Genomic DNA, 44,214 nt, shown 5'->3' on the forward strand with positions numbered 1-44,214 from the left:
GGGCCGCACCGTCTCAGCCGAGCTGCAAAGCTAAGCCGCCTCGAGTTCCTCGAGGAAGCTGGTCAGGTGTGTTTCGAGCGAGCGCGCCCTGTTGCCCAGCGCGTCCGCCATGTCGCGCATCCGGGCGGCGTCGTCACCGGTCGCGCTGGCGACATCCAGGATCGCGCGCACGCTCTGATCGATATGGTCGGTCGCAATGCTCGCCTCGGCGACATTGGTCGAAATATGCAACGTCGCGGCGCCCTGGTCATGGACCGCCCCGGCGACGGTGTCCGACAAGGTATCGACCGCGCCGACCGCCTCGACCATGCCGCCTTGCGCCAGCGAGACCTGGTCGACCGCGTGGCGGATATGGGTGATATATTTGCCGATATTGCCCGCCGCGATGCGGGTCTGGGTGGCGAGCGATTTGACTTCCCCCGCGACGACCGCGAAGCCGCGCCCCGCCTCGCCGGCGCGGGCCGCCTCGATCGTCGCGTTGAGCGCGAGCATCGTCGTGCGCTGTGCGATGTCGACGATCAAAGCGGTGACCGATCCGATCTGGTCTGCCGCTCCGGCCAATTGGCCCACCTGGCGCTTGCCGTCAGAGACCAGGTCGACTGCCGCGCGCGTGGCGCGCTTGGCCTCGGCCATCTGCCGTTCGACGCCGTGGAGCGAGTCCGCCAGCGCGCCCCCGCGATCGGCAATCTCGGCCATGTGGATCGCCGCCTGCGACGCCGCGGCCGCGGCATTCGCCGTTGCGCCACCGATCTGATCGGCGCGCTCGGCCATGCGGCCCGACGTGCTTACCACCAGGATCGAGGCGCCGGCCAGGTCGGTGGCGAGGTCGTGCGCGGCCGCCCTGAAGCGTTCTCCCGCCGCCTGGATGCGGTCGGCGCGCGCCGCCCGTCCGGCGATTGCGGCGGCGCTGCGCTCGGCCGCCATGCGCAACAGGCTGGGCTGGTCGATGACGCCATCGAACCGGCCGGCATCGGTCAGGATCACGCCTTCGCCGCCGCCGTCGCGGTGCCAGGCGCGCAGGATGGCGGTGATCCCCGCCGCGCGGTCGACTGTCGGGCATGGGCGGACATGTTGGACCAGATTGCCGCCATAACTGGGGTTGGAGAGCAAAGCGAAGCCGAACGGGCTGAACAGCAGCCGGCGGATATCGCGATCGAGCAACGCCCCGATGGGCGCTCCCGCGGCATCGACTACCGCCAATATCCTGAGCTCGGGTGCGTGGCGGAACACCTCGACTGCAGCGAGCAAGGTCGCATCGGCGCCGATCGACCGCCTATCCGCGACGCGACCGGCACTCGATTGTTCGCCGTCGTCGTTCCAGAGCACTCCGCGACCCATTTCACCCCCTTCGTTACGCGGGCGACCTAGGGCGATCGAGGTTAAGCGGGGGTTAGGCTGAAGTGACAGTCCCATGACATGGAACGATTTTTACATCTCAGCGGCCGAGGTCCCGGTTGCGCAGCATCGCCACGACCATGAAGCCGATCACTGCGATCCAGGCGATACCGGCGATCGACGCGATGATCGTGCTGCCGCCATGGAACAGCCGCCACAACACGACCCCCGACACGATCGCCAGGCCGCCGATCCGGCCCCATAACCGCACCCTGCCGTGAAGCAGGATCTCGATCGCCGCGAGGATCGCGAGCAAGATCGCGACGATCGCCAGGGTCAGCAACGATTCCTTGAGCGCGACGAGGAGCGCTTGGCGATGCCAATTGTTGAACACCGACCCCGCGATCACCAGCACGACCGCGATCGCGATCAGGCCGGGCGGGATGCGGCGCGAGCTGTCGCGTGGGTTGCCGTCGTCGGCACCCATCTCAATAGGCGCAGACCGAGAAGTCCTCGCCGACCCAGCAGGCGCTGTCCCGGCGCGAGCGGATCGCACGGCCCCAGCGCGAATTGATCCCGTCGCGCGTCAGTCCGCGCACGTCCGCGACGCCGCGCTGGGTAACGTAGACAGTGACGCTCACCACGCCCTCGCCGAACGACCGGCCATGGGCGGGGCTCAAGGTGAAGGTGCCGCCGCGCGCAACGACATATTGGCAGGGTCCGCGATAGCTGGTCCCTTCGGAATCGATCACGCAGCGCGCGATCCTGGCCTGGGCGGGCACGGCGGCGGTTCCGGCGGCGATCAGGATCGAGGCGAAAGCGAGCTTGCGGGTGATCATTGGACGACTCCCTGTATCGAATGGCTGGAGGAAATACCCAACCCGCCGCACCGTCAATGGACCGCGGGTTTGCGCGCGCCTTCAATCATTCCTATGTGACGGCTCCAAGACGGGCACGCACGCCCGCCAGCGAAGGAGACCGACCTTGGACAAGACCGTGATCGCCCGATCCGTTTCTCTTGCCCAGGTGCCCTATGTCTTCGTTCGTAACCTTGGATTCGCTGTCGCTCTCGACGCCTGACGGCCGTCCGCTCTTTTCCGATCTGACCCTTTCCTTCGGCCGCCAGCGCGCGGGGCTGGTCGGCCGCAACGGTTGCGGCAAATCGACCTTGCTCCGCGCGATGACGGGAGAAGTCGAGCCCGCTGCCGGCAGTATCGCGCGTTCCGGCAGCGTCGTGCTGCTGCGCCAGGACTGGTCCGACGACACGATCTCCATCGCGGCGGCGCTCGAAGTCGTCGGCCCGCTCGCCCTGCTCCGCCGCATCGAAGCGGGTGAGGGAGATGTCGATGATTTCGCCGCCGCCGACTGGACGCTCGAGGAGCGGATTGACGACGCGCTCGGCGAGCTAGGCTTGGCCGGGTTCGATCTCGATCGCCCGCTTGCCAGCCTGAGCGGCGGACAGCGGACGCGGATCGCCATCGCGCGTGCGGTGATCGCGGCACCCGATCTGCTGCTGCTCGACGAGCCGACCAACAATCTCGATGCCGATGGCCGCGCGGCTATCGCGAACCTGATCGCCGGGCGGAAAGGCGGCGTGGTGGTCGCGAGCCACGACCGCGCGCTGCTGGAGACGATGGATCGCATCGTCGAACTGGCCCCGATCGGCTGCCGGTCGGTCGAGGGCGGCTGGTCCGATTTCGTCGCGATCCGCGATGCCGATCGCGAACGTGCGGCGCAGGCGCTCGACCGCGCCGAGGCCGGATTGCGCCAGGCCGAGCGCGGCGCGCAGGAGCAGCGCCAGAGAAAGGCGCGCCGCGACAAGGCCGGCCGCGCCTTCGGCGCCTCGGGCAGCGTGCCGCGGATCGTCGCGGGCATGATGAAGGAACGCGCCGAGGGCAGTGGCGCGCGCGAGGGAGAGACGGCGCGGCGGCTGATCGGCGAGGCGGAGGTTGCGCGATCGACCGCACGCGAGCGAGTGGAGATCGTGACGCCGCTCCGTATCGACCTGCCGCCGAGCGGATTGTCGTCGTCGCGCGAATTGTTGCGGTTCGAGGGCGCGGTGATCGCGCGCGGCGATCGGCGGATCGGGCCGGTCAGCCTCACCATCCGCGGCCCCGAACGGATCGCGCTGACGGGACCCAACGGCACGGGCAAGACCAGTATGTTGCTGCTCGCGGCTGGGACGATCGAGCCCGTCGCAGGATTGGTGACGCGGTCCGATCGCATCGCCTTGCTCGACCAGCATGTCGACCTGCTCGATCGCGATACGACGATCCTGGCCAATCTCCGCGCGCTCAATCCCGAACTGGGCGAGAACCAGGCTTATGCTGCCCTCGCCCGCTTTGCCTTTCGCAACCAGGCGGCGCTACGCATCGTCGGGACCTTGTCGGGCGGCGAGCGCCTGCGGGCGGGGCTCGCTTGCGTCCTGTCCGCCGCCCGGCCGCCGCAATTATTGCTGTTGGACGAGCCGACCAACCATCTCGATCTCGACTCGATCGAAATGCTCGAAGCGGCCCTGCGCGACTATGACGGCGCGCTACTCGTAGTCAGTCACGATCCGGCGTTTCTCGAAGCGATCGCGATCGAACGAGAAGTTGCGCTGACTTAGAGCATAATAATGGAATCGGCTGGATCCATCTTAATCACCCTCACCCTTCCGGCGCTTCGCGCCTCCCTCCCTCTCCCGATGGGAGAGGGAAGGGGCCCACCGCCGCAGGCGGTGGGAAGGGTGAGGGTGAACGGGTCAGGTCAAATTCGCCCCGTTCTACGCAGTCGGAGCCGAGGCTCGGACCATTTCCTTGAGCGGTACCGCCGCGTCGGCGAGGAGCGCAGGATCGATCACCGCGCCGGTTTCAACCAGCTTGCGGCCCTGGACGTAATCCTTGGTCGCGTTGACGCAGTCGAGCGCGATCACCTTGCCCTGCTTCAGGTGCACGACCGAGAAACTGCGCGTCGCCGGGTCGCCGCGCACCACCGCTTGATCGTAACCGATCGAGAGTCCGATCGTCTGGAGCTTGAGGTCATATTGGTTCGACCAGAACCAAGGCGTCGCTTCATAACCGACTTCCTCGCCCAGGATCGTCTTGGCTGCGACCGTCGCCTGGTCGGTCGCGTTCTGGACCGACTCCAGCCGCACCGCCGCGCCATCGGCGAAGCGATTGGCATGGAGCGCGCAATCGCCGACCGCGAAAATGTCGGGCAGCGAGGTGCGGCATTGCGCGTCGACGCGGACGCCGTTGCCGCCCTCGGCACCGGCGGCGATCAGCGGCTCGACCGCCGGCACGATGCCGATCCCGACCACGACGAGATCGGCGGGTACGACATTTCCATCGGCGAGGCGCACGCCGGTCACGTTGCCGTCGCCCTCGATCGCGGTGACCGCGACGCCCAGACGGACGTCGACGCCGTGCGCGCGATGCTCGGCCTCGTAGAAATGCGAGAGATCCGGGCCGGCGACGCGTGCCATCACGCGGTCGAGCGCCTCGAGCAGGGTCACGTGCTTGCCGAACTTGGCGAGCACTGCCGCCGCCTCCAGCCCGATGAACCCGCCGCCGATCACGACCGCATTGGTCACATCGGGCAGTTCGGCGATCATGCGATCGGCGTCGGCGCGGGTGCGCACGGTATGGACGCCGGCCAGATCATGACCCTGACACGACAAGCGCCGCGCCTGGCCGCCCGTCGCCCAGATCAGCTTGCCATAGTTGATCGCGACGCCGTCAGCGGTGGTGACGCGATGCGCTGCCGGATCGACCGCAACGACGCGGCGGCCGGGCAGCATCGTCACTTCGCGCTCTTCCCAGAACGCCGGCTGGCGGATCAGGATACGGTCGAAGCTCTTGTCCCCTGCAAGATATTCCTTGCTCAGCGGCGGGCGCTCATAAGGCAATTCGGGCTCGTCGCCGATGACCGCGATCGACCCGTCGAACTTGCCTTGCCTGAGGGCGATCGCCGCCTGCGCGCCGCCATGGCCCGCTCCGACGATAAGGACGTCAAACTGTTCCATCGGGATCCGTTAGGCACAAAGACCGGGTCGCGCCAGCGTGGCGATGTATCGCTTGCCCTAGCTCCGCAATAGGCGGCGCGGCCGTCACCCGACTGCCGCGCCCGACCCTTGCTAGAACTTCGACCCGACCCTGACCCCGACGGTCTGCGGGCGGATCGGAACGATATACGGCCGCTGTCCGCAGCTGCCGCACTCCTGGAAGCGAGAGAGCTGGCCGCGGGTGTCGAAAGCGTTTTCGATGAAGACTTCGAGGTTGAAGTTCTTGAATTCCGCCCCGAGCGCGAAGTTCGCCGTGGTGAACGCCTTCAACCGACCAAGCAATGCCGCCGGGTTGATGACGTTACCGGTTCCCGCTTCGTAGATCGCAGTACGTATGTCGGAGGCCGCCGAGCTCTGGTACGATACGACGGCTTGGCCGTAGACCTTCGCATCGCCGACCGGAGCAGTATAGCGCGCCGTCCCGTTGAGCTTGACCTTGGGCGTAATCGGCAGCCGAATGCCGTTCAGCGCGGACGGCATATTACCAGCAGGACTGGTACAGGTGAACGTCGGATCGTCACCGAGGCACAGGTTCTTCGTTATCTTGGCATCGGTATAGGACCCTGATGCGGTCAGGCTGAGCCCGCCGAGGGTCAATGCGCTATCGAATTCGGCGCCCCAGATGCGTGCATTGGGACCATTGTGGATCTCGGTGAAGCTGTTTTGGCCGAGGAACGAGAACTGGAATTTGTCCCAGTCCTGGCGATAGACAGCCGCGTTGAACCGCAGCTTGCCGCCGAACCAGGTGGTCTTCGCCCCAAGCTCGTAATTGGTCAGGAAGTCGGCGGCATAAGGTGCCACGTCGGCGCGGCGGTTGATGCCGCCCGGACGGAAGCCGCGCGATACCGTGCCGTAGAACAGCAGTCCGGGCTTCGGCTTCCAACCCAGGTTGAATCGATAGGTTACGCCCTGGCCGGATGCTTCGACGGGGATGACACCCCCGTTGGAATAAACACCAAGGTTGGTACACGGTGCGCCTGCCACCGCTGGGGGCAACAGGGTCGTCGCTCCGCCGGTGGCGAGCGCATTGCGCAACCGTTGTCCGCCGGTCGTGAAACACTGGATGAAACCGGTCTTCGAGCTTCCCGCGCCGTTATAGGGCGAATCGGTATAGCCGCCGCCCGGATTGCGACCGAATCCGAAGAAGCCGATGAGTGTATTGTCGTAGATGAACGCGCGACCACCGGCGGTGAGCGTGAGCGTAGGCGTGATATCGTAGCTCGCTTCGCCGAACATCGCGTAATCCTTGTCGACGCGATGCTGCTGGGTCAGCCACAAGGTGCCCGGCCAACCGTTGACCGACAGGTCGGTAGCCAGACCCGGAATCTGATAATCCTGATGAATGAAGTTGCTCTGACGCTGATAGAAGGCGCCGGCGACGATGCGGAACCGGTCGGTCGAGGGCGACGCGACGCGGAATTCCTGGCTCATCTTCTTGAAATGATCGGTACCGACGACGCGCTGGCGCGGGTCGATCGTGTTGCCGGCATTGTCCTGATAATAGAAATAGCCCGCCAGGCCGCCGACCGACGAATAGAGATTGTCATAGGCTTCGGCATAATCGGTATAGTCGCTCGACTGCAGGTCCTTGCGGTCGAGATAGGCTGCGGCATAGGTCACGTCCCAATTGCCGACCTTGCCCTCGATCGTCAGGCCCGCCTGCCAGAACTTGTCGCGGCGATACTCCGGGTAGAAATGCTGGACTTGCAGGTCGCCGACCTTCGGATCGAACCCGTACGATCCATGGCTGCGCGTATCCTGGTAGAGGAAGCTCGGCGTGATCGTCCAATTGCTGTCGAGATCGACCTTGAGTGCAGCGCGGCCGCCCCAGATCTCGGTGTCGTTATAGTCCTTCTTGACGAAGGCATTGTTGTTGACCGTGATGCCGCCATCGGGCCGGATCGTGTCGTTGGGCTGGGATGCGACCGCGGGAGACGCGCCGGCGAGGAAGCTGCGCGTGCCGGGCACGTTATCGATGAAGCCAGCATCCTTCTCGTAATAGCCGGAGGCGCGGAACGCGATATTCGACGACAGCGGGAGGTTGATCATCCCCTCGGCCTTGCCGCCCCAGCCGCCCTTGCTGACCTTGTTGCCCTCGAGATCGACCCGGCCATAGGTCCCCGACGTATCGGGCTTGTTGGTGATGATGCGGATCGTGCCCGCCTCTGACGAGGCGCCGTACAGCGTGCCCTGCGGACCCGACAGGCTCTCGATGCGCGCAATGTCATAGATATGGACGTCGAGATTGCCGCCGATCGTCGTCACCGGCTGTTCGTCGAGATAGACGCCGACCGAGGGGAGCGAGCCCGAATGATTGCCGTCGCCGCCCGATGCGACGCCGCGCATATAGACGACGTTGGTGCCCGGCGTGCCGCCCAATGCCTGGAACGACACCGACGGCAGCGACGCGACATAATCCTGGAAATTCGAGATGTTGAGCTCGTCGAGCTTCTTGGTGCTCAGCGCCTGAACGCTGATCGGCACGTTCTGCAGGGTCTCGGACCGCTTCAGCGCGGTGATGACGATGTCGCCATTGTCCGGCTGGTTATTGGCCTGACTATCGGGTGCCGGCGGGGCGTCCTGCGCCAGGGCCGGAGTGGCGGCGAGTGCCGCGGAAGCGAGCAGCGCGCTGACGGCGAGACGGCGGCCAAAGAGCATCGAAATCCCCAATTTCGTTTTTGTTACGCTAGCGTGTTAGCAGACGCAGCATCCGTCAAGCGAAGAGCGGCCCTCACGACATTTACGTGCCGACGCGTTGCGTTTTTACAACGTGGCCGGGACGGCCGGATAGCTGTCTAGCACGTGGCCCAGCGCGGTCTTGAGCGATTCGAGCCAGGGCTCGAACGGCTTCCAAGCCTCCGTCCCCTCACGAAAAATCGGCTGACGCACCTGCTCCGAGCTGGCCGTGCGCACTGCGCGTTCGGTTTCGTGGAACGCCAGACAGGCGGGTTCGAACTCCAGCCCGCAATAGTCGAGCAGCCTGCGCACTTCGCGCTCGGTATGATCGACCATCTCCTCGTAGAGCACGCGATGGACTCGCCCCGGCAGCACGCGATCGACATGCGCCATCAGCCGCACATAGTCGCGATAATAACGGCCCATGTCCTCCAGCGCGTAGCTGAACGCCTGGCCGCGCGCGAAATGCTGTTTGAAGTTGGAGAAGCAGCATCCGAGCGGATGCCGCCGCGCGTCGATGATCTTCGCCTTGGGCAGGATCAGGTGGATAAACGGCAGATGCGCCCAGTTATTGGGCAATTTGTCGATGAAGAACGGCCGGTCGGTGCGGCGCTGGATGCGCGTCCGCTTGAGATATTCCTCGCCCAGTGCGCGCAACTTTTCGGGCGAGAGGTCGGCGACGCTTTCGGGATAATTGGGATCGCGCCGCGCCAGCGCCGGGATGTCGGGCAGTTCCGACGTACCCTCGACCAGGCTGTGGCTCGACAATATCTGCTCGATCAGGGTCGAACCCGCGCGCGGCATGCCGAGGATGAAGATGGGATCCGGTGCGTCGCACCCCTGGCCGGCGCGCGCGGCCAGGAAATCAGGCGTGAACAGTGCGATCGAGCGGTCGACGAAGCGTTCGGTCTCGTCGGCCTCATAGACCAGCTTCGTCCGCCGTAGCGCGTTACCTGCCTCATAGCGACGGAAGGCGGCCTCGGCCTGACGGCGATCCTCGAACGCCTTGCCCAAAGCGAAATCGAGGTGGAAGCGGTCCTCGTCCGAGATTGCCGGATCGGCAAGCGCGCTTTCCATCGCCGCGATATCGCCCTCGTCGAATTTGACCGTCTTGAGGTTGGCAAGGCTCCACCACGCCTCGCCCAGGGCCGGCATCAGCGCGAGCGCGCGGCGATAGGCGGCGATCCCGTCCTGCTGGCGCCCGACGGTCTTGAGGATGTGCCCATAGGTCATCCACACGCGCGGCTGGTTGGGCGCATCCTTCAGCACGCGATCGTACAGCGCGATCGCGCTGTCGAAATCGCCCACTCTGCCGAACGCCGCGGCTTGGAGATTGGCGTGCCCCGGATTGTCGGGATCCTCGGCAACCACCTGCTCGAGTTCCTCGATCGCCTCGGCCGGACGGTTGAGGCGGTACAGGACCAGCGCGAGATTGGCGCGCGCGGCGGTAAAGGCCGGGGACAATTCGATCGCGCGCCGCAGCAGTGCCTCGGAATCGCGATAGCGCCCGATCCGGCCCGCGAGTTCGGCGAGCATGCGCATCGCCGCGACGTCGAACGGATCGTCCTTGAGATGCTGTTTGAGCAAAGGTTCGGCGACGTGCAGGGCATTGTCGTTGAGCGCCATCGCCGCCTCGACAAGGCGCGGATGATAGCGCCCAGCCATTGCCATCCCGCTTGTTCCGCCTGCTGCCCCGTTTGTCATGCGGGGGTACCCTAAGGCGCACATTCGAGGCCCGCAACGTGCCGAATAAAGCCCCTCCCCTTCAGGGGAGGGGCTAAACCGGTTCTCCTAGCGCAGCCCGTTCCAACGTGCTTTGCTGCACGCCGAGGGGAGCCGCGCAATGGACACCAGCGACAAAAGACCTTTCGGATTCTGGACCGCCACCGCGCTCGTCGTCGGCGGGATGATCGGGTCGGGCATCTTCATGATGCCGGCCGCGCTGGCGCCGTTCGGCTGGACCGGCTCGATCGCCTGGATCGTCAGCATCGCCGGGGCTCTGGCGATCGCCTATACGATCGGCCGGATGGCGCAGGCCATGCCGGAGGCGACCGGCGCCGTCGCGATTACCGGTGCGGCGCTGGGCGAATTCCCGGGCGTGCTGGTCGGCTGGAGCTATTGGGTATCGGTGTGGTGCGCCAACGCCGCGATCGCCACGGCCGCGACGTCCTATCTGGCTGCGATCGTCCCACCGCTCGACGCGACGCCATGGGCCGGCGCGTTGACCTCTGTCGCCTTGCTATGGTTGCTGACCCTGCTCAACCTCGCCGGCGCGCGGGCGGCGGGGCGGTTTCAGGTGGTGACGACGATCCTCAAGATCACGCCCTTGATCGCGGTCATCGTCATCGCGCTGTCGCTCGGGGTAAGCGGACAGGTCCATCTGCCGGCTTTTCCCGCCGAGCAGGCGGTGATCGCCAGCATCGCCACCGCCGTCACGCTGACCCTGTTTCCGCTGGTCGGCTTCGAATCCGCCGGGGTCGCCGCCGAGCGCGTGCGCGATCCCGAACGCAACATCATGCGCGCGAGCATGGCGGGGACGATCGGTACGGGTTTGCTCTACATCCTGGTCTGCTCGGCGATCGTGCTGATCCTGTCGCCGGACGCGGTGACCAAATCCTCCGCGCCGTTCGCCTTGTTCGTCGGCCAGTTCTGGGGGGCCGGCGCGTCACAGACGATCGCCCTGTTCGCTGCCATCGCCGCGATCGGCGCGCTCAACGGCTGGGTCTTGATCCAGGGCGAGGTGCCGCTGGGCATGGCGCGCGCGGGGTTGCTGCCCAGCTGGTTCGCCAAGGTGTCGGCGCGTGACGTGCCGGTGCGGGTGCTGCTGCTGTCCTCGGCGCTTGGGACGGTGCTGCTGCTCTTTACCGCCAGCCCCACCCTCGGCGGCGTTTTCCAGTTCATGGCGATCCTGGCGTCGTGCGCGACCCTCTGGCTCTATCTCGCCATTTGCGTAGCAGCCCTGGTCCGCCGCATCGCGATGCCGACCGCGGCGATCGGCCTGGCATTCTCGCTGTTCGCCTTCTGGGGCGCCGGATGGGAAGCGGCCGGCCTCAGCGTCGTGCTGATGCTGACCGCAGTCCCGCTCTATTTCTTGCGCCCCAGGGCGTCCCTAGCCGAACAGCCGGCCTAGCACCGAGCGGTCGCGCAGGATTTCGTGCGCGGCATTGTGGCCCGGCGCGCCGGTCACGCCGCCGCCGGGATGCGTGCCCGCGCCGCACATATAAAGGCCCTTGATCGGGCTGCGATAATCGCCGTGCCCGAGCACTGGCCGCGCCGCCCAGAGCTGATCGAGCGACATGTTGCCATGCATGATGTCACCGCCGATCAGCCCGAACTTGCGTTCGAGATCGAGCGGTGAATGGATCTGGCGCGCGATGATCGATGCCTTGAAATTCGGCGCATGCTCGTTGACCGTGTCGATGATCAGGTCCGCCGCTGCCTCGCGCTCTTCGTCCCATGACCGTCCGTCCGGCAGCGTCGGTGCGAATTGCTGGCAGAACAGGCTGGCGATCTGCATCCCCGGCGGTGCCAGGCTGTCGTCGACCGAGGTCGGCAGCTTCATCTCGACGATCGGCTTTTTCGACCAACCGAACGCCTTCGCGTCGGTGAACGCCTGATCCATGTAATCGAGCGTCGGGGAGATGATAATCCCGCAGGTATGATGCTCGGCCTTCTCCTTGCCGGGCAGCACGGTGAAATCGGGCAATTCGCTGAGCGCGACGTTCATCCGGAACGTGCCCGACCCCGCTTTGAAACGGTCCATGCGATGCGCGAATTCGGGCGGCAGGTCGGCGCGGTCGACCAATTGGCGGAAGAGCAAGGCGGGCCCGGCATTTGACGCGACGATCGGCGCAGCGATCTCCTCGCCGCTTTCCAGCACGACGCCGGCGACCTTGCCGCCCCCGGCCTTCGCCGGGGCAGGCTCGACCAGCACGCGCGCGACGGGCGCTTCCAGGCTGATTTCGACCCCGGCTTCCTCGCACGCCTCGGCCATGTACTTGGTGATCGCGCCCATGCCGCCGACCGAATGGCCCCACATGCCCTTCTTGCCATTCACTTCGCCGAAGACATGGTGGAGCAGGACATAGGCAGAGCCCGGCGTGTCCGGGCTGGCGTAATTGCCGACCACCGCGTCGAAGCCGAACGCGGCCTTGATATACTCGTTCTCGTACCAGCCATCGAGGAAATCGCGCGCCGACTTGACGAACAGGTCCATCACGTCGCGCTGCGCCTCGATAGGCATGCCGGCGAGCTTCTTGCCCTGAACCGCCGCCGCGATCAGCGCGCGCAGGCCGCCACCCGCATTGGGCGGGGTCTTGAGCGACAGGTCGCGCAGCACGTCGGCGACGCGTTCGAGCGCTTCCTCATATTTGGGGAAGGTATCGGCGTCCTTCTGGCTGTAGCGCGCGAATTCGGCGCGCGTCCGATTCTCGCCGCCGCCGAGCTTGAGATAGCCGTTTTCGTGCGGGAAGAAGTTGCTGATCGTGCGCTCGATGATCCGCCAGCCGCGCTCGTGCAGGCGCATGTCCTTGATCACCTTGGGCCGCAACAGACTGACCGTATAGCTCGCGGTCGAGTTGCGGAATCCGGGGTGGAATTCCTCGGTCACCGCCGCGCCGCCGACGATGTTGCGGCGTTCGAGCACGCGCACCTTGAGCCCGGCGCGCGCGAGGTAGAAGGCGCAGACGAGGCCGTTATGGCCCCCGCCGATGATCACAGCGTCGTATTTCTTGGTCATTCCCTCAACCCCAATCCGTCATCCCCGCGAAAGCGGGGACCTAACTCCCGTTCGTGCCCCAAATACGACTTTCGTTGCGCGCGGCGACGGCCGGAGATGGGTCCCCGCTTTCGCGGGGATGACGTCAAACTTGTCGCGGCCGCCGCGACCACCCTGGTGCCGGCGCGCGGTGCAGCCGTGCTTCCGGGATGATGTGGCGGATCTTCCTGGCGAAGCTGCGCAAGCACACTTCGCTCGCGCCGATCGGGCCCGCCGCATAGCTTTGCGAAGCCATGCCCTGCTGGACGCGCTCGATCAGCCAGGTGTCCTCGGCATTGACCACGCGATTTATCCGCCAATTGGCATAGCGCACCAGCTTCATCTCGCGACGATCATCGGGCAGCGCGAATGCCATTTCGCGCAGCACGCTGGTGGTCGGCGTCAGCGGCAGCCATTGCATGAAGTCGATCTGATCGGCGTAGAGGTCGAACGCCATGTTGGGCCAGAGCTTGTAATAGAGCCATAGCCGCTGGTTCGCCTCTGGCAGATGATGCGCGCGCGGCAAATGCTTCTGGTAGAAGCGCTCCCAGAAATTGTCCGACACGCGATCGACGACCCCGCCCGACATCTTGTCGACCCAGGGCTGTGCCTCGATCGCGTAGCTTTTGCCGAACAGGCGCGTCAGTCCGTCATGCGCGACCGGGATGTGGAGGTTGTCCGAATAATTGTCGCCGACATTCTTCCAATTGACCTGGCGCTCGCGCAGCCGGACCGGGCTGATGCAGCGCATGTCCTCGAAACGATAGGGCGCGATTTCGTGGTCGTAGGGCGCCATCATCGCAGCGACCGACGGTCCGCCATCGTCCTGCAACCGCACGAACACGAAACCGCGCCAGATCTCGACATCGAGCGCGGCGAGGCCGTTATCCTCGAGCCGCAGCGCGGGATAATCGCCCTTCATCGGTACCCCCGACAACCGGCCGTCAGTCTCATAGACCCAGGCATGATAGGGGCAGACCAGCTTCTTCGCGCACCCTGTCGGCCCCTCGACCAGCCGCATCGCGCGATGGCGACAGACGTTTGTGAAAGCGCGAACCTCACCGTCCTGACCGCGCATCGCGATCACGCTTTCGCCGAGATAGTCGAGCGTGTGGAAGTCGCCGGGCCGGGCGATATCGCTCTGGTGACAGACGATCTGCCACGACGGACGCAGCACGCGCGCCATCTCGACCTCAAAATATTCGGGGTCCGTATAGAGCCAGCCGGGCAGGCTCCAATCGGCGTCGGGATCGTGCTCCTCTATGTCGGCGTAGCGATGCGCCATGACTACTCCCCGATTGCTTGTTGTACGATCGTATAATAAGGAACCGGTTATTGCAACTACCGTCATGCCGGGCTTGTCCCGGCATCCACTGTGCATCATGCAGCGACGGAGAGATGGAGGAGTGGACCCCGGCACAAGGCCGGGGTGACGACTTACAGACGGATGATATGAGCAAACCCGCTTTTTCCCGCGCCGAACCCGATGCGCGCCGCCAGAGCCTGATCGAGGCGACCGCGCGCGTGCTTGCTCGCGACGGGGCGACCGGCGCATCGGTCCGCCCGATCGCTGTCGAAGCGGGCGTTTCGCCGGGACTGATCAATCACTATTTCGCCGGCATCGAGGCGCTGATCGCGGCAACCTATTCGGCCGTCGGCGAGCAGGTCAGCAACGCGCTGGCCGCCGCGGTCGCGGCCGCGGGAACCGATCCGCGCGCGCGCCTGACCGCTTATGTCACCGCCAGTTTCGCCCCGCCGATCGCCGACCGCGCGTTGCTCGCGACCTGGATCGCGTTCTGGAGCCTGACCGGAAAGCCGCAGATCGCCGAGCGCCACGACGCGATCTACGCGCGCTATCGCGAGGATCTGGAGGCGTTGCTGGCCGAATGCGGGATAGCGCAAGCCGACCGCCGCCTGACCGCGATCGCAATCACTGCATTGGTTGACGGCCTATGGCTCGAACTCTGCCTGTCGCCCGACAGTTTCACCGCCGACGAGGCGCGCGGCCTCGCCGAGCGGCAGCTAGCGACCTATTTCGACAGGTCCGCCAGCAGCGACAGATAATAAGTGACCCCCGGGGCGATGTTGCTGATCGGCGTGCGCTCGTTCAGCCCGTGGCTGAAATCCTCCGATTCCTTGATGAAGGTCGGGCTGGCGCCATAGCTCGGCACGTTGTGATATCGGAACCACATGCTGTCCGACGCGCCCGAGGACATTGCCGGGAAGACCGGGACGCCGGGATAGACCTTGCCCATCGCGCGATTGACCGCGGCGATGAAATCGGGCCGCATCGGCGACGCGTCATTGGCGACCGAGCCTTCGGTCACGTCCTTGAACGCGATGGCGGGATCGCCAGCGACCTTTTGCAATTCCGCCATGATGTCGGCGGGCTTGTGGCCGGGGAAGATGCGGCAATTGATGTTGGCCGTCGCCTTTTGCGGCAACGCGTTCAGGGCGTGGCCGCCATTGACCATCGTCGGCACGCAAGTCGTACCGATCCGCCCGGCCGTGCTTGGGTTGTTGCGCAGTACCGCCAGCGCCTTTTCGTCATTGGGGTTGGCGACGAACGCCTTGAGCGCGGCGCCAACCTCGGGCTCCTCATAGGGCGCCGCCTTGCTCAGCGCCTCGCGCGTCAGGTCGCTCAGTTCGGGTTTGAAATGATAGGCGCCGATCTTCTCGAGCGCCGCGGATAATTGAACGATCGCGTTGACCGGGCGCGGCGCCGAGGAATGGCCGCCGGGATTGGTCACGGTCAGTTCGAAATCGGCATAGGTCTTTTCGGCACCCTGCCAGGTCCAGTATTTGGGCTTGGCGGTCGCCTCATCGAGAACGCCGCCGCCGCCATCGATGTTGAGGACGAGGTCGGCGTCCTTCAATTTCTCGGCGATGATCGCCGAGGTCTTCATCCGCGTTTCCTCGTCGCCCGAAAATTCGATGATGATTGTCCGTTTCGGCTTGTACCCCTCGCGACGCAGCTCATTGAGCGCAGCGATCGCCATCGTGCCGTCGAGCTTCATGTCGGTGGCGCCGCGACCGAACAGATAGCCGTTCTCGACCACCGGGGTGAACGGATCGCGCTGCCAGTCGGACGGCTTGGCTTCGACCACGTCCATATGACCGGAAATAACCAGGGGCTTGAGCTTGGGATCGCTGCCCGGCCAGGTCGCGATCAGATAGGCGGTGTCGTCGACCGGGGTGATCTCGACATCCTTGTCCGCAAAACCTCCGGCAACCAAAGCGGCCTTGTAGAGCGCGGCCACTTGCGGCGTCTGGTTGTTCGGGCCCGCGACCGAGCGCAACGCGATGGCCTTTTTGGCGAGCGCGAGCGCCTCGCTGTCAGCCTGGGGATGCCCGGCGGTCTTTGGCGCCGCCGCGCCCGCCGTTGCCACCAACGCCGCCGCCATTGCGGCCAGTCCGAACTTGTTCATCAACGACCCCTTTGTTGTACGATTGGACTGTCGACCATCCGCCGCCGCGGAGCAAGCGTAACAATCGTGCGCGGGAAATCACCGATTCGGATTTTTTTCACCATAATCGCGGTGACTTGGGGCCCGCCGTCAGTACTTCATTAACGAACGTTCTTCAGAATGGCCTGCGGCGGATTGCGGTTGGCGGGGGTTTCCCGCGAAGGGCACCGCCAGCCGGCAGCGTACCGGGCAGGACGAAGCTGGAGCGACCGCCCGGTATGGGCGATCGCCGATACCATGGGGATGACGCTCGAAGTGGAGGGCCGCATGTTCGAATCGCATGACGATGCGCCTCTGGCCCATTCGCCGTCGAGCACATCCGTGCCTGATGAAGAACGTCGTCATGGCGCCCGCCACATCGCGGTCATGCGCGTTGCCAAACTGCATACGCGCCACGGCGAGGAACTGTGCCTCGTCCGCAACATCTCGCCCGGCGGGCTGATGGCCAATATCTGGTCGGACCTGGCGATCGCCGATCTGCTGACTGCGGAGTTCAAATCCGGGCACCGCGCCTCGGGCCATGTCGTGTGGCGGCGCGAGAATCGCATCGGGGTGCAGTTCGACGAGGAAATCGACGTGGCCATGGTGCTCGGCGGGGACGAAGACCCCGCGCCGGGCTTCCACGCACGCGCACCGCGCATCAACATCGCGGCGCGAGGCCGGCTGCGCTGCGGCGCGCATTATTATGCCGTCGACCTGCGCGATATCTCGCAAGGCGGCGCGCGCATCACCTCCGCCGATCCCAATTTCTGGGAAAAGATCGACGGGCCAATCGTGTTGTCGGTTACAGGCCTGCCGCCGATCGAAGGCACCGCGCGCTGGCACGATTCGAGCAATGCCGGACTCGCCTTCAACAGCCCGATCCCGCTCGACGCGATCGCCCGCTGGATCGCCGCAAACCGCGGCTAGAGTCGTTTTCAGCTTCGCTGAATCGGTACCGGCCCGCTCCCCCACCCGGCCGCCCATAGAATACCCTGTTGGGCGGCCGGGCGGGGGAGCGGGCGGAGCAGAAGGTTCCGGCGATGCGCAGCATCGTTGGAATGACTGCGTAGGGCGGTACCGCAACCGTTTCAGCTTTGCTGAAACAGAGGCTGGCCTAGCCTATCGTCCCCCATTCCGTCGCCCCAGCGAAAGAACATCGGGTTGAGCGCGCCCCGCATGCTCAAGGATCGTCCGGGGGACGATCCGACCCGACGTTGGTCTCAGGCGAAAGCGCAATGCGGCTTGAGATCCCAGCTTTCGCTGGGATGACGCTAAACGGAAACGATCATCCCCTGCGGCCCTTGATGAAGATGTTGGCGGTCAATCGTCCCACGCGCGGATCGGCGCTGAACACCATATCGGGAGGGATGATGCCCGAATGCAGCATCGACCCGCGATAAATCGCCATCCGGTCGCGCACGCCTTCGACTTGCCCGATCTGGTCGTAATGCTGGTTGGAGCCGTGGGTGTATCCCGACAGATCGCCGTTCACGCGGCGTGCCGTCGCAACGAAACGTTCGACATTGTGGTCGTCGACCAGCTCGATGCCCGTCGCGCGCTGGCGGAAGAATGCCGTGCCGGGCGTGTCGCTGAGATAATGGAGCACCGCCAGATAATCGGGGTCGGTCGAATCGAAGTGCGGCGCGCGCTGCGCCGGATCGAGCGCGTCCGGTACTGTCGTCACCATCGAAAAGCTCGCCGCGAGCAATTCGAACGTATCGACATCGAAGCCGCCGCCGATGAACGGCCCCGCTGCCTGAAGCAACCGCTCGACATAGCCATAGGCCGCGTCCCCGACCGCGATTGGTTGGCGCAGGCCGGGGTAATAGGTTCCGCTGCTCACCGGGAACGGCGCCATTGCCGCCGCCAGTTCGACCACTTCGTCCACCGCGCCGGTGAAGTCGTCGACCACGACCACCGGACTCTGGGCCTCGCCCACGCGGCGTAGTTCGGGTTTCACGGCTGGATCGCGATCCGGGCTCCCCTGGGAAGATCGGGAAGCGAGAATCGCAGCGCGCCGTCCACGACCCGCGCGGCGATCTTCTTCGACCCCATCCTGACCGTCGGCATGCCGCCCTTCCAGCCGTGGATCACCACGTCGAACCCAGTCCACCAGGGTTTATAGCTGCCGCTGCGCGGGTCGAAGCTGAGCGCGCCCGCGTCGCAGCGGATCGCCTGGCGCAGGAAGCCGCCACGCTGATAGGCGAAGCTGACCCCGTCATCGAGATAGAGCGATCCGGCGCAATCGCTGCCCGGATAGACGTTGATCTCCATCGCGCCCTTGGGCGTCTCCGCGGTCGACTGGACCAGCGGCTGTTTCGGGATGATCGCGCCCGGGCGAACGAACACCGGCAAGCGGTCGAGCCGCGGCGTTTCCTTGACCGATGCGCCCTCGACCCGCTCGCCGGTCCAGTAATCGTACCAGCCGCCGCCGGGCAGGCCGATGTCGTACGGCGCGGCCGATTCCCAGGTCTGCGGCTGGGCGATCAGCAGATCGCGCCCGAGCATGAACTGGTCCTCGGTGCCGCCGACGCGGTCGCCACCCTTCACCACCGCGGGATATTCGAGCACGACCGGGCGCATCAGCGGCAGTCCGGTGCGGCTATTCTCCTCGGCCAAGCCGTAGAGATACGGCATCAGCCGATAGCGTTCCTCGATATAACGCCGGCGGATATTCTCCTGCTGCGCGCCGTGCACCCACACTTCCTGCTCGGGTTTCCCCTTCTGGTAGTGATCGCGCATGATCGGGTTGAACGCGCCGACCTCGATCCAGCGGGTGAGCAATTCGGGGGACGGCGCGTTGCCGGCGAAGCCACCGATATCCGCGCCCGAATAAGAAAAGCCCGACAGGCCAAGGCTGACCAATTGCGTGGTCGACAGCGAGAGATGCGCCCAGCTCGACGTGTTGTCGCCGGTCCAGGTCGCCGAACAGCGCTGGCCGCCGGCATAGGAGGCGCGGGTCATCACGAACGGACGGCGGTCGGGCGCGAGCCTCTTCACGCCCTCATAGGTCGCGCACGAATTGAGCATGCCGGTGATGTTGTGGGTCTCGGCCTGGGTCGTCTTGCGCGTCTTGAAGCCCGGCGAATCGATCGTGTTGACCACGTCGATCGGCATGGTCTTGGTCGGCGAGTTGAACACCGCCGGCTCGTTCATGTCGTTCCAGAATCCGGCCACGCCCATGCCGACGAACTCGGCATAATTGCGGCCCCACCAGTCGCGCGCCTTGGCCTGGGTGAAGTCCGGGAAAACCGCCGGGCCCGGCCAGACCGGGCCGACGAACGGGGTGCCGTCGGGGTTCTTCATGAACACATCCGCCGCCATGCCGCTGTCATAGGGCGCATAGCCCTGGTTCGGCGCATTCGCGATGTGGAGATCGGTGATCACCACCAATTTCATCTTCATCGCGTCGAGCTTGGAGACGAGGCCCGGCAAATCGGGATAGGCCTTCTTGTCGACGGTGAACGGGCGGTTCCTGTCCTGATAATCGATGTCGAGCCACAGCACGTCGGCCGGAATCTTGTCGTTGCGCAGGCGGTCGGCGATGCCCTGCGCCTGCACCTGGGTCATGTAGCTCCAGCGCGATTGCTGGAAGCCTAGTGCCCATTTCGGCGTCAACGGCGCGGGGCCGGTGAGGTAGGCGTAATCCTGGACCACGTCCTTGGGCGTCGCCCCGGTCATGACATAATAATCGACCCCGCCGCCCTCGGCGCCGAACGAAAAGGCCGCGCGCTCCGACTTGCCGAGGTCCATGAAGCCGCGCCAGGTGTTGTCCATGAACAGCCCGTACGTGCCGCCCGCCTCGTTCAAGCCGATGACGAACGGGATCGACTTGTAGATCGGGTCGGTGGCGGGCGTGTAGCCGAACTGATCGGTGTTCCAGAAGGTATAGGCGCCGCCGCGCCGGTCGAGCGGGCCGGTCTTATCGCCAAGGCCAAAGAAATGTTCGTCATTGGGCATCGCCTTGCGGACGCGAAAACCGCCATTGTCGAAGCGGATCGGGGTGCCGGGAGCGTCGGCCAGGATCGTCTTGCCGGCGAGGTCCGTGATGGTGATCGCCAGCGTCTTGTCGTCGACGCGGACGACCAACTGCGACGTGCGGATTTCGGTAGCATCACCCTTGTCGCTGATCTGCAGCGGCACGCGCGTTTCGCGCGCTTGCGGCAGGACCGCCCAGGACGCATCCTCCGGCAGCGACCCTTCGCCGGCGCGGACGCGGATGATGTCGGCGCGCGGCGCGCTGATCTCGATTTTGATGCCGCCGGCGGAGGCGGTGTAATGGTCGACGGACTTCGCCGCCGCCATGCCCGACAGGGCCAGTGCGGCGGTGGCGAGGATCAGGTGCCTGAGGCGCAATTCTATGCTCCAGCCTTGAGGACAAAGGTGGCGGGGGTGCCCGCCATCGCATTGGGCGCGATCCATACATCGAACGCGCCGGGCTCGGCATAGCTCTTCTTGTCTGGGTGTACGAACCCGAGATCGGCGCGGCTGAGCGTGAAGCTCACGGTCGCGCTCTGCCCGGGTGCGAGATCGAGATGCTTGATGCCCTTCAGCGAGCGCACTGGCTGGGTCAGGCTCGCGACCTTGTCGTTGATGTAGAGCTGTGCGACCTCGTGCATCGGCCGCGTGCCGGTATTGGTCACAGTCGCGGTGACGGTGACGGAACCGGCCCAGGGGATGCTCGCCGCGCTGACACTCGTCGCCGAATAGCTCGCCGCCGAATAGGTCAGGCCGAACCCGAACGGATAGAGCGGCTCGTCGGTCACTTCGCGATACCGCGCCTTGTAGGCCTTGTCTGCGGTCAGTTGCGGGCGTCCGGTGCGGCGGTGATTATAATAGAAAGGCTCCTGCCCCGACGCTTGCGGGAAGCTCACCGGCAGGCGCCCCTGGGGGGCGTAATCGCCGAACACCACGTCGGCGATCGCATTGCCCGTCTCCGACCCCAGGAACCAGGTCGCCATGATCGCCGGCGCGTTCCTCACCGCGCCGGTCAGCGCCAGCGCGCGCCCGTGACGGAGCAGCACCACGATCGGCTTGCCGGTCGCGGCGACCGCCTCCGCCAGCGCCAGCTGCGGCGCGGGAATGCCGATATCGACACGCGCCTGCGCCTCGCCCGACATGCTGGCGCTTTCGCCGAGCAATAGCACGACGACATCGGCTTCCTTCGCCAGACGCACCGCCTTGTCGATCTCGCCATCGATCGGCGCCTCATAGTCCGAACCGCGCGTGACGCTGAGCTTGGCCTTATCGCCGAGCGCGGCGCGGAGCCCTTCTTCGACCGTCACGCAGCTCTCGTAATCGGGGAAATTGGCCCAGGGCCCGGGATAATCGCCCTTCTGGCTCACTGCCGGCCCGATCAAGGCGATCTTGCCCTGCTTCCGGAGCGGCAGGAGGTTGCCCTCGTTCTTGAGCAGCACCATCGATTTGCGCCCCGCCTCGCGCGCCAGAGCGATCGCGTCGGGGCGGCGAACGTCGCGCGCCTCGCGCACCGGGTCGAGCGAGCGATAGGGATTGGCGAACAGGCCCATCGCCTTCTTGACGTAGAGCACGCGGCGAACCGCGGTATCGACCACCGACATCGGGATGCGGCCGGCCTTCACGAGATCGGGCAGGTGCTTCCAATAGAGTCCCGACTGCATCGAGATGTCGCAGCCCGCGGTCAGCGCCTTGACCACCGCGTCGGGGCCGTCGGCGGCATAACCGTGCAGGATCAGCTCCTCTTCGGAGGTATAGTCGCTGACCACCAGCCCCTTGAATCCCCATTCGCCGCGCAGGATGTCGGTCAGCAGGTAATGATTGGCGGTCGACGGCACCCCGGCGATGTCGTTGAAGCTCGACATGGTGGTGATCGCGCCGGCGTCGAACGCCGCCTTGAACCCCGGCAGATGGATCTCGCGCAGAGTCGTGTCGGGGATGTCGGCGGTGTTATACTCCATCCCGCCCTGTACGGCGCCGTACGCCGCGAAATGCTTGGGGCAGGCGAGCATCGAATCGTTGCGGCGGATGTCCGGCCCCTGGAAACCACGAACGCGTGCGCGGGCGAACTGGACGCCGAGCCAGGTGTCCTCGCCCGACCCTTCGACCACGCGCCCCCAGCGCTGATCGCGCGCGACGTCGACCATCGGCGCGAAAGTCCATTGGATGCCCTTGGCCGACGCCTCGACCGCCGCCGCGCGCGCGGTGCGTTCGGCAAGGCCGGGGTCGAAACTGGCGGATTCGCCCAGCGGCACCGGGAAACTGGTCTTCATCCCGTGGATGACGTCCCCGGCGAAGATCAACGGGATCTTGCTCGGGCTTTCCTCGATCGCGACCTTCTGCAGCTCGCGGCCGATCGTGGTGCCGATACCGTTGAACAGCCCGACGATCTCGCCGCGACGGATGCGGGCCTTGAGCTCTTCCAGGCCCTGCTGCGCGATGCCGGGATTGAGTACCGGCCCCTCGGTTCGCGCCGCCAGCGGATCCGAATAGATCGACAGCTGCCCGGCTTTATCCTGAATGCTCATCTTCGCGATCAGCCGCTCGATGAACGGATCCGTCGCCGGGACCGACTTGGCCAGCGCGGGGACAGCCGCCGACACCATCGCGACGGCTGACGCACCCTTGAGAAGGTCGCGGCGGGACAGGTCGGACATGGCTTCTACTCTCCTTGGTGATGCCGCCCCGCCACAGGTCCGGCAAATCCGGACCGCGCGATTCGCGGCAGTCGATTTCTTCTTGGCGAATGCGCATGAAACCGGTTACGGTGCAACTGTGGAACCGGTTACGCGGCCGTGAGAGTCGCCCCCGCCCACCCGGCAGAGCTTGCCGGCGGAGGAGAGGATTCAGATTTAAGGCAATGGCTGCGAGCCAATCACATCGATCGATAGCTTCGAGGCGCCCGGACTGCTTCCGGCGCGCGCGAAGCGTCGTGACATCCTAACCAATGAACAACCGGACAAAGGGCGCTGGCGCCCGAGCAAGGGGAATTGAGATGACCAACCTGATGAGGGCAAGCCTGCGGGCCGCACTCGCGACCACCATCTTGGCCGGCGGCGCGCTGGCGCTAGCGACGCCGGCCGCGGCGCAGACGACCTCGACCATTCAAGGTCATGTCGACGGTGCGGCGCCCGGAGCGACCGTTGTCCTCACGGACACGAACACCGGCCATCAGGATACCGTCACGGTCGATGCCAACGGCAATTACGTCCTGGTCGGCGTGCCGCCGAGCACCTATCGGGTCGAGTCGGGCGACAAGTCCGTCGTCGTCGTGGTGCCGCTGAACCAGGCGGTGACGGCCGACCTGATCGCCGCGCCGGACACGACGAAGGACATCGTCGTGACGGGCTCGCGGGCAAGGGATGTCCGGACGTCCACGGTCAGCACCAACATCTCGCGCTTCCAGCTCGAGAATCTGCCAAATGGCGATCGCAACTTTCTCGCCTTCGCCGCACTGGCACCCGGCGTCACCGTTTCGCCGCAGACGCTAAACGGCGGCTCGCGTCAGGTGCAAGCGGGAGCCGTCAATTCGGACAACACCAACACCTTCATCGACGGCATCAGCATCAAGAACCTAGTTAATCACGGCGGCACGATCGGACAAAATTATTCGTCGGGGAACCCGTTCCCGGCGTCGGCCGTCGACCAATTCGACGTCCAGACTCAGAACTTCAAGGCCGAATTCGAGCAGGCCGGCTCGGCAGTGATCTCGTCGGTGACGAAAACCGGCGGTGACAAGTTCAGCGGCGAAATCTTCGGCGAGTGGCAGCCCAAGGCGTTCATCAGCCGGAATTACTTTGACCGGCCCGGAAAGGTGAACAACGCAACGGCCCCCTACGCCGTCAAGCCGAATTTCGACACGAAATATTACGGCGGGAACCTTGGCGGCCCGATCATCAAGGACAAGCTAACCTTTTTCGTTGATTTCGAAGGAACGAAGAAGACTTTCGCGTCCAACGACATCGGCGTCTATCAGGGCAGCGCGCTGGACGCTTTGCCCTATGCCCAGACCGCGCGTTCGAAATATAACGGCAGCTTCCCGGAGACCTTCGACGAAAAGCTGTACTTCGGCAAACTGACTTTCTTCGCGACCGCTGCAGATACGATCAACGTCAGCGCGTTCATCCGCAACGAAGCCAATCTGCAGATCAACGCCGGCGTGACGACGGTCGACGCATCGTCCAACAACCGTAACGACGAGCACCGCTACCAGCTGACATGGAGCCACCGCGGAACCAATTGGCTCAACGAGTTCATCTTCGCGCGCGATGCGGCGGCCAACGGGTCGATCCCCAACGTTGCCGGATCCTCTTACGTAGTGACCTACAATCCCGGGGCCCCCAATCCGGGTATCTTCGATTCGAGGGTGCTGGTGCTGGGCGGCACCAACTTCGCGCAGGATGACCATCAATATCAGACGTTATTCAAGGACAATGTGACCTTCTTCGGCGGAGCGCACACGATCAAAGCTGGCGTCAAGGTTAACGTCACCAAGCTGCAGCGGCTCGAGAACAATAACGGTAATGGGACGTTCTTTTACGACGCCACCTCGTTCAACGGGATCGGTTCGTCCACGCCCTATGCAGCGACGATCAATTCCGCGAACGTCCAGCCGGTCTCGGCCAACAACACCGAAATCGGCGCCTTCATCCAGGACGACTGGAAGCCGGACGAGCATTGGCAGATCAGCGCCGGTCTGCGTTGGGACTATGAGTCCAATGCGCTGAACAATAAATTTGTGACGCCCGCCGGCATCGCAGCGGCGCTTCGAGCCTATCCGGGCTGGCAGGCCGCCGGGATCAATCCCGACGACTACATTTCGACTGGGAACAACCGGAAGCCCTTCATGGGCGCATTCCAGCCGCGGCTCGGCATCTCCTACGACCCGAAGGGCGATCGCAGCCTCGTCTTCACATTGGGCGCCGGACGCTATTACGATCGCTCGCTGTTCATCGACTCGGCGATCGAGACGATCAAGGACAAGTACGAATCGGTCGCCACCATCCGGACGCCCGCCGGAGGCTGCACCATTAGTCCGGGTGACCCGACTTGCGTGGCGTCGATTCCGACCAACATCGATCAATTGCGCGCTCTGGCGGCGATGCAGGGCGGCGAAGTGCACCTGCTCAACAACAGGACCAAGACACCATATTCCGATCAGGTAAGCGCCTCGATCAGGAAGCGCGTCGGAGTGATCAACACCTCGATCACCTTCTCGTACATCCGGTCGCACAACATCTACCAGGAAGTCGTCGGCAACCGGAATCCGGACGGTACCTACAGCCCGGGCGGCAATCCGATCTATACCTACCAAGGAAACGTGTACTCGGCCGGGATCTTCTATGGTGGATCGGCTATATTCAATGCGCCCTTGCCCGGATACGGAAGCATCTTCATCGGCAACAGCGACGGCAAGGCGAGTTACGCCGCGTTGTACCTACAGGCCGACAAGCCTTATACCGAAGCGTCGCGTTGGGGCTTCAGCACGACGCTGACCATCTCAAGCGCGCGGTCCAACGACTCGCGGAACGGCGCGTCGATCGGCGACCCGTTCAATTTCGACGCCCCGACTATCGGCGCACAGGGCTGGGGCAATTCCAGCAGCCTCGAGCGGTGGCGGTTCGTCGGTTCGGGTACGATCGGGCTACCATTCGGCATCCGCGCAACCACGCTCGTCACGCTGTCGTCGGGGCCCTCCTATGGCGGCGTGATTTGCAACGTCCCAGCCACTGCGCCGGGCGGCGGCGGATGCTACCTGACCAACTTCGGCATCTATCGGCCCAAGGGGATTGGCTATAAGAACGTCGACTTCAACATCACCAAGACGATCAAGCTGCCCGGACATACCGAGCTGACAGTATATATGCAGGCGCTCAACGCATTTGATTTCGTCAACCGCAACTATTCGCAATGGAGCGGCGGTTTCCAGAGTATCGGTGGCCCCGGCCCGACGTTGCAACCTGATGCGGGCTCGGTCGCAAGCCAAGGACGCAACTTCAAGGTCGGTGCACGGTTCAAGTTCTGAAAAACCGCCGAGTCGGAAAGTGAAGGGGCGGGCCGATCGATCGACCCGCCCTTTTTTTCGTTCAAGCGGCGAGCGGCGGCGCCTTGCAATAGCGATCGATGAACGCGGCGTGGTCGGGCATCCGTCCCGCGGCGTCGGCGATCACTTCCTCGATATCGGCCAGGAACGATGCCCGCATTTCGGCCGGCAAGATCGCCGCATTGGGGTCCTGTCCCATCGCAAACCCCTGGCCCAGCAGCACCTGGACCCAGCTTTCGACGCGGAATAGCTCCGCCGCCGCTCGCTTGTAAAAGCGGCCTGACGAGGCGAACAGGTCGAGCCGCTCGGTCAGGCTGTCGGGTACCGCCATGTTCTTCAGATACGCCCAATAGGGCGTGTCCTCGCGGTCGGTGACCTTGTAGTGCGCGACGATGAAGTCGCGCACATCGGTGAATTCGAAATCGTGCTGGCGGTTATATTCGGCGATATCGGCGGCAGCGAACCCCTGATGCGGGAACAGCCCCAGCAGCTTGATGATCCCGGTCTGAATAAGGTGGATGCTGGTCGATTCCAGCGGCTCGAGGAAGCCGGCCGACAGGCCGATCGCGACGACATTCTTGTCCCAAGCTTTGTGCCTTTTGCCCGGACGAAACCGGACCGGCCGCGGATCGGCCAGCACTTTGCCGTCGAGATTGGCGAGCAGCACCGACGCCGCCTCGTCATCGGAAATGTGATCGCTCGAATAGACATGGCCGTTGCCGGTGCGGTGCTGGAGCGGAATGCGCCATTGCCAGCCGTGCCGGCGCGCGGTGACGCGGGTATATGGCGTGAGCGGTTCGACCCGCTCGCACGGCACCGCCAGCGCGCGGTCGTTGAGCAGCCAGTGGTTCCAGTCCTCATACCCGATTCCCAGCGCCTGGCCGATCAGCAGGCCGCGCATGCCGGAGCAATCGACGAACAGGTCGCCGCCGACCGTCCGCCCATCCTCCATCACTAAGTGATCGACATGGCCAGTCTCGCCGTCGAGTTTGACGTCGACGATCTTGCCCTCGATCCGCTCGACCCCCGCCGCTTCCGACCGCGCGCGCAGGAAACGCGCCAGCAACGACGCATCGAACTGATAGGCGAAGTCGAGCCCGGCCATCGGCGAGGCGGGATTGCGCTGGTCCGGAAAGGCGAACTTGTTGGCCATCCCGGCGGCGCAATTGAGCGCATAATCGTCGAAATGCCGGGCCCGACCCGCGGCGCGCTCGCCCAGCCACAATTGATGGGTGTGCAGCCACATGAAGTCCTGGCCGATCCGCCCGAAGCCGTGGAAATAACGGTCGTCGCCGTTGCGCCAGCCAACGAAATCGATCCCCAGCTTGAATGTCGCCTGGGTTGCGCGGATCATCTCGACCTGATCGATCTCGGCGATGGTCATATAATCACGGATCGCCGGGATCGTCGCCTCGCCCACGCCGATCGTGCCGATCTCCTCGGACTCGATCAGCCGGATCTCGTAGCTCTTGAAAAGGTGCGAGAGCAGCCCGGCGGTCATCCACCCGGCGGTGCCGCCGCCGACGATGGTGATGGTCTTGAGCGGCGCGTTGGGCGCGGTCATTGCGGTGATCCTCCGGGCGGCGCTCGGTAACGGCACCTTGGCGCCAGCCTTAGCCCAGCCGCCCCGCCCCGGTAAACGGTTACATCAGCGGCCGACCTGCTCCCTAGCCTTCGCTGCGCATCGAATAGCGCAATTGGTCGAGCAGCGGCTTGATCAGGAACGACAGGATCGATCGGTTCCCCGTCTCGACGAACGTTTCCGCCGGCATCCCCGCCTTGAGCGCGATCTGCGGCGCGCGGGCCAGCGCGTCGGCATCGAGCCGCACCTTGATCCGGTAATAGCTCTGTCCGGTGCGCTGGTCGGCGGTCAGATCGGGCGAGACGAAGATCAGCTTGCCGGGGATGTCGGGCGTGGTCTGGCGGTTGAAGCCCGAAAAGGTGATCCGCGCCGCCTGGCCGACGCGGACCTGGTCGACATCCTGTGGGCGGATCCGCGCCTCGACGATCATGTTGTCGCGGTCGGGCACGATCTGGAGCAAAGGCTGGGTGGCGGGCACCGCGCTGCCGATCGTGGTGAAAGCGATCTTGTCGACCACGCCCGATTGCGGCGCGCGGATCTCGCTGCGGTCGACCGTGTCGCTGGTGGTGGCGACGCGGACCTGCTGGTCGTTGAGCTGACCGACCACCTCGGCAAGCTGGGTGCCGGCATCGCTGCGGATCTGCTTGTCGACGTTGAGGATCTGTTCGTTCGCCTCGGAAATATGCGCGCGCGCCTCGGCGATGTTCGATTCGAGCGCGGCCTTGCTGCCCTTCATCTGGACCGCGGTGCGTTCCATCTCGTTGAGGCGGTTGATCGTCACCAGCTGGCGGTCGTGGAGCTTGCGCAGCCCCGCCAGTTCGGGCTCGATCAGCGTCATCTGGCTTTCGATCGCGGCGATCTGCGCCTGATAGCTGGCGATCTGTTCGTCATATTGGCGCACGCGTTGATTGAGCAGCGCGATCGATCCGTCGCGCTCGCGCCGGCGGAGCGCGAACAATTGCCGCTCGCGCGCCATCGCTTCCCTGGCGCGCGCGTCGGTCTTGGTGGTGAGCTCGGGCGGGAACAGGATCGACGAGGCGCCGTCGCGTTCCGCTTCCAGCCGCGCGCGCCGCGCCAGCAATTGCTCGAGGCCGAGCGCCGCGGACTCGGCGCCGACCGACGACACGCCTTGGTCGAGCCGCATCAGCAACTGCCCCTTGGTGACATGATCGCCATCGCGAACCATCAATGCCTTGAGGATACCGCCGGTCGGATGGATCAAGATCTTCACGTTCGATTCGACCGCTACCTCGCCCGATCCGACCACCGCTCCGCCGACCTGGAGGATCGCCGACAGGCCGAAAAAGCCGAGTACCAGGCCAGCGATCAGCAGATAGGCGCGCCGCGTCCGAACACGCAGCCGTTCGGCGCCGGGATCGGGCTCGGCATCGGGCCAGAAAGCGTGGAGCGGCACCTGCGCGGTCATTGCCCCGCCTTCTTGCTGACGACCAATCCGCCGGGTCCCTTGCCGCTATTGCCGCCGCGCGTGACCGGATCGGACCGTGGCGGTTGCTGCGGCGGCGTCGCGAGCTTGGCCAGTATTTCATCGCGCGGCCCGAACGCCTGCGCGGTGCCGCCGCGCATCACCAGCAACAGGTCGACCACGCTCAATATCTCCCGGCGATGGGCGACCAGCAGGACGATGCCGCCGCGCGCCTTAACGCCCGCGACCGCACGCGCCAACGCGACCTCCCCGTCCGGGTCGAGGTTCGAATTGGGCTCGTCGAGCACGACCAGGAACGGGTCGCGATAGAGCGCCCTGGCGAGCGCGATGCGCTGGCGCTGGCCGGCCGACAATTGCAGGCCGTCCTCGCCGACCTGAAGGTCGTATCCGCCCGGCAATTGCACGATCAACTCGTGCACGCCCGCCGCCTTGGCCGCGGCGATCACCGCGTCGGACGGCGCCCCGACCTCGAACCTTGCGATATTCTCGGCGATCGTTCCGGCGAACAATTCGACCGATTGCGGGACATAGCCGATCGAGCGGCCCAACGTCTCGCTATCCCATTGCTGGATCGCCGCGGCGTCGAGCCGGACCGAACCCTTGGCCGCTTTCCACACGCCGAGCACGCCGCGCACCAGCGACGACTTGCCCGATGCGCTCGGCCCGATGATCCCGACGACCTGCCCCGCTTGCGCCTGGAAACTGACCGCGGCGACATTGGTGACCTGGCTGCCGGGCGGGGTCAGCGACAGATTGTCGACCGTCAGCGACTTGGTGGGCGGCGGCAATTCGGTACGCTCGCCGACCGGCGGCGGGACTTGCCCGAACAAGGTGTCGAGCCGCGCCCAGGCCTGACGCGCGCCGACGAAATGCTTCCAATTGGCGATCGCCGCGTCGACCGGCGCCAGCGCGCGGCCCGACAGGATCGAGCTGGCGAAGATGATTCCCGCGGTCGCCTTGCCGTCGATCACCAGCATCGCGCCGACCGTCAGCACGACCGACTGCAGCACCATCCGCGCGACTTTGCTGATCCCTGACAGTGTTGCGGTGGCATCGGTCAGCGTCGCCTGCTGATTGAGATAATCATGGTGGATCCGCCGCCATTGCAACATCAGCCGGTCGCGCATGCCGAGCGCGGTGATGATCTCGGCATGGCGCCACTGGCGATCGGCGAGCAGGCGCCGCTTTGCCGCCGCGCGTGCAACATTCGCGACGTGGCGGCCGCTGACGCGTTCGGCTACCAGAGTCAGCGCGGCCAGGCCCAGCATGCCGACCAGGGTCACGACACCGAGCCAGTAATGGACCGCGGTCAGGATGATCAGGAACAGCAGGATCCAGGGCAGGTCGATCAGTGCCGGCGGCCCCGCGCTGGCGATGAACGCGCGCAATTGGTCGAGGTCGCGCACCGGGCTGACCTGTTCCTTGGCCTCTGGCCGTTCGAGCGCGATGCGTGCCTCGATCGCCTGGACGCGCCCCGACAGCGAGCGGTCGAGCGATGTTGCGACGTCGGCCAGCATCTTCGAGCGCATCACGTCGAACACGCCGTAAAAGGCATAAGCGATCAGGATCATCGCGAAGATGCTGAACAAGGTCGGCAGGCTCTGCGCCGGCAACACGCGGTCATAGACCAGCATCAGATAGAGCGAGCCGGTAATCGTCAGCAGGTTGATGAACGCGCTGAGCGCGACGATCGCACCAAAGCCACCGCGCAGCTTGGCCAGCGCGGCGCGAATTTCGGATTCCCTACTGCCCCCCGGCCGCAACATCGCACGCTTTCTACTATCTGCCCCGACGCAATAGACGCAGAAGTGAACGAATCCAATGCGATCGTACCGCGTGCGATCCGGGTTTTTTTGGGAAACGCCCTCCCCCCCTCGTGGGCGGGGAAGTGGCCCGCTCGGCGTAGCCGAGTGGGAAGGGTGAGGGCGACTCTTTGAACTCGCAGACTCCCCCTCATCCTTCCGCGCCTTCGGCGCTCCCTCCTTCTCCCACGAGAGGAGAAGGAATTCAGACCCGCCAACCAATCTGCATCAATCCGATCGCAACTTGCCCCCGCGCGCCGCACTTCCCATCTCTCCCCCGTCGCGAGGCGCTTGCCCGACACGAACAAATCTGGAACAAATGCCTACATGCTGACTCACATTCAGGTGCGCGGCGCGCGCGAGCACAATCTCAAGGGCGTCGATATCGACATCCCGCGCGACACGCTGACGGTGATCACCGGGCTGTCGGGATCGGGCAAGTCGAGCCTCGCCTTCGACACCATCTATGCCGAGGGGCAGCGGCGCTATGTCGAGTCCCTCTCGGCCTATGCGCGCCAGTTCCTCGAGCTGATGCAGAAGCCCGATGTCGATCATATCGAGGGCCTGTCCCCGGCGATCTCGATCGAGCAGAAGACGACCAGCCGCAATCCGCGCTCGACCGTCGCGACCGTCACCGAGATCTACGATTACATGCGCCTGCTCTGGGCGCGCGTCGGCGTGCCCTATTCGCCTGCCACCGGCCTGCCGATCGCGGCGCAGACGGTCAGCCAGATGGTCGACCGCGTGATGGCGCTGCCCGAAGGCACGCGGCTGTATTTGCTCGCGCCGGTCGTGCGCGGGCGCAAGGGCGAGTATCGCAAGGAACTCGCCGAGTGGCAGAAGGCCGGCTTCACCCGCGTGCGGATCGACGGCGAGCTGTACGAGATCGACGAGGCGCCGGCGCTCGACAAGAAATACAAGCACGACATCGAAGTGGTGGTCGACCGTATGGTGGTCGGGCCCGACATGGCGACGCGGCTGGCCGATAGTTTCGAGACCGCGCTCAAGCTGGCCGAGGGGCTGGCGTATGTGGATCTGGTGGATGGCGTGGTGCCGCCCCTTTCTCCCCTCCCGCCTGCGGGAGGGGTCGGGGGAGGGCGTGTCCAGGAAGTGCGTCAGGAGTTTTCGGTGGAAGGCGACATGCCCTCCCCTAACCCCTCCCGCGAGCGGGAGGGGAATATGAAGGGCGCCGGCGTTCCCGACAACCGCATCGTGTTCAGCGAGAAGTTCGCCTGCCCGGTCTCCGGCTTCACCATCGCCGAGATCGAACCGCGGCTGTTCTCGTTCAACGCCCCGCAGGGCGCGTGCCCGGCGTGCGACGGACTTGGCGAGAAATTGATCTTCGACGAGGACCTCGTCGTCCCCAATCACGACCTCAGCCTGAAAAAGGGCGCGGTCGTGCCCTGGGCCAAGTCCAATCCGCCCAGCCCCTATTACATGCAGGTGCTGGGCAGCCTGGCGCGCGAATTCGGGTTCAGCCTGGAGACGCCGTGGAAGGACCTGCCCGGCGAGGTCCGGCTGATCATCCTCCACGGCACCGGCGGCAAGCCGGTGACGCTGACCTTCGTCGACGGCAAGAAATCGTACGACGTGAGGAAGCCGTTCGAGGGCGTGATCGGCAACCTCAACCGCCGCATGCTCCAGACCGAGAGCGCGTGGATGCGCGAGGAGCTGAGCAAATATCAGTCGTCGCAGCCGTGCGAGACGTGCCACGGCGCACGGCTCAAGCCCGAGGCGCTGGCGGTCAAGATCGCGATGCAGGACATCAGCCATGCGACGCATCTGTCGGTGGTCGACGCGCTCGCCTGGTTCCAGGACCTGCCCAACCATCTCAACGGGCAGCAGAAGGAAATCGCCGAGCGCATCCTGAAGGAAATCGTCGAGCGGCTCGGCTTCCTCAACAATGTCGGGCTCGATTACCTCAACCTCGACCGCACCAGCGGCACCCTGTCGGGCGGCGAGAGCCAGCGCATCCGCCTCGCCAGCCAGATCGGCAGCGGGCTGTCGGGCGTGCTCTACGTGCTCGACGAGCCGTCGATCGGGCTGCACCAGCGCGACAACGACATGCTGCTCGCGACGCTTCGGCGCCTGCGCGACCTCGGCAACACGGTGCTGGTGGTCGAGCATGACGAGGATGCGATCCGATCGGCCGATTATATCGTCGACATGGGGCCGGGCGCGGGCATGCATGGCGGCGAGATCGTCGCCAAGGGCACGCTTCCCGAAGTCCTCGCGCACAAGGATTCGATCACCGCCGATTATCTCAACGGCACGCGCGAAGTGCCGGTGCCGCTGATCCGCCGCTCGGGCACCGGCAAGCAGCTGACCGTGCACAACGCCACCGCCAACAATCTGCGCGGGGTGACCGCGTCGATCCCGATCGGCACTTTCACCTGCATCACCGGCGTGTCGGGATCGGGCAAGTCGAGCTTCACGATCGACACGCTCTATGCCGCCGCCGCGCGTCAGCTCAACGGCGCGCGCATCCTGTCGGGCAAGCACGACAAGATCACCGGGCTGCAATATCTCGACAAGGTCATCGACATCGACCAGTCGCCGATCGGCCGCACGCCGCGATCGAACCCGGCGACCTATACCGGCGCCTTCACCCAGATCCGCGACTGGTTCGCCGGCCTGCCCGAGAGCCAGGCGCGCGGCTACAAGCCCGGGCGGTTCAGCTTCAACGTCAAGGGCGGCCGGTGCGAGGCGTGCCAGGGCGACGGCGTGCTCAAGATCGAGATGCACTTCCTGCCCGACGTCTATGTGACGTGCGACGTGTGCCACGGCGCGCGCTACAATCGCGAGACGCTCGAAGTGAAGTTCAAGGGGCTCTCGATCGCCGACGTGCTCGACATGACGGTCGAGGATGCGGCCGAGTTCTTCAAGGCGGTGCCGCCGATCCGCGACAAGATGGAAATGCTGGTCGAGGTCGGGCTCGGTTATATCAAGGTCGGGCAGCAGGCGACGACCCTGTCGGGCGGCGAGGCGCAGCGCGTGAAGCTGTCGAAGGAACTGTCCCGCCGCGCGACCGGCAACACGCTCTACATCCTGGATGAGCCGACCACCGGCCTGCATTTCGAGGACGTGCGCAAGCTGCTCGAGGTGCTGCATGCCCTGGTCGAGCAGGGCAATACGGTGGTGGTGATCGAGCACAATCTCGACGTCATCAAGACCGCGGACTGGATCATCGACCTGGGACCCGAAGGCGGCGTGAAGGGCGGGGAGATCGTCGCCGAGGGCACGCCGGAAGATGTCGCGAAGGTCGAGCGGAGCTTTACCGGCAAGTACCTTGCGCCGTTGCTGCGGGGGCGGGACGGGAAGGTTGCCGGGAAGCGGGAGGCCGTGGCGGCGGAGTAAGCCCCGCTCCGGCCGCTCGCGCGGGTCAGCGGGGCTGATGCATTTCCGTCGAATACCTGATTGCCGACCCGCATGGGCATGGGCGTGCGTGATGGGTTTGCTATGCGGGGGGTGGTTTCCATTCTCGCGCCGATGTAAGCGGCTGATATTCGTAGCGGTTTTTCTGTCGAAAGGCGGTATCCGCTCGTTTTGCGCGAAACCCATCAAGGCGATCTATTTGCGCGAAAAGCACTGACTTTTCAGTGTTATAATCTTTGTTTGGCAGCGTTTCGTGGTGCGCAAAAGGTGCCACCTTTGCGCGCGACGCCCTGGTGCGATCGCTGGGGACCTCAGCGCGCCGCGGCCTCAGCGCCGTCGCCCACCGTGCATGAGAGTCGCGAGGCGCGTCGCTCCACCCGGCGATACCTTTCCTTGACGTCCACCTACCCTCTCCTGCGCAAGGGAGCATTGTGGTTGGTGTGGCAAGCAGAGCGCGACGGGCGATCCTGAGCGTTAGAGGGGGTTATTGCACGTGGCACCGTAACTCGACACGGTAACTCCGATTTATCTGCGATCCAGATGCGGAGAAGCGACGGCTTGGGGAAGATGTGTCGGTGTTAAGCCGCGCCCGTCCTTCATAGGGACAGGGAGCAATCGTGTTGGTTGGACAGCATTCGATTTGTCTTCCACACTTCTTGAAATCACTGCTGAACCCTGTGCCTTCGCGCGCTCAACGGAGCGCGCGTCTCTCACCAAAAGCACTAAGATCACCACAACCAAGATAGAAGCTACGATCGTCAACGCCCACTTTGTGGCGTTGAAGACGGGCTCGCCTTTCTTGACAGTTTTCCACTCATCTTTGAGCAGCGTGTTCGAACAGCCGATGAATTCTACCTTCAAACGCTCCATTTCTGCGGCGTCGATGTCATCCCCGCCGGCGATCAATTTCGATATGGCAACCATACATGATTTGATTTTTTTTGAGCCCTGCTCCGATGGGTTCAAGCGGAAAGCGATCAGGTAATATGCCTCGTTGAGCTTGCTATAGTAAGGCTGCAGCTTTTCGAAGCGTTCCTGCGCGTCCTTGAACGTCACGGTCCGTGCATCAACAACCGCGCTCACGTTCGATAGGTAAGATGACAGTTCTGATCGAAGCGCGTCAATCCATGCCTGCCTAAATTCGGATACCTTTGACTCTTTGCTAACAATCAGCCCCACCAAAGAAATAAGCGCCCCGATAATTGCGGCACCGATTGCTCCGATTGCAATGTCGGGGATCATGGTGGCTTTCCCTCTTGCGGACGCAGGATTTTCTTGACCTAGTGTAAACTCGGGTGGGTGGGGATATGCTTAATGGAGGTTGCATCCTTTCAATTGCGACTAACAGGCGATTTGGCTGACCACCACGAGTTCGAAGGTTATGACGGGTACATGGCCCTTGCTGGTGCCGCATGGACGTTATCGCTAGCCACAAATTATGTCGAAACCGGTGGAATTAGACACCGCGGCAATTTTCCCGGCCGACGCTCGGTACGGGCAATGCCTTTGGCGCGTGGTAGCGTCGTGGCAGATTTTGCCGTCATTCTTCATAGCCAACCCGCTGCCGTATTCGGCCTTAGCGCGCTTGGCGGCGGAGCAAGCGCACTCCTTTACGGCGTAGTTAATCGTGTTCTGACTCGAAATTTAGGAATTTCTCGAGATCCGTTGAATGCAGACACCGCTGCGCTTCTGCAGAGCAAGGACGGGGACATAGAGGCCTTAGTCGCTATCTCAGAGCCTTCGGTGCGACAGGCGCATGATGTTATCGGCAATGGCGCCAATGAGATCGAATGGATTGGTGGCCATAGTGCTATGGCCAGCCTGAACCAAGACACTAAAGCTTACATAAAAGCGAGCATTCCCGATCTCGAGATCATTGAGAGAGACGTTAGTGTTAGTGGATTTTACGGAAACTCCGGGCATGAGAGTGTATTTGACTTTAATCTTGGTCGAAATGTTCCCATATCGATGCCACGCGATATTCTTAGGCAGTATGGAACATTCTTTTCTTGGGGATTGCATCAGTACTTAAATCACACCGGATTAAAGGTGCGTATAAGATTTACGAGAATACTTGCGATGGATGGCAGGCCAAAGAGATACGTCATAGTATCAGCGAGGGAGGCTAAGGGGTAATCAACAAAACTCTGATCCACGGTGCTAGTTTGCGAAATGCAACAAACTCGCCCCCACCTAGGCGGCGTGAACGGCACCGACATCCCCGCAAGCGTTCGACTCCCCGTTCGTCACGCGAGAGAGCGATGGATTTAGGGTTGTTGCGCGTGGTACCGTAAGTCCATCTCGCAGCGGAATGCTGGGGACATCCCTAGTGTATTCTGGTCCCTCTATTGCGAGATTCGCGCTTGGTGTCAGGCCCAGCTATTCAACTCCCTACCGACCGCGTATTTAGAAAGCACGCCTGTGGCAGAGAACTGGCTGATTTTTGTCGATACGAACATCATGCTCGATTTCTATCGAAAGCCAGGCGAAAACGCCGGGCGGCAGATTGCGAGCCTGAGGAAACACCTCAATTCCATCATTGTCACTGAGCAAGTGAAGATGGAATTTCTGAACAATCGGCAGAAAGCCATTTCCGAAATGTTGGAGCAGATGGCCGCGCCTAGAACTGCGCCATTGCCCATGATTCTATCTGGTTCGCGCTCCGGAAAGGCGTTGACCAAAGCGATGAACGACGCGGTAAAGCGTCATAAAGAGGCAAAGAAGCGGGCCGAACTAATATTGGCCGAACCGAGCCGATACGACCCTGTCTACCAAGGCCTGAGCCGCATTTTTTCCCATCCGGGGCCGCTGAACCTGAAGCGGCCCAACGAGGAACGCTTTCAAGTTCGCGAAATGGCAGAAAAGCGCTTTAAGCTTGGCTACCCCCCAAGGAAGGCCAAGGATACATCTTTCGGAGACGCTCTCAATTGGGAGTGGCTAATCAAGTGTACACAAGCAAGCGAGAATGCAAACGTCCTCATCGTGTCACGCGACAGTGATTACGGATTACCGCAAGGTGAAGGTTCCATTCTAAATGATTGGCTCAAAGCCGAGTTCGAAGCTCGCGTGAAACCAACTCGGAAAATTGAACTTACTCCCAAGCTTACGGTTGCTCTGAAAAAACTAGCTGAAGTTGTCACACCCGAGGACGAAGCGGTTGAAACCGCGGTACTAGAAGCATCGCGCCCAGCCCCCGGCATGTCCTACCTGCCGCTAGAGCCCCGCCAAACCACTTACTTAACGGTCCCCGCTAAATCGGGACCGACGGCAAAGAAACTATTCGCCACGTTGCCCGGCGAATTGGATGTCCTGGACTACCCGGAAAAAAATGGCGACGTTGCCTTCGCCCTCACCTATCCGGTGTCATATGAGACTGGGTTGAATTACGGCAAGCGGCTTTCTCAGTTTGCAATAATGCTTGGAGGCGAACGAGGGCTGCCCCCTAAGTTTCAAGAGACTTCCGTGAACTGATATTATCTCCCTGGATTAACGTGCCACGTGCATTACCCTAGCAGCCAATCTCGGTCCGCCCCAAGCAAGCGTCAACTCGGCATCCCCTCAAACTGCGGCAAATCCAGCGGCGCCACCCACTCCAGCCGCCGCTTGACGAACATCTCCAGCTTCGGCGCGATCTCGCGCGGATCGTCCAGGCTCCCCAGCGTCGCGAAGACCGCGCCGGGGAAGCTTTCCAGATTGCTCGTAAATACGCGCGCGCCGCACTCGGGGCAGAAGTTGCGGTCGAGGCGCTTGCCGGATTCGGCGATATAGCGGAACGGCACGGGCGATCCGCTAGTCAGCGTGAAATCGTCCTCCGGCACGCCGAAAAAGGTTGCCGCCTCTCCGCCCGACGCCTTCTTGCAATCGAGGCAATGGCAGACCGCGACGAAGTCGGGATCGGCGTCGAACTCGAACTTGACGCTGCCGCACGCGCATTGCGCGGTGTATTTCTTCGCCATCGTTCCGGTCTCCTGCGTCGTCTGACATCCCTCGTTTGGGCCGCGGCGCTCCGCTGGCTGGCGCGCGAGCGAGGGCGACAGTCTATCAGCGGGAGCGGACTCCGCAACGCAGCTACAGGGAGGCGTGCAACACCCCTCGCTTGAACTCCTCGACTCCTCTGGCCGCGATGCCGGGCCGCCGCACCAGCCGACGCTCCTCCCGCTTCGCGCTCCCCAGCCGAACCGTCGCGCGCCGCCAAACGGCTTGCCGCGTTGCAACACCGCGTCGCCCATCGCCCGCCCCTTCGCGACGATCAACGCCCGTCGCGCCTCGGCCCCTAACCTGTCGGCTCGCGTTGTTGATGCGCCGTCGCAGGCCGGTGCGTGCGGCCCTGCGGCGGCCCCCTGACCATGAGGTGTAACCATGAAACCGACCACAGGACTGGCCTTGTTCGCCAGCGCGATCGCCATCGCGGCCGCGTCACCGGCGGCCGCATCACCGGGTAGAGATACGCCGGACAGATCCCCGCGCGTGCTCGACCATGTGCCGGGCCTTGCCGGGCTGCGCGGCCCCGATTTCTCGCATGGCTGGGATGGCGACAAGGACACCGGCAACGGGAAAGGCAATAACGGCAACGGCAAGGGCAATGACGGCGACCACGACCCGAACGGCCATGGCTGGGGCTGGTGGAAGCACCATCACCCGCATCCGGTCAGCCCCTGAAAGCGCGGCCCGCGAGGTAGGGAGCGGCTAGCTGTCGCTCCCCGAAGCGCGGCACGTGGGCCGGCGGCTCGCGGCGATGCGGCCGTTCACCGACGACGCGGCACTGGCCGATTATCGCGGCTCGCCGCGGCAGGAGGCTGATGACCCCTTGGCGGCCATCCGGCCGATTCTCTCCTGGTCGCGCCTTAAGCCCGGCCAAGTGCTCTGCTGCGCCATGCGCGCCGATACCCCCTTCGCGTCGCGCCGGAATCGGCTAAGGATTACCGTGACCTGCCGGCAGCGATCGTGATGTCGGGCGTCCAAAGGGGAGACATCGCTTGCGCCTGATCATTGCATTAGTGTTTCCGTGGTTGCTGTTCTTCACGATCGGGCGGCCGATCGCCGGGATCATCTGTCTCGCGCTGCAGATCACGATCGTCGGCTGGCTGCCGGCCGCGATCTGGGCCGTCTATTCGCTCAGCCAGTACAAGACCGACCAGAAGATCGACGCCTTCCGGCGCGAACGGTTCCGCTGATCGCAGGGTAGGTCGCGCCGCGGCGGCGCAGCCGATCCGCCGAACCCGACGCGGGAGCCGGTCTCCCGCGTCGTCGGTCGGTGCCGTTATCGCCAGCGGCGGTCCTGGCGGTCGTGGCGCTGGACGCGGACCGAGTTGCTCAGCGCGTTGTAGCGGCGGTCGAGATCGCGGCGTTCGGTCCAGTTGAGCCCATTACGGCTGTAGCGCCATTCGAGCCGCTGAAGATTGGCGAAACGGGTGCGCAGGTTGGACGCCTCTCGACGCGTCAGCGATCCGTTGCGGACGCCCATGTCGATGCGGCGTTCGATATTCGCCTTGCGCTGGTTCATCGATTGCCAGCCTTGCGCGCCAGCGGTCGTGGGGAGGAAAGCGACCATCGTCGCGGCCGCCACGAGGGCGGTTGCGATTTTCATATGGGACTCCTGTAGTTGCGACGCCAGGATGCGGCGACAACAGGGGTATGCATGAGCGCCGCTGAATGTTCCGTGGCCCGGTCGTTGGGCGACGTTCAGGTGGCCCGGGAGATCGTCACGCGCCAGCCTGCGACAACCGGGCCTCCCGGTGGCCGTTTGCGGCTAGCGGCCTGAGCGGGAGGTCGGTACAAGCCGAGCCATATTCGGCGCCGGCGAACGCCGCTCGCCGTCTCGCGCGCTACCGCTGCCGCGACCGAAAGGGACAGGGGATGCCTCGGCCGATCAAGATCGATTTCGTTTCCGACATTGCCTGCCCATGGTGCGCCGTTGGGCTGAATGGCCTGGAGGAGGCGCTGACCCGCACCGGCGACCTGATCGATGCGCATATCACGTTCCAGCCGTTCGAGCTCAACCCCGACATGCCGCCCGAAGGCGAGGATGCGGTCGAGCATATCAAGCGCAAATACGGCATCAGCGCCGAGCAGGCCGCCGCCAATCGCGAGGCGATCCGCGAGCGCGCCGCCACGGTCGGGTTCGACATGGCGATGCTGGGCGAGCGGCGGCTGCACAATACGTTCGACGCGCACCGCCTGCTCCATTGGGCGGAGCTGGAGGGGCGCCAGCTCGACCTGAAACATGCCCTGCTCGCGGCCAACTTCACCCAGGGGCTGGATGTGTCCGACCACGCCATCCTGGCGTCGATCGCCGAGCAAGTCGGGCTCGAAGGCACGGCTGCGCGCGAAATCCTGTCCTCGGGCCGCTATGCGCAGGAGGTCCGTGACGCCGAGCGCTTGTGGCAGTCGCGCGGCATCAATTCGGTGCCGGCGATCGTCATCGACGACCGCTACCTGATCTCGGGGGGCCAGCCGCCCGAGGCGTTCGAACGCGCGCTGCGCCAGATCGTCGCGGAAGCCGCCTGAAACCGGGCACCAAGATTCCGCTTTTACCCGCCGCCATAGTCTGACAACACACCGCGCGAACGATCATCGAGCGGGGAGTTTCGTCATGGCGATCAAGCGGGTTGCTGGGCTGTTGCTGTTGGGCATGTCGGGGCTGGCCCTGGCGCAGACGTCCGCGCCCAAACCCAAATACGGGCCGTGGGGCGTCGATTACGCCTCTATGGACAAGGGCGTGAAGCCCGGCGACGATTTCTTCCGCTATGCCGAAGGCACCTGGTTGCGAACCGCGCCGATCGCGCCCGACAAGGCGCGCGCCGGCTATAATTACGACATGCCCGACGAAAGCGAGGCCGAAGTCCGCAAGCTGGTCGAGGATGCCGGCGCCGCGCCCGCCGATCCGAAGATGCGCCGCATCACCGATTTCTACGGTGCGTGGATGGACCAGGCGGGAATCGAGGCGCGCGGTACCGCGCCGCTCAAGCCCTGGCTCGGGCGGATCGCCGCGGTCGGGACCACCCACCAGCTCGTCGCCTTGATGGCCGAACCGGGTTTTGCCGCGCCGATCAATATCGGCGTCAGTCCGGATTCGAAGGACCCGACCCATTATACGGTCGATACCGGCCAGGCGCGGCTCGGCCTGCCGACGCGCGATTACTATCTGCTGCCCGACGCCAAGTACGTCGCCTATCGCAAGGCCTATCGCGACTATATCATCCAGATCCAGCAACTCGCCGGCATCCCCGATGCCGCGGCCAAGGCCGATGCGATCATCGCGCTGGAAACCAAGCTGGCGCAGGACCAATGGACGCCGGAGGCGCGGCGCGATCCGGTCAAGACCTACAACCCGATGGACCGCGCGGCGCTGAACAAGCTTGCGCCGCAATTCGACTGGACGCCGGTGCTGGCCAAGATCGGGCTGGGCAAGATGCCGATCGTGGTCGTCGCCGAACCCAGCGCGGTGACCGCGGCGGGCAAGGCGATCGAGACGACACCGCTCGCCACCTGGAAGGACTGGATGACCTTCCGCTTCATCAGCGACCATGCGCAATATCTGCCCAAGGCGTTCGACGATGCGCGGTTCGGCTTTTACGGCCGGACGATGCAGGACGTGCAGAGCCAGCCCGAGCGCTGGAAGCGCGGCGTGCGCCTGCTCAACGATTATCTCGGCGAGGCGGTCGGCGAGCTCTATGCCCAGCATCACTGGACCGCCGACACCGACAGGCAGATGACCGAGCTGATCGGCGACCTGCGCGCGGCCTATAAGGAAAAGATCGACAACGCGGGGTGGATGGACGAGGCGACGCGCAAGGAAGCGCTCGCCAAGCTCGCCTCGTTCGATCCGCGGATCGGCCATCCGGCCAAATATATCGATTATTCGGCGATGACGGTGTCGCGCAGCGACCCGCTCGGCAATGCGATCGCCGCCGACGATTTCCAGTGGAAGCTGCAGCTGTCGCGACTGGGCAAGCCGGTCGATCGCGGGCTGTGGGACATGAACGTCCAGGAAGTGAATGCCTATTACAACCCGCTGATGAACCAGGTGACGTTCCCGGCGGCGATCCTGCAGCCGCCGTTCTTCGATCCCGCCGCCGACCCCGCGGTCAATTACGGCGAAACGGGTGCCACGATCGGCCACGAAATGGGCCATGGCTTCGACGATGAGGGGCGCCAGTTCGACGCGCAGGGCAAATTGCGCGACTGGTGGACCAAGGAATCGGCCGATCGCTACACCGCGCACGCGCAGAAGCTGGTCGCGCAATTCAACGGATACGAGCCGATCCCAGGCGTGCACATCAAGGGCGAGCTGACGCTGGGCGAAAATCTCGGCGACCTGGGCGGGCTCGAAGCCGCCTATGCCGCGTATCGCCGCTATGTCGCGCGCCACGGCGAGCCGGCAGTGATCGACGGCTATAGCGGCGACCAGCGCTTCTTCATCGCCTATGCGCAGAGCTGGCAAGGCAAGGCGCGCGAAGGCGCGCTGCGTGCCCAGCTCCTGTCCAACCCGCACAGCCCGGAGGAATATCGCGTCAACGGCATCGTCCGGAACATGGACGCCTGGTACGCCGCATTCGGGGTCAAGCCAGGCGACAAATTGTACCTGGCGCCCGAGGACCGCGTCCACGTGTGGTAGCGCGCTACGGTCCCGATCCGAGGACGCCGACGCGATCGCCGCCGACGTGCCAGCCGGCCGCGATCGGCGCTACCCGGCGCACGACACTGTTGATATGACAGGGTGATGCGATCGAGCCAGCGTCTCAGGCTCCGGCACTTCACGGCGGATCCGGGCGCCACCAGCCACGGCGCCTGGGTCGAACGACCGTGGCCGAGCATCGGCACGCTCTACCGCACCACCCCGCACGAGCCGTTCGCGGCGAGCGCGGTATCGCTCTTGCTCGGCGAGCTCATCGTGCATCGCGCCGATTTCACCGCGCAACGCTGGGTTCGCGATGCCGACCTGATCGCGGCCAACGATCCCGGCGGGATGACGGTGGCGATGACGCTCGCCGGCAGCGCCGCCGGGGTGATGGGCGACCGTCCGTTCAGGACCGGTCCCGGCAGCGTGCACTTCGTCGATCTGTCGCAACCGTCTCAGCACGATTCGAGCGCGAGCCGGACCATCCTGCTTTCGGTGACGCGCGCGGCGGCGACCGAGTGCGGGATCACCGTGGCCGCGCTTCACGGCGTGGTGGTGCGGTCCGCCGCCGGCGCGGCATTGATCGCCTATCTCGATCGGCTGTTGGACACGGCGCACGCTTATTGCGAGGAGGATATTCCGCTGCTCGCGCGCGCGATCCTCGACCTGCTGGTGCTGACGGTGCGCACCGCGGAACCCGAAAGCGCACCGGCGGTGCGGCGCGCCGCCGCGTCCCACGCCGCGCGCGCCCTGATCGACGCGCATCTCGGATCGGCCAATTTGACGATCAAGCATTTGTGCCGCGACCTCAACCTGTCGCGCACCAGCCTGCATCGCCTGTTCGAGGATGAAGGCGGGGTTCAGGCCTATATCCGCAACCGCCGGTTGGAAGCGGTGCATCAAGCGCTGACCCGGCAGGACGGCGAGGACGCGATCCAGGACCTGGCCGACCGCTATGGGTTCAGCGACGCGTCGCACCTGTCGCGTGTGTTTCGCGCGCGCTATGGAGTTTCGCCCGGTACCTATCGACGGCAGCTGACCGGCCTGGCGACAATTTAGAGCGCGATAACGTGGGTTTGACCCACCGTGACGGAGCGGATTTTGGTGCAGCG

The 44,214-nt window shown here is 64.4% G+C and carries 31 protein-coding genes; 13 read left to right on the forward strand and 18 right to left on the reverse strand.

The features are described from left to right. Positions 1 to 30: 30 nt before the first annotated feature. The 3 genes from SPR01S_RS12060 to SPR01S_RS12070 all read right to left on the reverse strand — a co-directional run bounded on the left by SPR01S_RS12060 (position 31) and on the right by SPR01S_RS12070 (position 2,174). Positions 31 to 1,338 (reverse strand): methyl-accepting chemotaxis protein, encoded by a 1,308-nt coding sequence (locus SPR01S_RS12060; protein WP_066589929.1) that lies wholly within the window; start codon positions 1,336 to 1,338, stop codon positions 31 to 33. Positions 1,339 to 1,435: 97 nt separating this feature from the next. Further along, the gene (locus tag SPR01S_RS12065; RefSeq protein ID WP_066589934.1) at positions 1,436 to 1,822 is read right to left on the reverse strand and encodes a hypothetical protein; all 387 of its coding nucleotides are present in this window, start codon (positions 1,820 to 1,822) and stop codon (positions 1,436 to 1,438) included. A 1-nt stretch (position 1,823) separates the two neighbouring features. Continuing rightward, complete coding sequence (locus tag SPR01S_RS12070; RefSeq protein WP_066589936.1) at positions 1,824 to 2,174, reverse strand: hypothetical protein; 351 nt, start codon at positions 2,172 to 2,174, stop codon at positions 1,824 to 1,826. 194 nt (positions 2,175 to 2,368) lie between these two features. Here SPR01S_RS12070 and SPR01S_RS12075 point away from each other — a divergent pair, with 194 nt between their 5' ends. Further along, positions 2,369 to 3,943: an ABC-F family ATP-binding cassette domain-containing protein gene (locus SPR01S_RS12075; protein WP_066589939.1), complete on the forward strand. Its 1,575-nt coding sequence runs from the start codon at positions 2,369 to 2,371 to the stop codon at positions 3,941 to 3,943. A 156-nt stretch (positions 3,944 to 4,099) separates the two neighbouring features. Here the strand turns inward: SPR01S_RS12075 and SPR01S_RS12080 are convergent, their stop codons facing one another. The 3 genes from SPR01S_RS12080 to SPR01S_RS12090 all read right to left on the reverse strand — a co-directional run bounded on the left by SPR01S_RS12080 (position 4,100) and on the right by SPR01S_RS12090 (position 9,727). Next, positions 4,100 to 5,341 (reverse strand): NAD(P)/FAD-dependent oxidoreductase, encoded by a 1,242-nt coding sequence (locus SPR01S_RS12080; RefSeq protein WP_066589941.1) that lies wholly within the window; start codon positions 5,339 to 5,341, stop codon positions 4,100 to 4,102. Between the two features lie 111 nt (positions 5,342 to 5,452). Beyond that, positions 5,453 to 8,038 (reverse strand): TonB-dependent receptor, encoded by a 2,586-nt coding sequence (locus SPR01S_RS12085; RefSeq protein ID WP_066589943.1) that lies wholly within the window; start codon positions 8,036 to 8,038, stop codon positions 5,453 to 5,455. Positions 8,039 to 8,143: 105 nt separating this feature from the next. Continuing rightward, positions 8,144 to 9,727: a tetratricopeptide repeat-containing sulfotransferase family protein gene (locus SPR01S_RS12090; protein ID WP_174531890.1), complete on the reverse strand. Its 1,584-nt coding sequence runs from the start codon at positions 9,725 to 9,727 to the stop codon at positions 8,144 to 8,146. A gap of 172 nt (positions 9,728 to 9,899) precedes the next feature. On the opposite strand from SPR01S_RS12090, the gene SPR01S_RS12095 reads away from it, so the two are divergent. Next, a complete protein-coding gene (locus SPR01S_RS12095) occupies positions 9,900 to 11,186 on the forward strand; it encodes an APC family permease (protein ID WP_084251143.1) in 1,287 nt (428 codons plus the stop codon). On the opposite strand, the gene SPR01S_RS12100 is transcribed toward SPR01S_RS12095, so the two are convergent. Then, positions 11,166 to 12,794, reverse strand: a complete 1,629-nt coding sequence (locus tag SPR01S_RS12100; RefSeq protein ID WP_066589949.1) for a phytoene desaturase family protein — start codon at positions 12,792 to 12,794, stop codon at positions 11,166 to 11,168. The two genes, SPR01S_RS12095 and SPR01S_RS12100, sit on opposite strands and share 21 nt — an antisense overlap. 124 nt (positions 12,795 to 12,918) lie before the next feature. Beyond that, positions 12,919 to 14,097, reverse strand: a complete 1,179-nt coding sequence (locus SPR01S_RS12105) for an aromatic ring-hydroxylating oxygenase subunit alpha (RefSeq protein WP_066589951.1) — start codon at positions 14,095 to 14,097, stop codon at positions 12,919 to 12,921. Positions 14,098 to 14,264: 167 nt separating this feature from the next. Here SPR01S_RS12105 and betI point away from each other — a divergent pair, with 167 nt between their 5' ends. After that, entirely contained in the window at positions 14,265 to 14,876 is a 612-nt protein-coding gene (gene betI / locus SPR01S_RS12110) for a transcriptional regulator BetI (RefSeq protein ID WP_066589953.1), read from the forward strand. Here betI and SPR01S_RS12115 read toward each other — a convergent pair. Then, positions 14,843 to 16,240 carry a M20/M25/M40 family metallo-hydrolase gene (locus SPR01S_RS12115; RefSeq protein WP_066589955.1) on the reverse strand — a complete coding sequence of 466 codons (1,398 nt, stop codon included), beginning with the start codon at positions 16,238 to 16,240 and terminating at the stop codon, positions 14,843 to 14,845. The two genes, betI and SPR01S_RS12115, sit on opposite strands and share 34 nt — an antisense overlap. A gap of 180 nt (positions 16,241 to 16,420) precedes the next feature. On the opposite strand from SPR01S_RS12115, the gene SPR01S_RS12120 reads away from it, so the two are divergent. Further along, on the forward strand, positions 16,421 to 17,188 hold the full coding sequence (locus tag SPR01S_RS12120) for a PilZ domain-containing protein (RefSeq protein WP_169803426.1): 768 nt from the start codon (positions 16,421 to 16,423) through the stop codon (positions 17,186 to 17,188). Between the two features lie 358 nt (positions 17,189 to 17,546). Here the strand turns inward: SPR01S_RS12120 and SPR01S_RS12125 are convergent, their stop codons facing one another. The 3 genes from SPR01S_RS12125 to bglX are packed head-to-tail and all read right to left on the reverse strand — an operon-like array spanning position 17,547 to position 22,893. Then, positions 17,547 to 18,221 (reverse strand): DUF6445 family protein, encoded by a 675-nt coding sequence (locus SPR01S_RS12125; RefSeq protein WP_066589958.1) that lies wholly within the window; start codon positions 18,219 to 18,221, stop codon positions 17,547 to 17,549. Beyond that, on the reverse strand, positions 18,218 to 20,617 hold the full coding sequence (locus SPR01S_RS12130; RefSeq protein ID WP_245661980.1) for a glycoside hydrolase family 31 protein: 2,400 nt from the start codon (positions 20,615 to 20,617) through the stop codon (positions 18,218 to 18,220). Before SPR01S_RS12130 ends, SPR01S_RS12125 begins: the two co-directional genes overlap by 4 nt. Positions 20,618 to 20,619: 2 nt before the next feature. Further along, positions 20,620 to 22,893 carry a beta-glucosidase BglX gene (gene bglX, locus SPR01S_RS12135; RefSeq protein WP_157082212.1) on the reverse strand — a complete coding sequence of 758 codons (2,274 nt, stop codon included), beginning with the start codon at positions 22,891 to 22,893 and terminating at the stop codon, positions 20,620 to 20,622. Positions 22,894 to 23,231: 338 nt separating this feature from the next. Between bglX and SPR01S_RS12140 the strand changes: the two genes are divergently transcribed. Continuing rightward, entirely contained in the window at positions 23,232 to 26,261 is a 3,030-nt protein-coding gene (locus tag SPR01S_RS12140) for a TonB-dependent receptor (protein WP_066589960.1), read from the forward strand. 61 nt (positions 26,262 to 26,322) lie between these two features. Here the strand turns inward: SPR01S_RS12140 and SPR01S_RS12145 are convergent, their stop codons facing one another. The 3 genes from SPR01S_RS12145 to SPR01S_RS12155 form a co-directional block, all read right to left on the reverse strand. Then, positions 26,323 to 27,843: a tryptophan halogenase family protein gene (locus tag SPR01S_RS12145; protein WP_066589962.1), complete on the reverse strand. Its 1,521-nt coding sequence runs from the start codon at positions 27,841 to 27,843 to the stop codon at positions 26,323 to 26,325. Between the two features lie 103 nt (positions 27,844 to 27,946). Next, complete coding sequence (locus tag SPR01S_RS12150) at positions 27,947 to 29,287, reverse strand: HlyD family type I secretion periplasmic adaptor subunit (RefSeq protein WP_066589964.1); 1,341 nt, start codon at positions 29,285 to 29,287, stop codon at positions 27,947 to 27,949. Further along, a complete protein-coding gene (locus SPR01S_RS12155) occupies positions 29,284 to 31,071 on the reverse strand; it encodes a type I secretion system permease/ATPase (RefSeq protein WP_066589966.1) in 1,788 nt (595 codons plus the stop codon). Before SPR01S_RS12155 ends, SPR01S_RS12150 begins: the two co-directional genes overlap by 4 nt. A 363-nt stretch (positions 31,072 to 31,434) precedes the next feature. On the opposite strand from SPR01S_RS12155, the gene uvrA reads away from it, so the two are divergent. After that, complete coding sequence (gene uvrA, locus SPR01S_RS12160) at positions 31,435 to 34,464, forward strand: excinuclease ABC subunit UvrA (protein WP_066589967.1); 3,030 nt, start codon at positions 31,435 to 31,437, stop codon at positions 34,462 to 34,464. 543 nt (positions 34,465 to 35,007) lie between these two features. Here the strand turns inward: uvrA and SPR01S_RS12165 are convergent. Further along, on the reverse strand, positions 35,008 to 35,724 hold the full coding sequence (locus tag SPR01S_RS12165; protein ID WP_066589968.1) for a hypothetical protein: 717 nt from the start codon (positions 35,722 to 35,724) through the stop codon (positions 35,008 to 35,010). Positions 35,725 to 35,796: 72 nt separating this feature from the next. Here SPR01S_RS12165 and SPR01S_RS21600 point away from each other — a divergent pair, with 72 nt between their 5' ends. Together SPR01S_RS21600 and SPR01S_RS12175 are read left to right on the forward strand one after the other, a co-directional pair. Continuing rightward, a complete protein-coding gene (locus tag SPR01S_RS21600; protein WP_157082216.1) occupies positions 35,797 to 36,618 on the forward strand; it encodes a DUF7946 domain-containing protein in 822 nt (273 codons plus the stop codon). 285 nt (positions 36,619 to 36,903) lie between these two features. Then, positions 36,904 to 37,953 (forward strand): PIN domain-containing protein, encoded by a 1,050-nt coding sequence (locus tag SPR01S_RS12175; RefSeq protein WP_066589970.1) that lies wholly within the window; start codon positions 36,904 to 36,906, stop codon positions 37,951 to 37,953. Positions 37,954 to 38,024: 71 nt separating this feature from the next. Here the strand turns inward: SPR01S_RS12175 and SPR01S_RS12180 are convergent, their stop codons facing one another. Continuing rightward, the gene (locus tag SPR01S_RS12180; RefSeq protein ID WP_066589972.1) at positions 38,025 to 38,438 is read right to left on the reverse strand and encodes a GFA family protein; all 414 of its coding nucleotides are present in this window, start codon (positions 38,436 to 38,438) and stop codon (positions 38,025 to 38,027) included. Between the two features lie 403 nt (positions 38,439 to 38,841). On the opposite strand from SPR01S_RS12180, the gene SPR01S_RS21605 reads away from it, so the two are divergent. Then, positions 38,842 to 39,141, forward strand: a complete 300-nt coding sequence (locus SPR01S_RS21605; RefSeq protein WP_157082218.1) for a hypothetical protein — start codon at positions 38,842 to 38,844, stop codon at positions 39,139 to 39,141. Between the two features lie 317 nt (positions 39,142 to 39,458). Continuing rightward, on the forward strand, positions 39,459 to 39,656 hold the full coding sequence (locus tag SPR01S_RS12195; protein ID WP_066589975.1) for a YqaE/Pmp3 family membrane protein: 198 nt from the start codon (positions 39,459 to 39,461) through the stop codon (positions 39,654 to 39,656). Between the two features lie 86 nt (positions 39,657 to 39,742). On the opposite strand, the gene SPR01S_RS12200 is transcribed toward SPR01S_RS12195, so the two are convergent. Then, positions 39,743 to 40,069, reverse strand: a complete 327-nt coding sequence (locus tag SPR01S_RS12200) for a hypothetical protein (protein WP_066589976.1) — start codon at positions 40,067 to 40,069, stop codon at positions 39,743 to 39,745. Positions 40,070 to 40,338: 269 nt separating this feature from the next. Between SPR01S_RS12200 and SPR01S_RS12205 the strand changes: the two genes are divergently transcribed. From SPR01S_RS12205 to SPR01S_RS12215, 3 genes are all read left to right on the forward strand, one after another. Next, positions 40,339 to 40,989: a DsbA family oxidoreductase gene (locus SPR01S_RS12205; protein WP_066589980.1), complete on the forward strand. Its 651-nt coding sequence runs from the start codon at positions 40,339 to 40,341 to the stop codon at positions 40,987 to 40,989. An 85-nt stretch (positions 40,990 to 41,074) separates the two neighbouring features. Beyond that, positions 41,075 to 43,099: a M13 family metallopeptidase gene (locus SPR01S_RS12210; RefSeq protein WP_066589982.1), complete on the forward strand. Its 2,025-nt coding sequence runs from the start codon at positions 41,075 to 41,077 to the stop codon at positions 43,097 to 43,099. A gap of 105 nt (positions 43,100 to 43,204) precedes the next feature. Further along, entirely contained in the window at positions 43,205 to 44,161 is a 957-nt protein-coding gene (locus SPR01S_RS12215) for a helix-turn-helix domain-containing protein (RefSeq protein WP_066589984.1), read from the forward strand. Positions 44,162 to 44,214 lie beyond the last annotated feature (53 nt).

Source organism: Sphingomonas pruni NBRC 15498, from assembly GCF_001598455.1.
GTDB lineage: Bacteria > Pseudomonadota > Alphaproteobacteria > Sphingomonadales > Sphingomonadaceae > Sphingomonas > Sphingomonas pruni.

Coding starts and splice junctions, on each gene's coding strand:
- SPR01S_RS12060 (WP_066589929.1), bottom strand. CDS start 1,338: ATGGGTCGCGGAGTGCTCTGGAACGACGACGGCGAACAATCGAGTGCC.
- SPR01S_RS12065 (WP_066589934.1), bottom strand. CDS start 1,822: ATGGGTGCCGACGACGGCAACCCACGCGACAGCTCGCGCCGCATCCCG.
- SPR01S_RS12070 (WP_066589936.1), bottom strand. CDS start 2,174: ATGATCACCCGCAAGCTCGCTTTCGCCTCGATCCTGATCGCCGCCGGA.
- SPR01S_RS12075 (WP_066589939.1), top strand. CDS start 2,369: ATGTCTTCGTTCGTAACCTTGGATTCGCTGTCGCTCTCGACGCCTGAC.
- SPR01S_RS12080 (WP_066589941.1), bottom strand. CDS start 5,341: ATGGAACAGTTTGACGTCCTTATCGTCGGAGCGGGCCATGGCGGCGCG.
- SPR01S_RS12085 (WP_066589943.1), bottom strand. CDS start 8,038: ATGCTCTTTGGCCGCCGTCTCGCCGTCAGCGCGCTGCTCGCTTCCGCG.
- SPR01S_RS12090 (WP_174531890.1), bottom strand. CDS start 9,727: ATGGCAATGGCTGGGCGCTATCATCCGCGCCTTGTCGAGGCGGCGATG.
- SPR01S_RS12095 (WP_084251143.1), top strand. CDS start 9,900: ATGGACACCAGCGACAAAAGACCTTTCGGATTCTGGACCGCCACCGCG.
- SPR01S_RS12100 (WP_066589949.1), bottom strand. CDS start 12,794: ATGACCAAGAAATACGACGCTGTGATCATCGGCGGGGGCCATAACGGC.
- SPR01S_RS12105 (WP_066589951.1), bottom strand. CDS start 14,097: ATGGCGCATCGCTACGCCGACATAGAGGAGCACGATCCCGACGCCGAT.
- betI (WP_066589953.1), top strand. CDS start 14,265: ATGAGCAAACCCGCTTTTTCCCGCGCCGAACCCGATGCGCGCCGCCAG.
- SPR01S_RS12115 (WP_066589955.1), bottom strand. CDS start 16,240: ATGAACAAGTTCGGACTGGCCGCAATGGCGGCGGCGTTGGTGGCAACG.
- bglX (WP_157082212.1), bottom strand. CDS start 22,893: ATGTCCGACCTGTCCCGCCGCGACCTTCTCAAGGGTGCGTCAGCCGTC.
- SPR01S_RS12140 (WP_066589960.1), top strand. CDS start 23,232: ATGACCAACCTGATGAGGGCAAGCCTGCGGGCCGCACTCGCGACCACC.
- SPR01S_RS12145 (WP_066589962.1), bottom strand. CDS start 27,843: ATGACCGCGCCCAACGCGCCGCTCAAGACCATCACCATCGTCGGCGGC.
- SPR01S_RS12150 (WP_066589964.1), bottom strand. CDS start 29,287: ATGACCGCGCAGGTGCCGCTCCACGCTTTCTGGCCCGATGCCGAGCCC.
- SPR01S_RS12155 (WP_066589966.1), bottom strand. CDS start 31,071: ATGTTGCGGCCGGGGGGCAGTAGGGAATCCGAAATTCGCGCCGCGCTG.
- uvrA (WP_066589967.1), top strand. CDS start 31,435: ATGCTGACTCACATTCAGGTGCGCGGCGCGCGCGAGCACAATCTCAAG.
- SPR01S_RS12165 (WP_066589968.1), bottom strand. CDS start 35,724: ATGATCCCCGACATTGCAATCGGAGCAATCGGTGCCGCAATTATCGGG.
- SPR01S_RS21600 (WP_157082216.1), top strand. CDS start 35,797: ATGGAGGTTGCATCCTTTCAATTGCGACTAACAGGCGATTTGGCTGAC.
- SPR01S_RS12180 (WP_066589972.1), bottom strand. CDS start 38,438: ATGGCGAAGAAATACACCGCGCAATGCGCGTGCGGCAGCGTCAAGTTC.
- SPR01S_RS21605 (WP_157082218.1), top strand. CDS start 38,842: ATGAAACCGACCACAGGACTGGCCTTGTTCGCCAGCGCGATCGCCATC.
- SPR01S_RS12200 (WP_066589976.1), bottom strand. CDS start 40,069: ATGAAAATCGCAACCGCCCTCGTGGCGGCCGCGACGATGGTCGCTTTC.
- SPR01S_RS12205 (WP_066589980.1), top strand. CDS start 40,339: ATGCCTCGGCCGATCAAGATCGATTTCGTTTCCGACATTGCCTGCCCA.
- SPR01S_RS12210 (WP_066589982.1), top strand. CDS start 41,075: ATGGCGATCAAGCGGGTTGCTGGGCTGTTGCTGTTGGGCATGTCGGGG.
- SPR01S_RS12215 (WP_066589984.1), top strand. CDS start 43,205: ATGCGATCGAGCCAGCGTCTCAGGCTCCGGCACTTCACGGCGGATCCG.